Genomic DNA, 56,363 nt, shown 5'->3' with positions numbered 1-56,363 from the left:
TCTTATAGAAAAACTCTATCGAAGCTTCAATTTTATTATCCTGCAAATTTTGAAAATAACCAATCGAAATTTGGTCAGCAATTTGTGGTTTCATGTAATTGTCCGACGACTTCCAACGAGCCGTTGGCAAAGCAGCAGTCGTATTCGAAATCAACTGAATGTATTGCCTCATTCGGTTCAAACTAAACTTGATGGAAGCATTGTCATTCAAAGAATATTTTGCCGAAAAACGTGGTTCTAAACCTCCATAAGCCTGCGAAAAACCTTTTCCATTCAATGTTGAATCAACAATCGTTTCTTTACTTTTCGGTAAACCATCTTGGTATTTAAAGCTATACCCCCTTCCTTTATTACCAAAATAAGAATAGCGTAAACCTACCAAAATCGAAAACTTTTTTGTTATTTCTATCTCATCATTGGCATAAATGGCTGACTCTAAGGCACTTTCGTTGCGTAGAGTAACAGGATTGATTTGTGAAGCAGGACTATCAGGACTTAATTTTCCAGGTTGAATCTGGTAATCAATGGCACTTATGCCAAAGTCTATTTTTTGTTTGTCGAAAGGTAAATAGTTAAAATCGGCTTTGATGTTTTTGTAAACAATATTGGAAGCTAACTTAAAAGCCAAAGCCGAGTCGGGATTGACAATATTGGCATCGTAACTACTGTAAACTGCTGACACTTTTGAGGTAAATTTAGCATTATGTGAATGAACCCACGCAAGTGTAGCATTGGTTGTTCGCCAATCAAAAAGAGAAGATGAGGCATTTACTTCAAGATTTGCCAATGAGTCGCCTGCCACTTTAAATTTATCGAAACCCGTGAAACCAGTAAAAGCTATTTTATCTTTCTTTGTGGGCCGAAACTCAAGTTTCGCTGTAATATCATAAAAATCTGCCTTAGTATCTTTAATATTTTGTTGAGGTATTAACTTAAACAAATAGCCAACATAAGAAAAGCGACTTGCCACAAAAAATGACATTCGGTCTTTAACTATAGGAGCTTCAATCATCAGTCGGCTACTAACTAAGCCCACGCCACCCGATATAGAAAATTGTTGAGCATTGGCATCTTTCAAATTGATATTAAGCACCGAAGCCGTTCGTCCGCCATATTGTGCGGGAATACCTCCTCGATAAAAATTAATATCTCGCAAAGCATCAGGATTAAAAACTGAGAAAAAACCCATCAAATGCGAAGCATTAAAAATGGGTGCGTTGTCCATCAAAATAAGGTTTTGATCCACATTTCCACCTCTAACATTAAAACCCGAAGAGCCTTCGCCCACGCTTGCTACCCCAGGTAATGAGAAAAGGCTTTTGATAATGTCTAATTCGCCCAAAAGCGTTGGTAATTTTTTGATATTTTTAATACTTAAATTTGTAACGCCTGTCTCTAAACGCTTCACATTCTGAGCAGCACTATTTGCCGAAACCACCACTTCTTCCAAATCATTGGCTTTTTCGTCCATCAAAATATCCAGAATTAAATTATTATCAATATCGACTCGTTGATGTTTCGTAAAAAAACCTTGATACGTAACTGTAATATTGAAAGCACCTTTTGGAATCAAAATTTGGTATCGCCCCAGTGTATCAGACAGTGAACCATATCCTGTTTCATCTACATAAATGGCTGCTCTGGGCAACGGTTTTTCATTACTCGTTTGTCGAATTACTCCTGAAAGCGTAAATTTTCGTTGTGCGTAAGTAACTGATAATGAGAGACTTAAAAAGAAAAAAAGAAAACTAATGCTCCCCAATATAGCTTTTTTCATAAAAATTATTGATATTTTTTTTACTATTCGTTCTATCATTCACTCATTAAATTACTGGGTTTATTCAAACCGCAAATGTTTCACTGATTCGCCAGAGTTGGCCAATTCATTTAACGAATCAATACCTATTTGCAAATGTTTTTCTACAAAAGCACCGGTTACTTTTTTATCACTTTCTTCGGTTTTTACTCCGTCAGGTATCATCGGATTATCTGAAACCAATAGTAATGCTCCGTGAGGAATCGCATTGACGAAACCTACAATAAAAAGTGTAGCAGTTTCCATGTCAATTGCCATTACTCGAAGCTCACGAAGATAGTCTTTGAATGTTTCATCATGCTCCCAAACTCGGCGATTGGTGGTGTAAACCGTACCTGTTTGGTAGTCGAGTTCATGTTTTTTTATCATCGAACTTACCGCTCTTTGCAAACGAAACGAAGGCAAAGCAGGAATCTCTGGTCGGGCATAATCATTACTTGTTCCTTCGCCTCTGATTGCCGCAATTGGTAAAATCAAATCGCCTAATTTCGTAGATTTCTTCAAGCCTCCTACTTTTCCCAAGAAAAGTACTGCTTTGGGCATGATTGCCGTGAGCAAATCCATTATTGTAGCGGCTACGGCACTGCCCATTCCGAAATTAATAATGGTAATATTACCAGCCGAAGCTGTTTGCATCGCTCGGTCTCTACCTCTTACTTCAACACCATACATTTTTGCGAACATATCAACGTAGTTCCCAAAATTGGTTAATAATATATAAGGTTTAAATTCATCCAAAGGCGTACCTGTATATCGTGGCAACCAGTTTTTTACAATTTCTTCTTTTGTTTGCATAATCTTATGACGTAAATTTGTTATAAAATGCTGTGGCATTGTTTACACCAGCCATGAGCATATTAGAGATTTAAAGCCAAAAACTATCCAAATAGTTCCTGTTACCAATTAAATCAAGAATGACTACGCTCAACCTTCCATCTTATGATTACAAAACTAAAGAAATTGAGGGGAAAAACTATATTTTCGACCCAATACGTAAGAAATACTTATTACTGACCCCCGAAGAATGGGTAAGACAGCACTTCATCCATTTACTTGAAAAACACTATGCTTATTCTAAAAGCCTTATTCGTCTCGAAGGGGGTTTGAGCTATAATCGCCTCCAAAAACGCTCAGACATCGTAGTTTTCGACCAAGAAGGCAAACCATATCTACTAGTAGAATGTAAAGCACCTGAAGTAAAAATTAATCAATCAGTTATAGAACAGGCATCTCGATATAATCTTACTTTACGATGCCCTTTTGTAGTGATTACCAATGGTTTAAGCACTTTTTGCTTTGAAATAGACTTTAACAATGGCACTTTTCAACAAATGAAAGATTTACCAAAAACAAAAGAACTGTGAGAAGTTCCCACAGTTCTTTTGTTTTGTACGATGAGTTTCCTAATCTGTTGTACATTAATTCATGCTCATCACACTCGCTAAAATTTCCTCTGCATCTGCTTCTGCTTGCTTATCTCTATCGGCAAAAATAATTACCAAGAAAAAGTTTGTACGGCTTTTAGGGTCAATCATACCTGCAAACATCACTCGATGTCCGTCTTTTAAACCTTCTACATAATAGCCATCTAAGCCATCGCCTTCTATCGCTTCTTCGGCATCAATTTCTTCTAATTTCATGGCCTTAGCACCTTCAATCACGGCATCATCCATATCTTCGACAGCAATGTTTTTTTCAAAAATGTGCATTGTTAGCTCCATTCCATCACCTTTCATTTCAAAATCATGGTCATCATTTTTAAGTATTTTAAAATCATCTGGCACAGTAATCTGGAGTTTGTATTTCTCCCAAACATACGTTTTGTCAGCTACAAAAGTAAATGAAGAAAAAGCAATAAACGCAAGGGCAGCAAAATAGGTTTTCATGTAATTAATTAGGTTAGAGTTTAAAACAATTATGTTAGAAAATCAAAGGTATAAATTTGAATGAAATAAAAAAAAAATGAGCGTTAAAAATTCAAATTACAGGAAAATACCTGTAATTAATATTCAAAAAAACTATGTTTTCCGTAGCTACTTATCTAATTTCAAAAATTTTTACACTACATTATATATTTTACATTATTTTCCGTACCTTTGCACCCTCATTTTTGAGGAAATAAATTTTATCATTAAACACTGTTTTAGTATGTTTCAAAACCAGTATGAGACGGTTTTCATTCTAACTCCCGTTTTATCTGAAATTCAGATAAAGGAAGCTGTCGAAAAATTCAAAAAAACATTGACTGACACAGGTGCCGAGATAGTTCATGAAGAGCATTGGGGTCTTCGTAAATTAACTTACACCATTCAGCACAAGAATACGGGCTATTATGAGTTGATTCAGTTCCAAGCTGCACCTACAACGGTTGCACTTTTAGAAACAGAATTCAAGCGTGATGAGCGTGTGATGCGATATTTGACTACAAGATTGGACAAATATGCCCTTGACTACAGCCAACGCCGTAGTAAAGGTTTAGTTGGTAGAAAAAATGTTGAACCAGCTACTGCCGAAAAAGCAGAAGCATCAAACGAAACTAAAGCCTAAGATGAGAAACAACGCAATGTCACTCGTAAACGACCCTGTTGATAGAAAAGACCAGGCTCGCAAAAAATATTGTCGCTTCAAAAAAGCAGGTATTAAGTTTGTAGATTATAAAGACGCAACTTTCTTATTGAAATTTGTGAATGAGCAAGGAAAAATCCTTCCTCGTCGTTTGACAGGTAATAGTCTAAAATTTCAGCGTAAAGTGGCTGTTGCCATCAAGCAAGCAAGACACTTGGCTTTATTGCCATTCGTAGCTGATGGTTTGAAATAATTTAGCGATTTAGTGATTTAGTGAATAACATTGCTTTTGCAAACTTAATCACTCATTCACTCCTTCTCTCAATCACTCATTATTAATTTGTATTGAAAAATGGACATAATATTAAAAACTGATATTGTAGGACTTGGATACAAGAACGACATGATTTCCGTAAAGCCGGGTTATGCTCGTAACTATCTGATTCCACAAGGTTTTGCTCAGTTAGCTTCCGAGTCGAACCGCAAGATTTTAGCAGAAAATCTTAAACAAGCTGCCCACAAAGCAGAAAAAATTAAAACTGCTGCCTTAACAATGGCAGAAGAAATTGGTGAAATGGTTATCACAATTCCGATGAAGACTGGCGAAAGCGGTAAGATTTTCGGACGTGTTACTAACACTCAAATTTCTGATTACCTAAAAGAAAAAGGTTTCGATATCGACCGCAAGAAAATTGCAATGGAAGATGTGAAATTTGTAGGTGATTTCTCAGCAATTCTTGACCTTCACAAAGAAGTGAAGCATAAAGTTGCTGTAAGCGTAGTTTCTGAAGCGTAAGATTCTTGCGTAGAAAATATAAAAAGCGTGCATTTCGAAAGAGATGCACGCTTTTTTGTTAGACATAATTTGTCAAATATTTTTGAAGAATCTTTGGTAATGTTGTACCCATTGAATAGCCGAATAAGTGTCTTTGTTAGCTTTTCTTCATTTTTTCGCATTCCATAGAAAATTTCGCCAATTGTAACATCACAACTTGTTTAGGCGTTACATCTAACTCTAAAATTGTTTTTATTTTTTTATGATTTATCAACCAAATCTAACAAAAATTCATCAAAAGCCAATTCTACTCCTCGATTTTCGTCTATCACCTTTCTCTATATATTCTCTCATATCGGCTAATTCTTTCTCAAATCCACCTGATAAAATCGGAAATCGGCACCAGCCTCTTGGGTCGAGATTATAGATATCTAAATGAAAACTTGGTGCGAAACGCTCACGTTTCCATTGATTTCTGCTCCAAAGTCTGAAAAATCTTTCAATCCAAGCAGCCAAAGTTTCTTGGTCATATCGTCCTGAGTATTGTGCTTCCATAAATAATAAACATTCCAGAGGAGGCTTTTTGTCTCTAATCGCTAATCCTTCAATAGCATTTAAAACTTCATAAGGCATTAAGTCTTTTTCGTCGGTTTGCTTGGTTGCCAAAGGTCGCAATTCGGCTGTTGGTTGAAGATTATTTACTTTGTTTAAACCTTCAATTTTGATATACTTTCCTTTCACATCACAGCCAACTGTTTCGAGCCAAACCAACCATTTTTTAAGCCAAAACTTGTCAATTCCTGCAATTGGGCTAATACTTCCTGCCGTGTCACCATCCATCGTGCAGTAACCAACGGCAACTTCCGAGCGATTGGACGTTGCTAAAAGCAAGTGATTATGCAAATTGGTAAGCAACCAAACACTTGGAACCCGTACTCGTGCTTGAATATTTTGTAGCGACAAATCATCAGTTTCCCAAGTTAAATCTCGCCCTATTTGTTTTTCTATCAAGTCTTTATACGTTTCTACGAGCCCGTTGATATTGACATTATAGAATGTTGCACCGATGTTTTTTGCCAAACTTTCTGCCGATTCGTAGGTATCAGTCGAGCTATTTTCTGTGCCTTGATAAATGCTATGAATCATTTGTTGAGCAATTTGCTCAACTGTTGTGCAGTCTTGGATTTTTTTGATGTGAGAAAGTTTTTTCTTGAAAGCATCTAAACCTATGCTTTCATCAGCCAATCGAATCATCAAACCACACAAAGCTACGCAAGCACAAGAATCTGCTCCACCCGACAACGAAACGGTGAAACCTTGCGAACGAGATTTACGTAAATAATCAAACAATGCCAAACTTACGGCACGGGCAAATTCTTCTTCTTTCAAGAATCCACCTCGTTCAAATTTCTCTAATTCGGCAGTTTGGAAGGCAACTGGTTTTATTTCTGGAAAATCAAAAAGCGATAAAACCTTCCAGTTTCCTTGTGAAATGGGGGATTTTACTTGTGATTGATTTATTTTTGGGGCTTCAACATCAATTATAGCAGAGGTTACATAAAAATCGGCATAGCCAAATCTTGGCGAAGAAACTAATAAATTCCCATCGGAAGCAATCATTGCATCGCCATCAAAAATCAAACGACCTGATTCATTTCCTAATAAATTTGTATAAATATAACTACATGCAAACGAGCGACTGCCATCAATCACCAAACGCTCACGGGTCATAAATTTTGAAAAAGTAAACGGACTTGCACTCGGATTCAGAATAATATCTACTCCCCTATCGAACATCACTCTTCCTGGACGATTTGCCACCCAAGCATCTTCACAAATCTCAAATCCGATGCGAACGCCATCCAATTCAAAAACTAAATCTCCGATTGGATATTTGAATTCATCAATTTCGATTTCATCTCTCACACCTGCTTGCCAACGATGAAACCAACGGTCTTCGTAGAAAACGCCATAATTTGGAAAATGCTGCTTACAAACAAAACCTAAAATCTTTTTATTGGCAATCAAACAAGCAGTATTATAAACTTTATTGTTAAATCGAATCGGCAAACCTACCGAAACAATCATGCCTGCGGTGTGTTGAACAATTTCCAAAAGACTTTCTTTTGCTTGTTCAACCAAATCCCACGAGTAAAATGCATCTTCACAGCCGTAGCCTGTAATGCACAATTCGGGTAAGCATAATAAGCTAATATCTTGACTATCAGCTTCTTTTATACAATCTAAAATATTTTTTTGGTTTTGTTCCCAAGCTAAAGGAGTTTGGTTCAGTGTGCCTGCTGCTACTTTTATGAGTTTCATTTAATCAATGGGTGAATGAGTAATTCGGAACGCCGCCCGTCGCAAATGAGTTAATATTTCTCATCAACTAAATACTCGGTTTTAAATTATAAAATCTAATTGTTTTTTTAGGATAAGACTTCTTTACAAAGATAACAAAAACTGTGCATGCTAAGTTTAGATACATTTTGTTTGTAACACAATTTTCTAAATTAGGATTAAGTAAAAACAAGTTTGAATTAATTTAATAAAACAAAAATTCTGTTTATCAATATTTAATTATTGACAAACAATATATATTTATTGTTTGTCAATAAATTACTTTTACTTTTGTTGCATAAATTATTTAAACATAAATATTATGAAAACACAAACCAAAACAATTTTAGAAATAATTAAATATTTAGCACTTATCGGTGCAATCGGATTTTCGATTGAATGTGGAAGTCAAATTGTTTCGTTGATAGTCAATTTCTTTAAGCCCGAAATTGCCTTGAAACTTTACAAAGCAAGCCCTAAACTATACGAATTACGGAATTTTGACCTACGCTATTATGGGTTTGCTATGACATTGGTTATTTGGTTCTCGGCAACAAAGGCCTACATTTGGTATTACATTTTTGATTTTTTAAACAAATTAAGTTTGGAAAATCCTTTTACGGTCGCAATCTCTACAAAAATTCAAAAAATCAGTTTTTTGTTATTTGAGCTTTGGGTCGTGTCATTTATTGGCAATAATTACATTGATTTTGTAGGTAAAGAATCAGGCATTGATTTAGCCAATCATTTCAATCACGGAGAATATTTTTTCATGGCAGGAATTGTCTACATCATTTCGCAGATTTTCAAACGTGGCGTAGAATTACAAGAAGAAAACGAATTAACTGTATAAAATCTAATATTATGAAAACACAAACTGAAAAAATCTTGAATGTTTTAAGAGTTATTGCTTGGATTGGCTATGTTGGTTCGATAGCAATGACAGTAATAGCAGGTATTTTCACAATCTATTCTTTCATATATCCTGATGCCGATTTTATCAAAAATATAACTATTTCTGAGGCGAAACTTCCTTTCAGAACATTGAAAAATGACAATTTAGGAAGGCTAATATTTTACTATATTTTGTTTTTGGCAAAAACTTATTTTGTGATTAAAATCTGGAAATTAGCAAAAGATGCACTTAATAACATCAATATTAATAATCCTTTCAGCTCTAAAACATCAATTATTCTTGAAAAAATAGCTCATTTGGTGATTGTACTTGGAGTGATAAATTTTGTTATTGGACAATATGTATTTGTCTTGGACGGACTTGTTACCGACCATATCAAATATAATTTTTCACCAGATTTGACTTATATTTTTGGAATAGGAATCATTTACCTAATCTCGCAAATCTTCAAACGCGGCGTAGAATTACAAGAAGAAAACGAATTAACAGTATAAAATCTACTATCATGCCCATAATTGTAAACCTTGATGTTATGCTCGCCCGACGTAAAATGCAATTGTCAGAATTGGCGGAAAAAGTAGATATTACCTTGCCCAATCTTTCAATTTTGAAAACTGGCAAAGCAAAAGCCGTTCGTTTTTCTACCTTAGAAGCCATCTGCGAAGCCCTCAATTGCCAACCAGGCGATATTTTGGAGTTCGCTCCCGAAGAAATTAAAATAATTTAAAATAAAAGCAACCCTTTTTGCAAGAATAGCATCTAACTAAAAACACCCTCTTTTTGAGTAAAAAACCACTCATCCCAAAATAAAAACCACTTGTGTAATAACAGTTACCTTGTATTACAAAGTACCTGTATATTTGTAACATAAATTATGAAAAAGAAAATTATACTGTGACGTTAATTATAAGACTATCTCTACTTTGAGATAGTCTTATTAAGCAAATGCTGTAACTCAAAAGGCAATTTTAGCATCTAACATTCAATTGCATTCCATTTTGAAATTACACAGTATCTATAAAAATCAAGGAAAACTTGGATGTGAGATATGAGACAAAAGAAATGAGATGAACAAAACATTTACTCTTATCTCGAATCTTTAATCTCACATCTAAAAAAAAAGCTATTACAAAATAATTACTTTAATGAAAAAGCTATTACTAACAATGCTACTCGCAAGTGCGAGCCTACTTTCTTTTGCCCAAAACACCCAAGTTTCGTACAAAGGAAGAATTTCGGGAAGCCTCTTCGATGAAAAGAGACAAGTTCTTCCTTTCGCCAACGTTTTACTCTTAAAAGCCAGAGACTCGACCCTCACAAAAGGATCGGTCAGTGACTTAGACGGAAAATTTAATTTTGACCAAGTATCTATTGGAAACGAATCTCAATACATCATTTCGGTTTCGATGGTTGGTTACAAAAAATATTTTTCTCCTAAAATCACACTAAGTGACGAGAACTTAGAAGTGAAATTATCAACCATTCAATTAGAATTAGCTGCTCAAAGCCTCAAAGAAGTTAGTGTTACGGCAAAAAAGCCTTTTATTGAACAACAAGCCGATAAATTGGTCGTAAATGTAGAAGGTAGTCTGGTAGCCACTGGAAATACCGCCTTAGAAGTGCTACAAAAATCGCCGGGTGTGTCGGTTGATAACAACGACAATATCAGCGTAAAAGGCAAGCAAGGCGTACTTGTGTTGATGGATGGCAAGCCAACGTATATGTCGCAGAGTGATTTGGCAACTCAACTCAAAAACATGAGTAGTGATCAAATCGAAAAAATCGAAATTATATCTAATCCATCGGCTCGCTACGATGCAGCTGGAAAAGCTATAATCAATATTATTACCAAGAAGAATAAGAATTATGGCACAAATGGTAGCATTTCGGCTGGTTTTTCGGCAAGTTTTCCGCCATTATTAGAAACTGGTCTAAACAATGATTTTAGCAAAACCGAAAATATAAAACCTGGCATAATGCCAAAATACAATTCGAGTTTAAACCTGAATAACCGTCAAGGAAAAGTAAATACTTTTGCAAATTTAACTTTTTCAGACAATCAACGTTTCAATAATAATATTTTGACTCGTGATATTGGCGGTAAAATATTTGAACAATATGCCTATCGTTATAACGAAAGTCAGAATTTTAGTTATAAATTGGGTACTGATTATTATCTTTCTAAGAAAACAACGATTGGATTTTTAGTGAATGGTAGTGCGGGTATATGGCAAAATAATCCGACCGCACCAAACATAAATACTACTTACATTAAACATGCAGAAAGTTCGATTCCAGATTCGAGTTTACGCACATCTGCCAGTAGTTATCAAACTTGGAAAAGCCTCACGCTTAATACCAATTTCAAGCATACTTTTGATTCGACAGGCAAAGAATTAACTGCCGATGTAGATTATTCGATTTACAATAATTTGAGTCGTGAAAGGGGTATGGAAACTCGTTTCTATAAATATCTTGACAATAAAGAAACTGAATATGCGACTCCATTGAATATTACAAGTCATATTCCGAACAAATACAACATTTTTGCCATAAAAGCTGATTATATTCATCCTCTGACAAAAGCTAAGGCTCGCTTAGAGTTTGGAGCAAAAAGTAGTTGGGTAAAATCAGATAATGACATTATGTTTTTTCAAAATGGTTTAGCAGACAAAGGACGTACCAACTTCTTTATTTATCAGGAAAACATTAATGCTGCTTATGCTAATTTCAATAAAGAATTAAGCAAAAAATTGAGTTTGCAAGCGGGTTTACGCTTAGAACATACGCACTCAAAAGGTGAGTCGGTTACACTTAGCGAAAGCCGTGAGCGTAATTACGTGAAGTTATTTCCAAGTGTATTTTTGACACAAACGATTAACAAAAACAACCAACTTTCGTACTCTTATAGCCGTCGAATCGAACGCCCTGATTATGGTACATTGAATCCATTTATCAACTTCCTTGACCCATATACTTATCAGTTAGGAAATGAATATTTGAAACCTCAATACACCAATTCATTTGAACTAACGCATAGTTTCAAGCAAGCATTTGTTACAAGTGTGGGTTATAGTATAACCAACGATTTTATGGCAGAAGTTATAAAAAATGCTGTAAATGAGCCATTAATTTTAGCAAAAATCAAGAAATACAATAATATTGATGGTATTGACCCTGAAAAAATAACATTTGCCACAAGAGAAAACATTGCAAAATTTGAGAATATCAATATTAATTTGAGTTTCCCGATTCCGATTACTAAGTGGTGGTCTGCTCAAAATAACTTGTCAGTATTTTACAATAAATATACAGGAGAATTGTTGGGACAAACTTTAAACACAGGCCAGTGGGCTTACAATTTTTATACCAGTCAAAACGTAAAACTTCCTAAAGATTTATCGGCAGAAGTATCAATGTGGTATAATTCATCAAATATTTATGGAATGATGCAAGGAAAAGCTCAATATGCTGTCAATGCAGGTTTACAAAAAAGTTTTTGGAACAAAAAAGCCAGCTTAAAACTCAACGTAAACGATATTTTCTTGACAAGTTTTTGGGGAGGAAAAACCGACTTTGCTAATGTAAAATTGACTATTCGTAATCGCTGGGATAGCAGAAATGCTCGCTTGACATTCACTTACAAATTTGGCAATCAAAACGTAAAAGCTGCTCGTCGCCGTAGTACAGCCACTGAAGCAGAGCAAGGTAGAGTAAAAACTGGCGGCTGAAAAAAAAATCACTATTTCAAGGTAGTAATCTGAGATTACTACCTTTTTTTGTTATATAATACATAGTATAAACAAAAAGAAACCTCAAACTTTCGTCTGAGGTTTCTTTCAAGAATTTTATTTACTAATTCTTATGCTTCTTTCGTTTCTTCTCCTTCAGTTGTTACTGCTGGAGTTTCTTCTACTACGTCAGCAACAGGAGCAACTGCTTCTTCTACAACAACCGCTGATGATTCATCAACCGCTACCACTGCGGCAGCATCGTCAGCTTTTTTACCACCACGACGACTACGACGAGTTTTAGTAGATTTTTCTTCTACCGAAGTCAATAATGCTTCGTTATAATCAACTAATTCAATCATGGCAACCTCTGCATTATCACCAAAACGAGTTCCCATTTTGATAATACGAGTATAACCACCATTGCGATTAGCAACTTTTTCAGCTATTTCACCAAACAAAGTTTTCATTGCCTCTTTATCTTGCAAATGCGAAAAAACTGTTCTACGAGAGTGAGTGCTATCATTTTTCGATTTCGTAATCAAAGGCTCAACATATTTACGCAATTCTTTTGCTTTCGCCAAAGTTGTTTCTATACGCTTGTATTTAATTAAAGAAACCGCCATGTTTTGCAACATCGCCTCTCTGTGAGAATGAGTTCTCCCTAAATGATTGATTGTATTTCCGTGTCTCATTGTTATTATTTCGTAAGTAACGGTCAAAAAAGCCTAACGCAGTCTTAGCGATTCCACCTATTACGATTGTTAATTAATTTATTCGATTACTGCGGTACGATAATATAAAAAAATATCCCTTCGCCAAATATTGGAAAAGGGACAATCTAATATCAATCTTCGTCTAACTTATATTTCATTACATCCATTCCGAAATGTAAGCCTTTGTCAGCAACCAATTGCTCCAATTCCGTCAATGACTTCTTACCAAAGTTACGGAATTTCATCATATCAGCTACTTCAAGTCTTGCCAAATCGCCTAATGTACGTATATCAGCAGATTTTAAACAGTTATACGCACGAACCGACAAGTCTAAGTCTTGTAATGAAGTTTTCAATAACTTACGCATATGTAAGAACTCTTCATCAACAATATTGTCTTCGTCATCTTTCTTGGTATCAAATACCATGTTTTCGTCCGTAAACTTCAAGAAATGTTGAATCAAAATGTGAGCAGCTTCTTGTAAAGCTCTCTCAGGATGAATTGAACCATCAGTTTTGATTTCAAGCAAAAGTTTTTCGTAGTCAGTACGCTGTTCTACACGGGTATTTTCAATGCTATATCTCACATTTTTGATGGGAGTATAAATTGAATCTACTGAGATAAAACCGATAGGCAAATCATTTTGTTTTTGCTCATCAGCAGCTACATAGCCACGTCCTTTATCGACTATAATTTCGATTTCAACTTCCTTTTGGTCGTCCAAACGGGCGATTATCAATTCAGGATTTAAAATCTGAAAACTTTGCGTGAATTTACCGAGGTCGCCCGCAGTCAAAACACTTTGATTTTTGATTCTGACGGTAAATTTGTTATCTACATAATCAGAAACTTTTTTGAAACGAACCATTTTAAGATTCAAGATGATTTCTGTAACATCATCTACGACCCCATCAATGCTCGAAAATTCGTGTAATACCCCCGGAAATCTTACAGAAGTAATTGCGTAGCCTTCTAAAGAAGACAACAAAATACGACGAAGTGCGTTTCCGATGGTCACACCATACCCTCTTTCGAGTGGTTTAAACTCGAAAAAGCCATGGAAGTCGTCAGCCTTTTCCATGACAACCTTGTCAGGCATTTGAAATGCTAATATTGACATACGTATGCAGTGTGTTTGTTTTCGTTAACTAAAAGGTGGTTAGCTACACCACCAATAAAAAAACGCAGCTGTTCCATTGCCGATTCTCTCGACAATGGAACAACCACAAGACAAATATTATTTGTTATATAATTCGACGATTGCCTGCTCGTTGAAGTTTTCTGGAATCTGGTCACGCTCTGGATAGCTAATAAATTTACCAACCATTTCAGTTGCATCCCATTCTAACCAATTGTAACGTTTTGCATTACGAGCGTTCAAACTATCTGAGATAGCTACTAAAGCCTTTGATTTCTCACGAACTCCAACTAATTGACCTGGTTTCAAAATCAAAGAAGCAACATTCAATACTGCTCCATCAACTGTGATATGACAGTGTGTTACTAATTGACGGGCTGCACGGCGTGTTGGGGCAATACCTAAGCGAAAAACTGTATTGTCTAAACGACCTTCACAAAGTTTCAAAAGGTTATCACCTGTACGTCCTTCTTTAACTGATGCAATTTGGAAGAAACGTGCAAATTGACGCTCCAACATACCATAAGTATATTTTACCTTTTGCTTCTCAATTAATTGCTGACCGTATTCTGATTTTTTACTTTTACGTCCTTTTCCATGTTGTCCAGGAGGGTACGCTTTTTTACTTAATGCCTTACTTGGACCCATTACTGGTTCTCCAAATCTTCTTGAAATCCTTACTTTTGGACCTGTGTATCTTGCCATTTTGGTTTGTTTTTAAAATGAAATAGAGATTGATTAGCCCCAATGTCCAAACTATCAATCGCTTCGATAAACTGATTTACAGCTATGAAACTACGGCGAACCGTTTCCTATTTCCAATCCCGTTTAAAGACGGGAGACGTTTTGAATTATTATAAACTAAGACAACAAAAGAATGAAAACTTTAAACATTGAATAAAAAAGCAATAATAGCTTTCAAACTCATGGTTTGCAGTTTACATCCTCTTATAATTTTTAGACTCTTCTACGCTTAGGTGGGCGACATCCATTATGTGGAAGTGGCGTTACGTCAGTAATTGTTGTTACTTCAATGCCCGAATTTTGTATAGTACGGATTGCAGACTCACGTCCAGAACCAGGTCCTTTTACAAACACTTCAGCTTTACGCATACCTGCTTCATAAGCTACTTGAGCACAACTCTGTGCTGCCATTTGAGCTGCATAAGGAGTGTTTTTCTTTGAACCTTTGAAGCCCATTTTTCCTGCTGAACCCCAAGAAATCACTTGACCTTGGGTGTTTGTAACAGAAATAATGATGTTATTAAAAGAAGCTCTGATGTGTACTTCACCAACTGGCTCAACTACAACAACTCTTTTCTTTGCCTTATCTTTTCTTTTCGCTTGTGCCATTTTGACAAAACATTAATATAATGATTGGCAGTACAGAAAAACCTGTACTCTGTTCGATTTTTTTCCTAAAAAAATCCAATTTTTTTCTGTTAAAAACAGATAGGAATTACTTAGTAGCTTTTTTCTTGTTTGCTACTGTCTTACGTTTACCTTTACGGGTACGTGAGTTGTTTTTGGTACGTTGCCCACGAAGTGGTAAACCTTTACGGTGACGAACGCCACGGTAACAGCCAATGTCCATCAATCGCTTGATAGCTAATTGAACTTCTGAACGTAATTGACCTTCAACAGTCATTTCTTCCGTAATAATTCCACGAATGGCATTAGCTTCACCGTCATTCCAATCGCCAGCTTTTTTATCATAACTGATATTAGCTTTTGTTAAAATCTTTTGTGACGCACTACGACCAATACCGTAGATGTACGTAAGGGCGATTTCGCCTCTTTTTTTGTCTGGGATATCAACACCTGCAATCCTCATAGAAATTAGCCTTGTCTTTGTTTAAACTTAGGATTCTTTTTGTTAATAACGTAAATTTTGCCCTTACGACGGACAACTTTACATTCAGCACTACGCTTCTTTACTGACGATTTTACTTTCATGTCAAACTTAAATTAGTGAATTTTGAATGAGTGAATTAGTGACCAAAACTTATTTGACATGAGTTTTTGAGTAAAACTTTTCTCATTCACTCATTTACTAAATCACAATTACTTATAACGATACGTTATTCTTGCTTTACTTAAATCATAAGGTGACATCTCTAATCTTACTTTGTCGCCTGGTAAAATACGGATGTAATTCATACGCATCTTACCTGAAATATGAGCAATTAATTCATGTTGATTCTCTAAACGTACACGAAACATTGCGTTTGAGAGAGCCTCGATGATAATGCCGTCAACTTCGATATTTGATTGTTTTGCCATTAAATTTAATAAACTGATTTTGAATGATATAATTTGAATTGTTTTATAAAATATCCAATTTTCAAATTAATTTGAATCCAAATTCTTAAATTGAACTATGCAATAACTAAATTCTTTTTTTCTAAAACCTCTTCGATGTATTGAAAAGTAGTTAAAATTTCTGCACTACCTTTTCTTACAACTACAGTATGCTCATAATGGGCTGCTTGCTTACGATCTTCAGTTCGAATCGTCCACCCGTCATTTTCTTGCACTACTGATCTTCGTCCTAAAGTAATCATTGGTTCAATCGCAATCACCATTCCTTCTTGCAATTTTGGTCCGTTTCCACGCTTACCAAAATTCGGTACTTCAGGTGACTCGTGAAGATGTCTTCCAACACCATGACCAACCAACTCTCTTACAACTCCATATCTAAACTTTTCTGCATAAGATTGAACTGCAAAACTTATATCCCCCACTCTATTGCCTATTCTTGCTTGCTCAATACCCTTAAATAATGATTGATAAGTATGTTTCAGTAATTCCAAAACTTCGCTTTTCACCTCACCAATGGTATAAGTATAAGCACTATCAGCGTGATATCCATTTTTAAAAACTCCACAATCAATAGAAACGATGTCACCATCTTTCAAAACTCGATTGCTAGGTATTCCATGTACTACCACCTCGTTGAGCGAAATACAAAGACTTGCGGGAAAGCCATTATAACCTAAAAAGGAAGGTTCTCCACCATTGTCTTTAATATAATCAAAAGCTACTTTATCTAATGCTTTTGTTGTAACTCCAGCTTCAACAATTTTAGCAACTTCTGCGTGAGCTTTACCTAAAATCTGACCATTCTTACGAATAATTTCTAACTCTTCTTCTGATTTTAAATAAATTATACTGTCTTTTTTGCCCATTTTATTCTTTACCTTAGATCGGTATATTTGAAACAGTCTGACGACCTTGTATTCTACCTGACTCCATCAAACCTTCGTAACGTTTCATCAATAGATAACTTTCTATTTGTTGTAAAGTGTCTAAAACAACACCTACTAAGATTAACAATGAAGTACCACCGAAAAACGATGCAAAACCTTGTGTCATCCCTAATAAACCTGCCAATGCTGGCAAAATTGCTATCACTGCTAATAAAACACCGCCTGGTAATGTAATTCTATCTAAAATATTGGCAATAAAATCAGATGTTGGTTGTCCTGGCTTGATACCTGGAATAAAACCGCCACCTCGTTTCATATCATCAGCTATTTGATTAGGGTTAATCGAAATAGCGGTATAAAAGAAAGTAAAGCCAATAATCAAAATCGCATAAATAATACAATATTGCCAAGAGGTTGGACTATTCATTATGATTGCCCAGCTCTGAAAAGTATCACTTTTCGTACTATCTGCTAAGTAGGTCAACACTAAGCCTGGAATAAACATCAATGCTTGCCCAAAAATGATTGGCATAACACCTGCAATGTTTAATTTTAAAGGTAAATATTGACGCTGACCTGTAACAACTTTATTACCAACGATTTGCTTTGCATATTGAACAGGAATTCGGCGAGTTGCTTGTGTAATTGCTACTGCAAACAAAACAACCATAAATAAAGCTACAATTTCAAGGACAAAGAACAAAATCTGTCCACTTCCACCTCTTGCTTGGGCTTCACCAATAATTGCACCTGGAAATCTTGAAACAATACCAATCATAATCATCATTGATATACCATTTCCTACACCTTTTTCAGTCATTCGCTCTCCCAACCACATACACATTACTGTGCCTGAAATAATAAGCAGTACTGAACTTATATAGAAAAGACCTTGACCAATCATAATTGCATCGGTTGGAATAGTTGCACGTACGTATGTAAGTGCTTGAGCTGCTGCAACCGCAATAGTTAACCATCTTGTAATCTGGTTCAACTTTCTACGTCCTGACTCACCTTCTTTTTGTAATTTACTAAAATAAGGCAATGCAAGTGTTAATAACTGAATCGCAATTGATGCCGAAATGTAGGGCATAATACCCAACGCCATGATAGAGGCATTTTTGAAAGCACCACCAACTAATGTGTTTAAAAGACCTAATAAGCCATTGCTTTCGGTAAGATCTTTTAGCTTTGCTACATCAACACCCGGCAAAACCACGTGAGAGCCAATTCGGAAAATAAGAATAATCAAAATGGTTTGAAGAATACGTTTCCTCAATTCTTCAATTGACCAGATGTTTCGGAGTGTCGTAATGAATTTGTTCATTTCTTTAGGAAAAACAAAGCGTTTAGGTGAAATTACTCAGCTTTACCTGCGTTGAGTTTGTCTTGCAATTCTTTTAACTCATCCCACTTGCCATCACGTGCTAATTCAGCTTGTGAAGCCCAAGTAGTTGGGTCATGCATTGCAAATTTCGAACCTGCAGCATCTAGAATTTCTTTGACTTTCTCGACAGGTGTTGCTGCTAAATCTGCAAAAGTAACAATTTCTGCGTTAATTAGCAAGTCTGCAATTTTCGGCCCAACACCTTCAATCAATTTCAAATCATCTCCTTCTGCTACTTTCTTTGCTTTTTTTGGCTTTGCTTCGGCGATTACCTCTTCAAAAACTATCGCTTCTACTTTAGCAACCGAACTTTTCACGGCTTTAGAAGAGGCTTCTTTATTAAAAGTTGCATCAACTATAGCAGAACCACCCACTTTTTCAATAGCTGCAATAGCAGATGTTGAAAAACCATTCGCACGCAAATTAACTGTTGCAGTCAATTCACCACGTCCTAAAATTTTAACTAAGTCAGATTTTGAAGTAAGTCCATTGTTATACAATACTCCTAAATCTATATTATTAATGCCCGTTTTGTCAAAAAGAGCTTGTATTGTATCTAAGTTGATTGCTTTATATTCAACACGATTGATATTTTTAAAACCAAACTTAGGCACACGACGTTGTAATGGCATTTGACCACCTTCAAAACCACGTTTTTGACTATAACCTGAGCGAGATTTAGCTCCTTTATGTCCACGTTTGGCTGTTCCACCACCGCCAGAACCATGTCCACGTCCTACTCTATCGTTTGCTTTTACTGACCCTTTCGCTGGTCTTAGTGACTCTAATTTCATCAGAATTCGATTATTTTAATCGGTTATTAAATACGCAATTCCGATTTTCGGAATCACTCGGCTATGCCTTTTACAATGATCAGCTTTTGTTTATTAATAACGAATTACCAATAAATTAACTTCAAAATGTAAATTTTAAGAATAAAAACTATTAAGAAGCTTATGCTTCTTCGATAACTAACAAGTGTTTCACTGCGTTAATCATACCCTTCATTGCAGGGTTTAGTTCTTTTTCTACTGTACGATTTAGTTTTCCAAGTCCCAAAGCCGCAATAGTGCGTTTTTGAACCTCTGGTCTGCCAATTGTACTTCTTACTTGTGTAATTTTTACCTTTGCCATTTTATTATTTATTCAAAGGTTCAAAATTCGATGTTCAATGTTCAATGTTCAATATAAAATTGAACTTTGAACGCTAAAAATTGAACTTTGAACTAATAAATTATCCGTTAAATACTTTATTCATTTTCACACTACGTTGGAAAGCGATTGTATGTGGTGCACGCATTTGACTAAGTGCATCAATAGTTGCTTTGACTACGTTGTGAGGATTTGATGAGCCTTTTGATTTCGCCAATACATTATGAATACCCGCTGCTTCCAAAACTGCACGCATCGCACCACCTGCAATAATTCCTGTTCCAGGAGCTGCTGGCTTTACAAACACAAATCCACCTGAAAATTTACCGTGAATTTCGTGAGGTACAGTATCATTAATAATTGGCACAGTAACTAAGTTTTTCTTAGCATCTTCAATCGCTTTGGCAATAGCCTCAGTTACTTCAAGTGCTTTACCCAAACCTTGTCCAACTACTCCTTTACCATCGCCGAGAACGACGATTGCTGAGAAGCTAAAACGACGACCACCTTTTACTACTTTTGCTACACGATTAATGGCGACTACTCTTTCTTTGAGTTCTGCCTCGTTTACTTTTGCTTTGTTCATTGATTCAGAATTTCAAGATTAGAATTTTAAACCGCCTTCTCTGGCACCTTCTGCTACAGCCTTAACATTACCATGATATAAATAACCATTACGGTCAAATACACAAGTTAAAATGCCTTTTTCAGTAGCTTTTTCAGCTATTTTTTTACCAACTTCTTTAGAGTTGTCAACTTTCACACCTTTCAAACCTAACTCAGTAGTTGAAGTAGCTGCCAAAGTAACGCCTTTTGAATCATCAATTAATTGTGCGTAAATGGCTGTATTTGAGCGAAAAACCGACAAACGTGGTCTCTCAGTTGTACCTGAGACCTTGCGACGGATACTCCACTTTATCTTTTGTCTTCTATCAGTTTTTACACTTGACATTGTTTTTGCTATTTTGAGATTTTCAGAAACAATATAATTATTTCTTTCGTCTTGTGTCTAATGATTATTTCTTCTTACCAGAGGTTTTACCAGCCTTACGACGTACAATTTCACCAACGAAACGAATACCTTTTCCTTTGTATGGTTCAACTTTACGAAGTGATTTGATTTTTGAAGCTACCAAACCAATCAGTTGTTTGTCTGTACCTTCAAGCGTAACCATCGGATTCTTACCTTTTTCCATAGCAGTTGTAACTTTCAACTCTAATGGAACAACGAAATAAACGTTGTGAGAAAAACCTAAGCTAAGATCAAGCACATTACCATTATTAGTAGCCTTGTAACCTACCCCAACAATTTCCATTTCAGTTTTGTAACCTGTGCTTACACCAATAACCATGTTATTGATTAAAGAACGATACAAACCATGAAGGGCTTTGTGACGTTTTTGTTCCGTTGGTCTTTCTACTTTCAATTCACCACCTTCGATAGCAATTGACATATCTGGATCAACTTTCTGTGTTAGTTCTCCCTTAGGCCCTTTTACAGTAACGATGTTTTGAGCATCTACTGAAATTGTTACGCCACCTGGGAAGGTAACTGGTTTTTTACCAATTCTTGACATTTTTTGATAGTTTAAGGCTTCAAAACACTTTCGTCGAACACGACGAGTTATTAGGAGCGGTCAACGAAAAATAACTATTAATTTGATTGATAGGTTTTTAAACCCAACAAAATTTTAAATTACTATTAATATACGTAGCACAATACCTCACCACCTACTTTCAATGAACGTGCTTCTTTGTCTGTCATTACTCCTTTTGAAGTAGAAACGATAGCAATACCTAAGCCATTTATTACACGTGGAATTTCGGTTGTACCAGCATATTTACGTAAACCTGGTTTTGAAACACGCTTCAATTCTACAATTGCAGATTGTTTCGTAACTGGATTATACTTTAATGCAATTTTGATTACGCCTTGAGGAGCAACTTCTTCGAATTTATAACTTTGAATAAAGCCTTTATCGTAAAGTACTTGAGTAATCGCTTTTTTGATGTTCGAAGCAGGGATCTCTACCACTCTATGACGTGCCTTTATGGCATTTCTGATTCTGGTAAGGAAGTCTGCTATTGGATCCGTTGTAATCATTTTTGATATTTAATTTTGGATACCTAAGCCAACATTAAGCAGTATCGTAAGCACGACTTTCTTAATTGGGCTGCAAAATTAGAGAATATTATTTAGAAAAAGTATTATAATGCTTGTTTTATTAGTGCCTTAATTGAATATTCTTGAATAAATTTAATTTTTTCAAAGAATACTTACATTATCAAAACAATAATACAAACATTATTACCAAGATGCTTTCGTAACTCCTGGAATTAAGCCTTTACCAGCCATTTCACGGAAGGTAACACGATTGATTCCAAACTTACGCATATAACCTCTCGGACGACCAGTCAATTGACAACGGTTGTGTAAACGAACTGGTGAAGAATTGCGGGGTAATTTATCTATGCCAATGAGATCGCCTGCTTCTTTTAGAGCAGCACGCTTGACAGCATATTTTGCTACACAAGCTATTTTTTTTCTATCTCTTGCTTTTATTGATTCTTTTGCCATTGTATGACTAAATTATAAATATCGAAATCTGAATATTATTTCTTAATGCTTGCAAATGGCATTCCCATTGCTTTCAATAATTCGTAGCCTTCTGCATCTGTTGGAGCTGATGTTACGAATGTTATGTCCATTCCTTGAATTTTGGAGATTTTGTCAATCGAAATTTCAGGGAAAATGATTTGTTCTACTACACCAAAGGTATAATTTCCACGACCATCAAATCCTTTATCACTAATACCTTTGAAGTCACGTACACGTGGAAGAGCAATAGCAGTCAAACGGTCAAGAAATTCGTACATTTTTTCTCCACGCAAGGTTACTTTTACACCAATTGGCATATTTTCACGAAGTTTGAAGTTTGATACAGCTTTCTTTGAGATTGTTGCCACTGCTTTTTGACCTGTAATGTTTGAAATTTCTTCCAAACTACTGTCAATCAATTTTTTATCGCCAGTTGCTGCACCTACACCACGATTTACTACAATTTTTTGTAGAACGGGTACTTGCATTACTGATTTATAGCCAAACTTTTCTTTCAAAGCTGGTACTATTTCTTTTGCGTACTTTTCTTTTAGACGTGCCATTTTTCTATTTGTTAGGAGGATTTCCGACCCTCTTAATAGTTATCAGTTCTTTGCTTTCATTAATTAGTTAATTAGATCTAAAACTAATTAACTCTAATAAAGTGTGAACTGGCAACTGTGAACTATATAAACTTACCTGTCTCTTTCGAGAATCTTTGTAATTTACCTTTGTCGTTTTCTTTACGTCCTGTACGAGTAGCGTTACCTGTTGAAGGGTCAACTACCATTACATTACTTATGTGAATCGAACCTGGGAATTCACGAATTTCACCTTGTGGTGTTGATGCAGAAGGTTTTACGTGTTTTTTCATGATGTTTACACCATCAACAACAACACGTTGTTTTTCTGACATCACTTCGATGATGCGTCCACGCTTACCTTTTGCGTTGCCAGAGATTACTTCAACAGTATCGCCTGAACGTACGTGGTGTTTCTGCTGCTTATTGGATTTTCTTTCCATTACTTTTGAAATTTGAAAATTTTGAAAGTTTATAATTTGATAATGAAATTGCAGAAATTTTATCTCTAAATTTCAATATGCTCAAATTAAAGAACTTCAGGAGCCAGAGAAACGATTTTCATGAATTGTTTCTCACGCAATTCGCGAGCAACAGGTCCAAAAATACGAGTGCCACGTGGCTCATCTTGGTTGTTTAATAGTACGACTGCGTTGTCTTCAAAACGAATGTATGTGCCATCCTTGCGACGAACTTCTTTAGTTGTTCTCACAACAACAGCTTTCGACACAGTTCCTTTCTTCATACTTGATGAAGATAAGGCTGATTTCACAGTAACGACAACTTTATCACCGATTGAGGCATAACGTTTACGTGTGCCACCCAAAACTCGGATAACAAGCACTTCTTTTGCACCACTATTATCGGCAACACCTGCTCTTGATTCTTGCTGTAACATTTTTTTATTGCTTTTGGGCTATTAGCTATTGGCTTTAAGTTTTCCATTTAAGAACAACTAAAGCTATTCGCTAAAAGCAAAATAATTACTTCGCTTTTTCTACGATTTCTACTAATCTCCAATTCTTGTTTTTGCTCAATGGACGAGTTTCTTGAATCTTAACAGTATCACCGATACCTACTTCATTCTTTTCGTCATGGAACATAAACTTCTTGGTTTTGAGCATAAACTTTCCGTATTTCGGATGCTTCAATTTACGAACAACAGTTACAACACCAGATTTGTCCATCTTGTTGCTTACTACCGTTCCGACACGCTCTTTTCTAAGATTTCTTTCCATTGTTCAGATACTTAATTTCCTGATTTATCAGGGATTTCTATAATTTATCTTGCGTTCAATTCGGTCATCAATTGAGCTATCAATCGGCGAGACTGACGAATACGCATCGGATTTTCGATGGGTGTAATTGCATGAGCAAATTGTAATTTTAATATTCTATCTTTTTCAAGAGAGATTGTTTGCTCAAGCTGCTCAGGTGACAATGCTGTGATTTCTGACTGTTTCATTTTTTTATTTGAACTTAACTGAGTTAGTAGTTAGATTTTATGTTTAAGAGTTTAGAACGTGCGAACACTTCAGAGAACTTATCACTTAGAAATCAAAACTGCAACGGCGAACCGCTCATCACTCAGAACTATTGTTATTATTCTGCTTCTTCTTGGTAGTCTCTACGTACTACAAACTTTGTTGCAACTGGTAGCTTTTGAGCTGCTAAACGAAGTGCTTCGCTTGCTACTGCAACTGATACACCTGTTGCTTCAAATAATATTGTACCTGGCTTAACACTGGCTACCCAGTATTCGGGAGCACCTTTACCTTTACCCATACGAACCTCTAAAGGTTTCTTTGTGATAGGTTTGTCTGGAAAAATACGAATCCATACTTGACCTTCTCGTTTCATTGCACGGGTAACACCGATACGTGCTGCTTCAATCTGACGAGAGGTAATTCTACCTGGCTCTAAAGATTTGATAGCGAATGTTCCGAAAGCTATCTCGTGTCCACGAGTGGCAAGACCTTTGATTCTGCCTTTTTGCTGCTTACGAAATTTGGTTCTTCTTGGTTGTAACATGATGCTATTATATTTTCAGCACTTTGTGCTTAATTTCAAGTTTCAAGTAATTAAGGTTTCAATGTTAAACTCGAAAATCGAAATTTGGAACTTGAAACTAAAGACTTATTTATCTCTTATTTGGTCCTCCAGGACCTCTATTATTGGTATTGCGATTGGCACCCGGACCGCCGCCACGATTATTATTGTTGCGACCTGCTGGACCACCTTTGTCTCCACCGCCTCTGTTATCGTCACGACCACCGCCTCTGCGGTCATCACGACCTCCATCACGTCCACCACCTCTACGGTCGTCACGTCCACCACGGTTTCCACCACCTTCGTTTCCTCTTTCAGCGTTAGCTTGTGCAGCACCACCACCTGCTGGAGTCAAATCACGTTTTCCGAAGACTTCGCCTTTGAAAACCCAAACTTTGATACCAATTTTACCGTAAACGGTTAAGGCTTCTGATATTGCATAGTCTATATCTGCACGAATTGTATGCAAAGGAATTCGTCCTTCTTTGTACATTTCGTTACGTGCCATCTCTGCACCTGCTAAACGACCACCTAATTTCACTTTAATACCTTGAGCACCAACACGAACGGCAGCTTGAATAGCTTGTTTCATGGCACGACGGTAAGAAATACGAGCTTCAAGTTGTTGAGCAATTGATTCTCCGATTAATTTCGCATCCAATTCTGGACGTTTAATTTCGTAGATATTGATTTGCACATCTTTGCTTGTCAATTTCTTTAACTCTTCCTTAATCTTATCGACCTCGTTACCTCCTTTACCTATAACAACACCCGGACGGGCAGTGTGAATAGTAAGAGTGATACGCTTTAAGGTACGCTCGATAACTACTTTCGAAATGGCACCTTTTGGAATACGAGCTGAAACGTACTTACGAATTTCTTGGTCTTCGACAAGTTTCTCGGCAAATGTTTTGCCGCCATACCAATTGGAATCCCAACCTCTGATATAGCCAAGTCTAAAACTTACAGGATTTATTTTTTGTCCCATTGGTAATTTTCTTTACTTTATTAAGCAATACGAGTAGTGTATCGTTTGCTATTTGATGAATTAAACTGCACTATCTACAACGATTGTCAGGTGATGTGAACGCTTGCGGATACGATGTCCACGTCCTTGCGGAGCTGGTCTCATACGCTTCAACATACGGCCACCGTCAATGAAAATTGTTTTTACGAATAATTCGGCTTCTTCAATTTTCAAGTCTTCGTTCTTTTGTTGCCAGTTGGCAACAGCCGATAACAAGACTTTTTTAATAACTGGTGCTGCGTGTTGAGGTTGAAATGTCAAAATCCCCAAAGCCTGACTTACCTTCATTCCCCTGATAAGGTCAATTACTAATCTCGCCTTACGAGGTGTAGTTGGGTAATCACTAAGTTTTGCTACTGCTTCCATTTTATACAAATGTAGACGGGGTCGCCCGTGCGATTAAGAATTAAGAATTAAGAATTTAAAGTTCTTGTCGAATTTTAAATGTAGAAATCAATTCTACATTCTATATTCTTAATTCCTCATTACAATTATTATCTTTTACCTTTATCTTTCTTTGCTACGTGACCACGGAAGTTACGAGTTGGTGAAAACTCACCAAGTTTGTGCCCTACCATGTTATCAGTTACATATACTGGAATAAACTTATTTCCATTGTGTACTGCGAAGGTGTGACCAATGAAATCTGGAGAAATCATTGAGCGACGTGACCACGTTTTGATTACTGATTTTTTGCCAGAGGCATTCATATCGACAATTTTCTTGTCAAGACGAAAATCAATATATGGTCCTTTTTTGAGTGAACGAGCCATTTTATAGTTCTAAGTTCTGAGTTTTGAGTTCTGAATTCTAAAGAAATCAAAACTTTAAAACTGCTTAATGATTATTTACTTCTTCTTGAAATGATTAACTGACTTGAAGGCTTAGTCTTGTCACGAGTCTTTTTACCTTTCGCTAATAAACCATTACGTGAACGTGGATGACCTCCCGAAGCACGACCTTCACCACCACCCATCGGGTGATCAACGGGGTTCATGGCTACACCACGAACTCTTGGGCGAACCCCTAACCAACGCTTACGACCTGCTTTTCCGTAGGTAACATTCATGTGGTCAGTATTTGAAACAGTTCCAACAGTTGCGATACAAGTTGCTAAAACCATTCTCATTTCACCTGATGGCATTTTCAAGGTAACATATTTGCCATCTTTTGCCAATACTTGAGCGTACGTTCCTGCACTACGTGCCATTTGAGCACCTTTACCTGGTTGTAGTTCAATATTGTGTATAATTGTACCAAGTGGCATATTACCAATTGGAAGGGCATTGCCAATTTCAGGGGCTACTGCCGAGCCTGAAACAACTATTTGACCCACTTTCAAACCTTGAGGAGAAATGATATAGGCTTTCTCACCATCAGTATATTGTACTAAAGCAATACGAGCTGTACGATTTGGGTCGTATTCGATAGTCTTTACTTCAGCCGCAACATCAAACTTATTTCTTTTAAAATCAATAAGGCGATATCTACGCTTGTGACCTCCACCAATATAGCGAGCTGTACGGTGTCCTTCGTTGTTACGTCCACCCGACCTTTTGATTGCTACGAGCAAACTTTTCTCAGGCTTATTTGTCGTGATTTCAGAGAAATCAGGAGCAATGCGATGACGTTGTCCGGGTGTGTTTGGTTTAATTTTCTTAATACCCATTGTTTCAATACCCTACCTTAAAAACAGTAAGGAAATTTTAATTTGCGTTTGAAATTTTGCACCTACTGTGTAGGTATACTTTTTTCTAAGCTCTTATTATTTTACTCTTAATGAAAGAGTAGGCTTACAAATTTTCGTAGAAGTCTATCAAATCTCCTTCTTTAAGCGTAACAATTGCTTTCTTGAAGGTTGATGTTAAACCTGATGATGCTCTTCCACGTGTCATTCTCGATTTCTTTTTACCGATTTGACGAACAGTGTTTACGTCAGTAACGCTTACACCATACATTTTCTCGACAGCTTTTCCGATTTCGATTTTGTTTGCGTTCATGTCCACCTCGAACACAAATTTACCTGCTGTGGTAAGTTTTTGTGATTTTTCGGTAACGATTGGTCTTTTGAGTACGCTCATTTCTGTATAATTTATGAATTAAGATAAATCTTAGTTCAATATTGATTCAATTTTTGAAACTGCACCTTCGCTGATAAGAATTTTGTCAGCATTTATCAAGTCATAGGTGCTTACTTGATCGGCACTTAATACTTTTGTTCTTGGAATATTACGTGCTGATAAATAAACATTATCATCATTCGATGAAATAATAAACAATGTTTTGCTACCTGTCAATGATAATGCACCAAGGAATGTCAAGTAAGATTTTGTCTTTGGAGCGTCGAAAGTAAAGTCTTCGATAATTGAAACGTTATTTTCTTTAACTCTTGAAGAAAGAACTGACTTACGAGCCAATACTTTTATTTTCTTATTCAATTTGAAGTCGTAATCACGTGGAGTTGGACCGAATACACGACCACCACCTACGAAAATTGGAGCTTTGGTCGAGCCGTGACGAGCACCGCCTGAACCTTTTTGACGAACAATCTTCTTAGTAGAACGATTAACTTCTGCTCTTTGCTTTGACTTGTGTGTACCTTGACGTTGGTTTGCCAAATAGTGCTTTACATCTAAGTAAACTACGTGTTGGTTTGGCTCGATTCCAAAAACATCATCTGCCAACGTTACCGTGCGACCTGTTTCTTTTCCGTTTTTGTTTATTACTGCTAAATTCATTGGTATGTGCTGTATTTTTTCGATGTCGTTCAGTTTCGACCTTTAACCCATTGAATTCCTTTTATAGGGAATAGATTGGGATATTATTTATGTAATGTAATGTAAGAGTTTTTTGCTCCTGGAATTGAACCATTCACAATGATTAAATTTTGCTCTGTCATTACTTTCAATACTTTCAAGTTTTGAATTGTGGTGCGAGTGTTACCCATACGACCACCCATTCTAACACCTTTGAATACACGTGATGGAAATGAACAAGCTCCAATTGAACCTGGGTGACGACCTCTGTTGTGCTGACCGTGTGTTTGACCACCAACTCCAGCAAATCCGTGACGCTTCACAACTCCTTGAAAACCGCGTCCTTTTGAATTTCCTGAAATATCTAAGAAATCTCCTTCTGCAAAAACATCTTCTACACGAATTGTTTCTCCAAGAGCATATTGCTTTTCAAATTCTTTGAATTCAATCAATTTACGCTTAGGTGTTGTACCCGCTTTTTTGAAATGACCTACAAGTGGGCGACTAGTGTTTTTCTCTTTCTTTTCGCCGTAACCTAATTGAATGGCAGTGTAGCCATCTTTCTCTTCGGTACGAACCTGAGTTACAACACAAGGACCTGCTTCTATCAAAGTACAAGGTACTGCTTGACCTTCTGCGTTGAAGATAGTTGTCATTCCAACCTTCTTTCCAATAATTCCAGACATGGTATTTTACGCTTTATTTTGCTAATGTAACCTATAACTTTCAAACCATTCCAGTACAGTGTTTCTGAACTGGGGTGCAAAATTCGTAAAAATTTTGCTAGATAACAAATTATAGACCAAAAATAATTTACTTTTTTTCAGAGGTTGATTTTCATCAACTTAAACTTTGCACAACAAACCGCTTGGGTAAGGTCGTAATAAGGTGCAGGATGATTCCTTGTTGCCTTGCTGTGATTCCTGTAAATGTTCAATAGCTTTCGGAGACCGTTTCAAATGAGTGAATTATAGAAATAGCAATGCTATTTTATTTACTCTCAACAGTCAATAGTCAAATTGGTTTCTTGAATGATTCAAGACTTCATTTGACCACAGAAGATTACTCCGTTTCTTAATGAGAATGCAAAGGTAAGATTTTGTTTTATTAGATGCAAACATTGTGTGGAAATATTTTTTAATTTATTTGGTGGTACAATGAAGCCTGTACTATTTAGTCAAATCTCTACTAAAAAAGAATCGTAATTAAAAAAGGAGCGTACTAAACGCTCCTTCGGGTTATCAATCATTTTCTTTTAAAATTATTCAGCATAAGATTCTATAGGCTCACAAGCACAAACTAAATTTCTATCACCAAAAGCTGAGTCTATACGGCTCACAGTTGCCCAAAATTTATTAGCTTTTACGTAAGGAAGTGGATATGCTGCTTTTTCTCTTGAATAAGATTTTGTCCAATTTTCTACCAAAACAACGGCCGTTGTGTGCGGAGCATTTTTCAATACATTGTCAGTCTTATCTACATTTCCTGCTTCAATTTCTCGAATTTCTTCTCGAATACTCAATAAAGCATCGCAGAAACGGTCAAGTTCAGCCTTTGATTCTGATTCGGTTGGCTCAATCATCAAAGTTCCAGCTACTGGAAACGAAAGCGTAGGAGCATGAAAATTATAATCCATTAAACGCTTGGCTACGTCTTCTGCTTCAACCCCAGCCGATGCTTTGAATGGTCGTAAATCAACAATCATTTCGTGTGCACAACGTCCGCTTGCTGCTGTATAAAGGATTTGAAATTCGCCTTCTAAGCGAGTTTTGATATAATTGGCATTAAGAATAGCAATTTTTGTGGCGTTTGTTAAGCCTTCGCCGCCCATCATGGCGATGTAAGCATACGAAATAGTCAAAATACTGGCACTTCCGTATGGAGCGGCCGAGATTCCATGAATACCTGATTTTCCACCCATGTCAACTACGGCGTTGCTTGGTAAAAACTCAGCTAAATGTTGTGCCACACCAATTGGCCCCATGCCCGGGCCACCACCACCGTGAGGGATACAGAAAGTTTTGTGTAAGTTGAGGTGACAAACATCCGCTCCAATTGTGGCTGGCGAAGTTAAACCAACTTGGGCATTCATATTTGCCCCATCCATATAAACTTGTCCTCCGTGTGAATGAATCAAGCTACAAATTTCTTTGATAGATTCTTCAAAAACACCATGTGTTGAAGGATATGTTACCATCAAACAAGCTAAATTATCTGCATACTGCTCTGTTTTTGCTCGCAAATCAGCAACATCAATATTTCCTTTTTCATCACATTTACTAACGACTACGGTCATTCCTGCCATTACTGCCGAAGCTGGATTTGTGCCATGTGCCGATGATGGAATTAAGGCAATATTTCTATGTGAATCACCCCTACTTTCATGGTATGCACGAATAACCATTAAACCTGCATATTCGCCTTGAGCTCCCGAATTTGGCTGCAATGACATTTCTGAAAATCCTGTTATTTCACAAAGCCAGTCATTCAGGTTTTCAAAAAGTTGCTGATAACCTTTGGTTTGATTTTTTGGAGCAAAAGGATGTATTTTTCCAAACTCTGGCCAAGTAACGGGAATCATTTCGGCCGTTGCATTAAGTTTCATGGTACAACTCCCCAACGAAATCATTGAGTGTACCAAAGACAAATCTTTATTTTCTAATGATTTCAAATATCGTAACATTTCATGCTCAGTATGATAACTACTAAAAACAGGGTGTGTCATGAAATCAGAAGTACGATTTAAGCCCACCGAAAAACTGATATCTATTTCAGATTTTAAGTTTATGGTAGTACTTTTACCATTGGCATCGGCAAAAATATTGAGCAATTGTTCAACATCTGCAAGTGTTTTTGTTTCGTCAAAAGCTACACCAACATTGCCATTGTCATAATAACGAAGGTTAATTTTTTGGGTTTCAGCAATTTCTTTAATTTTACTATTATCTTCGGTATGAATCGTGATTGTATCAAAGTAATTTTTGGTAATAACCTGATAGTCAAGACCTTCCATTGATTCGACAAAAAGCTTGGTCAAGCCATGAATCTTTCCTGCAATGCTTTTCAAACCTTTTGGCCCGTGATAAACACCATAAGCGGATGCCATTACCGACAATAAAACTTGGGCAGTACAAATATTTGATGTAGCTTTTTCACGACGAATATGTTGCTCACGGGTTTGCAAGGCCATACGCAAAGCACGATTGCCCTGTGAATCAACCGATACCCCAATAATACGTCCTGGAATATGGCGTTTGTAGATATCTTTTGTGGCAAAAAATGCTGCATGTGGCCCCCCATAACCCATCGGAACGCCGAGTCTTTGGGAAGAACCAACTACTACATCAGCTCCCATTTCACCAGGGGGCGTGAGTAGGGTTAATGATAATAAATCAGTGGCTACTGATGTAAAAACATTGAGTTCGTGAGCAGTCGAAATCAAATCGGCATAGTCATAAACTTCCCCATTGGAGGCTGGATATTGCAATAAAACTCCGTATAAATCTTCGTTTGTCAAGTCATAAGTCGTATGATTTCCAACTGTAACATTAATACCCAAAGGTTTTGCACGACCAATCACCAAATCAATTGTTTGTGGATGGCAAAGCTCTGAAACAAAGAAGGTTTGGGCGGTTTTTTTAGTAGCAGGACGCAAACTATGCAACATAGTCATGGCTTCGGCAGCGGCTGTTCCTTCGTCCAACAATGAAGCGTTGGCGATTTCCATCCCTGTCAAATCAATAATCATTGTTTGAAAATTCAACAACATTTCCAAGCGGCCTTGTGCGATTTCGGCTTGATATGGCGTGTAGGCTGTGTACCAAGCTGGATTTTCTAAGATATTTCTTAAAATCACATTCGGCACAACGGTATCGTAATAGCCCGTTCCGATAAATGATTTGAATATTTTGTTTTTCTGAGCTAATACTCTGAAATCAGCCAAAAAATCAACTTCCGACTTTGCCGCAGGCAAGTTAAGTGGTTTTTTTAAACGAATTTGTTCGGGAACAGTTTCGTTGATAAGTGTTTCGAGCGAATCAACTCCGATAATTTGGAGCATGGCTTGCAGGTCATTTTCGCTTTTGCCGTGATGACGATTTTCAAAGGATTCTTGAGCAATAAGATTTACTTTCATCGGGAGGAGTCAATGAGTGAATGAGTGAGTTTGTCAATGAGTGAATGTTTTTCTCTTAAAAACTTGTTGCAAAGATAATAAAATAATAAATTAGTTGTTGAAACAAATTGTTAGAAATTTAGAGAAATTTTACTGAATATTTTTTTCTAACAGTATATTTCATCTAAAAGAAGCGTATATTTTAGAGAAAATATCTATTTGAGAGTGCGATTTGTATAAACATTGAAAATTTTGGAGCATGTAGTAATTAAGAAAAGTAATCGTTTGTATCCATTTATATTGAGTAAATAATATCTTTGTTTCGTTAAAAACTGCAAAAATGCCTTTCAAAATAGTTATGGTAGCAGACCACCTAATCTTCAACGACGAAATCAAGCTTTTGTTTAATCAATCGGTTGATTATGAGGTAGTTGATGAAGAAATCTATGATAAAAAAATCATTTCTGTTTGTGCTACTCTCCTACCTTAGTTTTTTGGTTTGGGTTTAAATTTAGAAGGTAAAGACTCTATTGATTCAATTTCTGAAATAATAATTTGCTTTCCAAACCTCAAAAATCTTGATTTTTTCGTCTTATCAAACGTCCGCTCTCATCAAAAAAACCTTAGCCTTGGTGTAGAGGGCTATTTGTTGAAAGATGCTACAAAGAAAGATTAGTTGGAGGTATTTTCTTCAATAAATTAAGGGAGATTAATTTGAGTAAATCACCTTCAAACCGTGTCAGCGTTTAGTTATGAATCTTAGATTCAAGTCATAGATGCAACTTTATCTTGTGAGGGTTTGCTAAGAAAGCAAAATTGCAGTGACTTTTGGTGGTGATTACGACTGTGCTTTTAAGAAAAAGCCTTCAATTACACCCACTAATTTGTGCTTTGAAAACGCTACCCGCTTTTACTTCAAAAGTTGGATTTATTAAAATAGATTTTCCTGAAATGAAATTTACCTCATTTCCACTTTGGATTTGGGTTGTTGAGCCGTTTTGCACAGAAATTTCATTGCTCGACTGGAAAGTTCCTGAAGTAACAGTTCCTGAAAAACTCAGATTAGTCAGACAAAACGGATTGCTCCATCGAGCTTCGGTAGCAAGACTATTGTCGGTTAATGTCTTCAAAAATGCTACCAAAGCACTTTTTTGTACAGTAATAAAATTAAGCCTCACGGGCGTACCATTAGGATTTTTAAGCGGATTTGAAAGATTAGGATGTGCTTGAATACCACTATTATAATGTTCTACGACTTGTTCAAGCGTTGAAAACCTACCATCGTGCATAAAAGGTGCGGTTAATTCAATATTTCTGATTGATGAATTTTTGAAAGCTCCTATCAAATTGTTTCTCACAGGAGCAACTCCTCCAACGCCAGAGTCGATAGTTACTAAATCAAGTCCATTGTTTTCTGGTCTTACGCTTATAAATGCTTCACTATTATGGCAACCAGCACAGCCACCACCACCAATGTTCGCACCATTAACAATGTTTATAGGAGTTAAAAACAACTGTTTACCTTGATTTTCTTGTGTTGTAAAATTGGGGAATGGATTGTTTCGATTATTTACTTGGACTCTACCAACATCATATTTACTCTGATAGCTAATAATGCTTCTTACAAATTGAGCCAAAGCCTTCGAAACCCTGTCATTGGTAACGGCATTGTCTCCGAAAGCATTGATAAATAGTTGATTGTAATAAGGTTGTGCTGAAACTCTTTGAGAAATTTGTATTGCCGTTAAGCCCATTTCGGTAGCATCTTGCAGCGGAAGTAGCACCTGAGTTTCCAAAGTTGCAGCTCTTTCGTCCCAGAAAAAACGACCATTTTCATAATATCGAGCATTGATTAATGTCATTCCGTGTCTGCCAGTTGTGCCACCTGCAAAACCAACACCTAAAACCCTCGAATCACTAAAACCTTCAGTTGCTTTATGACACGAAGCACAAGAAACCGTTCGGTTAAGACTTAGATTTTTATCATAAAAAAGCACTCTCCCGAGCGTTGCACCATTATTGGTAATTGGATTTGCCACAGGCGTATTATCAATTCCAACAACAGATGCTGTAAAATACGCAGGTAAAGTATTGTTATATTCGAAAGGAATTGCTGGAAGATTGAGATAATCAGTAATCTTTATTTCTTTGGCAGCGGTCATTAAAAAAAAAAGAAAAGTGCCAAGAAGTAATTTTTTGAGATTCATAGTTTAGGTTTAATGATTGTGGTTAGTGAGATAGACGAGATTTTTTGTTTTTTAGATGCACTTGATTATTTTTTCTTGTGCTAGAAAAAGTTTCTTTGCACATAAAAAAAAACCGACATTTCATAGCTTTGAAATATCGGTTATTATTGAACGCAGTATTAATAAAACAACTTCTTTAAATGTAACTTATTGCATTTCGGGGAATTTCTTCAATTATTAGTGCTGAAATTACAATAATTTAGCCCACGTATCTTGTCATATTGCAACGATGCCAACGGATGCGACGGGAAGAGAGAAATAACAATGCCCCCAGATTGCTAAATTGCCCACTAAACTTCTTCTAAAAGTGTACTAAATAACACAAATTTTCCTCTGAAAAGCATATTATGTCTATCCAAAAGTTGTTCCTTAAAATTCATTTCAAAACTCATGTAGTCTTCCATGTCGTTGAAATAAAACTGAAAAGAATAAGTATTTCCACCATTTTCAACCTCAGTCAAAAGTTTGAAAGTCAAATATTTGGTTGGAAGTTTAGTTTCCATCACAGCGGGTATAAAATTTGATTTCATCCATTTCAACCATTGGTCGTGGATTCTGTTTTCGATGTTGAAAGTGATGTTGAAAAGGAGCATGGAAATTTAGTTTTCGTGGTTAATTCAACAAAGTTCGGAAAGATTTTTGGTCTTGTTCCTACCGAGTTTAATTTTTCTTTGCGTTCTTTGTAATCAAAATATTTAGGAATTCGATTATCCCCCACTATATTCGTTCAAAAAATGTTCAAAAAAATCCTTCCTCAGCTCATCGCAATCGTTGGTTTTGTGCTTGTAAGCTTTATTTATGCTTCGCCTCTTTTACAAGGTAAGCGACTGGCTATGCACGATACTCAAATGGCTGCTGCTTCTGCCAAAGAAGTAAATGATTTTCATACCCAAACAGGCGAATGGGCTTGGTGGACAAACTCCATGTTTGGCGGAATGCCCAGTTTTATGGTGGCTGGCGACTACGAAAATAGTTTGCCTACCAAAATAGGCTCGTTTTACATGAATTCAATACCATCGCCAGCCAATGTTTTAATATTGTTGATGCTCGGTTTCTTTGTGCTGATGCGAGTGCTAAAAGTAAATAATTGGCTGGGTTTCTTTGGAGCAATTGCCTACGCTTTTAATACTTATAACTTACTTTTCCTCGAAGCAGGACACATTTCCAAAATCATTGCTATTGCTTTTGCTCCCGCCGTTTTTGCTTCTTTTATCGCAGTTTTTCGAGGAAGATATTTGCTCGGAGCAGCCATGACAACTTTCTTTATGGCGATGGAGTTTTATGGAAATCACCCTCAAATTACTTATTATTTATTCTTTTTATTAGGAATTTATGTTCTTTTTGAAAGTTATTTACACGTAAAGAAAGGTAATTTTTCGGGACTTTTGAAAGCCTTCGCCATTGTTTTGGTTGGCTCGGCAATTGGCATGGGTACGCACGGAATGCACCTATGGAACAACTTCGTTTACTCGAAAGAAACTACTCGTGGAAAATCCGAATTGACTTTGGGAAATCTCAACCAGTCGGCAGATGGTTTGGGCAGAGATTATGCATTTTCGTATAGCCCAGGCAAAGTCGAAACTTTGACCTTATTAGCTCCAAATTTTGTAGGTGGTGCATCACGAGAGAATTTGGGAGAAAAATCTGAAACCTATAAAATGCTTATAAATAAAGGTGTTGACCAAACAACTGCTTCGCAATTTGCTTCGAGTTTACCTCTTTATTTTGGGCCACAGTCGTATGTTTCAGGTCCAAATTATTCGGGAATTATCATTTTGTTTTTGTTTATTTTAGGTATGATTCTCTTACGAGATGGCTTACGATATGTGCTTTTATTGACCACAATTTTGTATTTATTTATTGGTTGGGGAAGCAATTTTAGTAGTTTCAACTTTTTTATGTTCGATAATTTCCCATACTTCAACAAGTTTAGAGATAGCAAAATGATTGTCACCCTCATGCACTTGTGTTTTGTGATGGGTGCGATGCTTGGTGTCAAAAAAATCATGGATGATAAGCTGACTTTCAATGACTTAAAGAAACCTTTGCTTTATAGTTTAGGTGGGCTTTTGTTAGTAATGATTGTAGGTTATTTTTCACTTGATTTTCAGTCTGCAGGTGATGCAGAAATGCTAAAAGGTATGGCTCAGTCGAACGGCAAAGACTTTGCTAACTCGTTTATCACTTCGCTCATTGCCGACCGTCAATCTATGGTAATGAGTGATTTGTTTCGCTCGGTTTTCTTGTTAGCACTCGCTGCGGGCTTGATTTGGGCATTTTCTACGAATAAAATTAAACCAACAGTTTTTATAGCTGTTTTAGGAATCTTAACAGTGTTGGACTTGACATTGATAGACAAGCGTTATTTCAATAATGAAGATTATCAACCAAAATCAAGAGTTGCTGAAACTTTCAATCCTTCACCTGCCAATGAGCAGATTTTGCAAGACAAAGACCCTAATTTTCGAGTAGTCGATATGGCAACCAATCAAGGTTTTTTCGCCGATGCTACGGCTTCGTATTTTCATAAATCAATTGGTGGGTATCATGGTGCAAAATTGAAGCGAATTCAAGAATTATATGACAATGCCATGACGAAGGATGGTAAATATAATATTCCTGTTTTTAATATGTTGAATACTAAATACTTCATTACACCGACACAAGATGGAGGAGTAGCTGCTCAGCTTAATCCAGATGCTTTAGGTAATGCTTGGTTTGTAAATGAAGTAAAAACAGTAAAAAATGCTGATGAAGAAATTAAATCAGTAGGCAATTTTAATCCTCGTGCAGTCGCCTTCGTTGACCAAAGATTTGAACAATATTTTAAAGAAAAATCGCTAAAACAAGATACTACGGCAAGCATCAAGTTGACAGATTATAAACCAAATTTCTTAACTTACGAATCTAATTCTGCTTCAAGCCAAGTAGCAATTTTTTCAGAAATTTATTACCGTGGAAACGAGGATTGGAAGTCTTACGTGGACGGACAAGAAACACCTCATTTCAGAGCTGATTATGTGCTTCGTGCGATGGTTGTTCCAGCAGGAAAACATAAAATAGAATTCAAATTTAAACCAAAATCAGTTGTAATCGGTGCAAAAATAGATTTATTTGCTTCAATTGCGATGGTTTTACTCGTGATTGGGGCTTTGGTGATGGAGTTTAGAAATGTGAAGAAAAAATCTTAATATATTTGTTAGTGTAAATTTACCGTTGCAGATTTATAATTAGTAATACTTAAAAATAACCAAGATAATTAGAAAAAAGCCTTAGAAATAAGTCGTAAGTTCCTGATCATCAAGCAAATAAACCATGAATTGTATTCTGTGTAATAGTGATAAAGTAAAGGTTTTGGAAGACATTGAACCCTCAATTTTGAAAAAAATTTACGAACAAAAAAAGATTAAAGTTGGACATTTTTTCAAGTCAGAAAAACTAAATCTGTGCGAATGTCAGTCATGTAATTTACTTTATTTTGCTCCCCCCGCCGTAGGAGATGGCGTTTTTTATGGCGAATTACAACAAAAAATACAAGGTTATTATCTGAAAGAAAAAGAAGATTTTGTGCTGGCAGCCAAACATATCAAACAAGGCGAAAGCGTGCTTGAAATTGGCTGTGGTGAAGGAAATTTTACTAATTATCTCAAAACCGATAATTATGTCGGACTCGAATTCAACGAAGATGCCATTGCCATTGCTCAGAAAAAAGGGCTTAATGTCATTAATCAATCAATCGAGGATTTTGCCAAGCAAAACCCCGAAAAATATGATGTTGCGTGCTATTTTCAGGTGTTGGAACATGTGCCAGAACCTAATCAATTTATCACAGAATCGCTAAAATGTTTAAAAAAAGGTGGAAAACTCATCTTTGCGGTGCCAAGTGAAGATACATTTTTGCGTTACGGTGTAAATCTATTTCTCAATGCTCCGCCGCACCACATCACTCGCTGGCGAGATACCGTTTTTACTGAAATGCAAAAAAGTTTTCCAATCAAACTTAAAGGCATTTTTCACGAAAACCTTCACGAAATTCACCACGTTTTTTATCTTCAATGTACAATTTATCATAAATTACGTAGTTTGTTGGGCATTCCATTCAAAAACTTTGTTCGGAACAATAATAAATCTTACACCCTTTTCAAAGTAAGCTTTATATTGAGCCAAATTTTTTCACCCATTTATTTTTTATTCAATAAAGACGCAATCGGACAATCGGTAATTGTGGTTTATGAGAAGGTGTAGGTTTTGGAAGTTTGATTTGAAAATCATTTCCCAACCCAACCCGGACCACGTACAAATCGACCAGATTTCACACCGGTATGAATACCATCTTTTAGCACTTGCTGACCATTGACCAAGACATGAATCATGCCTTCAGATAATTGATGAGGTTTTTCAAAAGTAGCTTTATCTTGAATTTTCATTGGGTCGAAAATTACGATGTCGGCATAATTCCCTACCTTCAACCGGCCCCTTTTTTGGATTTTTAAATTATCACAAGGCAACGAAGTGAGCTTTCTAATTGCTTCTTGAAGCGTAATAACTTTTTCGTCACGCACATATTTTCCAAGCAAACGAGCAAAATTTCCGTAAGCACGAGGATGGTTGCTCGATTTTAAAAATATCCCTTCGGGAGCCATAGAGGCTGCGTCTCAACAAAAACTCATATAAGGCAATTTTATTTGCTTTTTTACATTCTCTTCGTTCATCAAAAAATAAACAACATCAACACGAGAATCGTCAGAAATAACTAATTCTATCGCTGTTTCATACCAAGTTTTCTTTTTGAGTGTGGCAACTTCGGCGAGTGTTTTGCCGATATATTTTTTCAATGAATCTTGCTTAAATCCAATCAACAGCGTTTTTTCTGCTCCTGCTGCCAAGCACAGATTTTCCCAGTCGTTTTGCTGAACGCTCATTTCTTTACCTACCTGTATGCTTATTGTATTTGATTTTAAACGTCGTCGCCACGCTTGAAGTCCACCTTCTTGTACCCACGGCGGCATGGCAGCATCTAAACCCGTTGCTCCCGCAATGTAGTTATACATGTCTGTTGTAACGTTAATGCCAATTTTTCTGGCACTATCAATTTTAGTAATAACTTTATCCATTTTATACCAATTGTCTTTTCCTGCAACTTTCAAGTGATATATTTCAGCATGAATATTAGCTTCTTTTGCAATTGTAATCACTTCATTGATAGCTTCTTCCAAGCGATTGCCTTCACTCCGAATATGTGAAATATACATCCCCCCATATTCGGCAGCAATTTTCGACAACTCAACAAGTTCGTTAGTATTGGCATAAGTTCCTGGTACATAAATCAGAGCCGAGCCAACACCCATTGCACCTTCTTCCATTGCTTTTCTGACGTGTTGTTTCATTCGCTCCAATTCATCGGCTTTTGGCGGACGATTAGCATATCCTAATTCATTTGCTCGCACTGTAGCTGCTCCCACAAATGAGGCAACATTGGTCGAAACACCTCTTTTCTCTAAATAAATGAGGTATTCGCTCAAACTATTCCATTCTATTTTATATTTAATATCACCTTGAGATTTCTGAAAATCAATTTTCATTGAATCACTTAAGGGTCCCATCGAATCACCTTCACCCATGACTTCAAGTGTAACTCCTTGCGTTATTTCACCTAACGAACGTCCATCTTGAATCAAAGTTTCGGTACTCCAACTCAACATATTTACAAAACCTGGAGCAACAGCCATTCCTTTAGCATCAAGAATTTGTTTAGCGATTTCATTAGATAAATCTCCAATAAAAGCAATCGTATCGGCTTTGATGGCTATGTCTATTTTTTGAGGTTCACCACCATTTCCATCATAAACAATGCCATTTTTTATGATGATATCATATTTTGCATCTTTTTTGCAGGAAATAAACAATGTTAGACTAAGAAGAAATAAATAGTAAGAATGTTTCATTTGATGAAAGTTTTTGAAGAAATAACGTTGAGCAAATATAAAAACAAACGTGCCACAAACTATTATTTTTGATAATAAGTTGTGGCACGATGTGCTTTGTTAAAAATATTACTTCGGCATCGTTGGTCTAACTTCAATTTTACTCGGTAAAGTACGAGCTGGCATTTTGATTAAATCCGAAACGATTTGACCAATATCTTCGGGCTGAATTTTCCATGAGTCTTTTTCGTTTGGCTCGTGATTATTGAAATGAGTAGCTACCGAACCAGGCATAATAGTAGAAACCTTAATACCTTCATTTCTCAAATCAAGCATGATGGCTTGCGTGAAACCAACCAAACCAAATTTACTTGCATTATAGCCACTCGCACTTGCAAAGAAGTTTGTTCCAGCCAAGCTTGAGATGCTGATAAAGTACCCTTTTGTAGTTTTTAGGGCTTCTAAAGATGCTTTTATGCTGTAAAATACACCTGTTAGATTGATGTCAATCATTTCGTGCCACTGCTCTGCTGTAAGAGTTTGGATGGGAGAGAAATGTCCAACACCAGCATTGGCAATAAAATAATCGAGTCTTCCCCAAGTATTTACAACTATATCAACGGCATTTTGTTGCGATTCAAAGTTTCTTACATCCGAAACAATTCCCATTGCGTAGCCTTCCTTAATTTTATTAAGTTGGGCGGCGGCTTCGTCGGCAGCCTCTTGCGTACGGCTCGTGATTGCAACTTTTATACCTTCTTTTATCAATACTTCGGCAACACCGTAGCCGATACCTTTGGAGCCCCCTGTGATAAGGGCTGTTTTTATGAGTTCTGACATTTTCTTCTGATAGTTTATTTATCAATCATAACAGCAGAAATTGAAAGATAGTTTGCATAAAATGTTAAGATTTTTGTTTGAGAGGTTTCAATAAATATTCCAATCCATTTACTTTTATTTCATACATTGTTGCCATAAGCATTCCGAGTTTTCCTTCTGGAAAACCTTTATTTTGGTACCAAATCAAATAATATTCGGGTAAATCACACATTAATGTACCTTTGTATTTGCCAAAAGGCATCTTGAAATTGACGAGTTCTACCAGTATTTGTGAATTCATTTTTTATATTTTTAGCAAAGAACCAATGTTTCAAAAAGGCAATCAAGCGTTTTTACGGCATCAGTAGCATAACCTGGATGAGTCTTTGAAGTCTGAACAATCGTACTTCGGGTAGCGGTAAGCCAACGAAAACGAGAGGCAATTGGCAATATTCCAATGGGGCCGCCATCTTTTCCTCCGATACAAATCTTTTCCCAAGTTTGAAGGTATTTTTCCAAATCCTCAAAGTCCAATTCTGCACCGAAAATGCTAAGGCGTTGTTTATCTAAAATGTATTTTGCTTGTAAAAAACCTTGTTTTTTGCAATAGAGAATGATGCCAACGTTAAGAAATTCTTCACGCTCAACTTTAGGCACAACCCTAATTACGGCATACTCATATAGTTGATTTTCTTGCATTGTCTATCTCTTTTATTGCAAAATCTATCATTTTTATTCTTGTTTCGATAAACTGAGTATAAACTTGGCGGCGTTCGTCGGGCGAATCGGCAATTGAATAATCACTCAACCACTCATCAGGAATCAGATTTATAACTTCATGGATGAGTTTGGGGGTGAGTGTTGCACAAAATTCTTCAACAACAGTTTCAATCTCACTTGCTTGTAACAAAAGTACATGATCTTTGATGGCTACAAATGCTCTTTTAGATTGCTCTTCCCAATTTTCCCAAGAATGATGAAAATACAGCGAAGCACCGTGGTCAATCAACCACAATTCTTTGTGCCACATCAGCATATTTGTATTGCGTGGCGTGCGGTCAACGTTGGTCAGAATATAGTCGAGTAATACAATTTTTGAAGCAATTTTTGGTTCAATCGTCTTGACAATTGGGTCATAGGTAATCGAACCAGAAAGATAATGAACGCCCAAATTTAGCCCAACACTCGCTTGAAGCAAATCTTGGATTTCTTCGTCGGGTTCGGTTTTACTGAAAGAATCGTCAAGTTTAGCAAAGACAATTTCGGGCATTTTCAAACCTAAAGCACGAGCCAATTCTCCACCGATAAGTTCGGCAATGAGGGCTTTTACGCCTTGTCCCGCTCCTCGAAATTTGAGTACATACAAAAATCCATCATCAGCCTCAACGATGGCAGGCAGCGAACCACCTTCTCGCAAAGGAGTAACGTAGCGAGTGATATTTACGGTTCGGAGATTTGGCATAAAGTATTGATATAGAAAGGCTTATCTTATAAAATAGGCTTTCTTAATTTTATTATTTTCTATTTGATAAATAGCCACTGCTTCAAACGGATTTCCCACACCAGTAATGTATTCTTTATCAATAACCGTATTGCCTTGAATGATGCGATTTTTTAGTTCGCAATGCAGATTAGGCGTTTTTTTGAAGTAGGCATCATAAGATTTTCTCATTTCTTCCTTTCCTTTCATACGCAAGGTATTAGGAAAATTATAAATTTCGACATTTTCGGCATAAGGCTCTAAAAAAGCATCAATATTACGGGCATTATACCCATCTAATTGCTTTTGAGCTAAGACTTCGGGCGTTTCAGCCGAGGAATTCGTAATGGCGGTTTGCTTTTGAGCAAACAATACATTAGAAGAACAGAGAATTAGAAAGAGTATTTTTTTCATTGATTCAATAGTGTATAGTTTATTTCTCCCCAAAAATACTCTCCCAAATAACATTATAAACATCAGTTGCCAAAATCTCTTCTTTTGGAACGGACTGATTTGTAATAAGTACTGGATAAAATTCTTTGCCAATATCAAGTGTTCCGTGTGAGCCTTTGATAAGTGTCGCATCCAAGGGAATTACATCCATTCGGTATCTGAAACCGAGCAGTTTTCGAGCCAATTTATACGCAGCACGTAATTTTATGAAAGGATTAGCAGGATTCATAAACATTTCGACCGGGTCATAACCAGGTTTATTATGAATATCTACACATCTTGCAAAATCAGGTGCTAATTTATCATCAAGCCAATAATAATAAGTAAACCAACTATCGGCTTTTGCCATCACAACCAAGTCTCCCGCACGTTCGTGGTTGATTTTATGCTTCTGTTTTTCGGCTTCATCCATTACCAACGAAATGCCTTCCACTTTCGATAAAATTGACTTGATTCGCTCTTTTTGACTTAAATCATTTATATAAATATGGGCAATTTGGTGGTCAGATGCGGCAAAAGCCTTCGATGCTCCACAATCGAGGAGTTCGTGTCCGTTTTCAACTCTTACCGAAATCAAACCATTTTCACGCAAAATTCGATTAATATGAATCGGGCGACTTACATTATTAATGCCATATTCAGAAAGTAAAATTACCTTAGCATTTTTTTGCTCGTAATAATTCACTAATTCCTCCACCAAAGCATCAATTTCGTATAAATCTTTATTGATTTTGCTAAAACCAACACCAAATTTCTGCAAACAATAATCTAAATGTGGTAGATAAATGAGCGTAAGGGTTGGGTCATTTTCTTTATCAACTTCTAAGGCTGCATCGGCAATCCATTTTGAACAATCAATACTTGTGGTTGGCCCCCAAAATTTAAACAATGGGAAAGTGCCTAATTTTGCCTGTAATTTATCACGCAAATCAGCAGGAAAAGTGTAACAATCAGGCATTTTGACGCCATCGGAGTGATATTGGGGTCGTGGTGTTGCCGAAAAATCAGCCGAAGAGTACATATTATACCACCAAAACATTTTGGAACTCGTAAAATTTGAATTTTTTCGCTTCGCAGCTTCCCAAATTTTTTCGGCTTGCACCAATTTATTCGACTGTTTCCAGAATTTCATTTCACAGGCTTCACGGTCGTACCAACCATTTCCGACTATGCCATGTTCGTCAGGATTTTTGCCAGTTACATAACAACTTTGTGAGGTCGTTGTAACGGCAGGGAATGGTGGCTTTATGTGCGTCAGCTTATTTTTAGCAATAAATTTCTGTAAAAAAGGTGTATGCTCACCAATCACGCTTGTGCTAAGACCAACTATATTTATTACTACTGTTTTTTGCATTTTTTATTCTAAAAATGACCTCAACCCAGAAGAAAAAAACGCTTCTATTATGAGGAAAAGACTGGAAATGAGATGGTTATTACTAAAATTCGAAATTAAAGAAGCCCTTTTACCCAATTAATCTCCCGAATAATCGACTCATTTAATGGAGCTTGAAACTCAGTTGGCAAAACTCCCCAAGTATAAGTTTCGATTTCGAGATGATTTGTAAAAGGCGTATTTTTATGAACATTAATCGTATCTACAATATCTGACTGCGTAGAACTCAATAAACCATATTTTTCTAAAAATAATGGCACATGAAAATGTACTCGCCACGAACTTATATTTTCATCAAATCCAGCAATGGCTTCAGTCAAATCTGGAAATTTTTTAAAACTCCCATCTTTTCTTTGAGCAACAACTTGGTGTAAATACGTTGGTTCGTTGTATTGTGCTATCACTTTTAGTTTTTCTTTGGCATCGCTCGAAAAATCAACTTTTAAAGCAGAACTTATTTGTATTTTTCCAACTTTTAAGCCTTCCGTTTCTAATTTATTAATTACATCTTGCGGAGCTTCAAAACCTACCGCAAAATGACAAACATCATAGCATAATTGAATGTGTGTTTTAATAGCTTCAATAGCTTTTTCGCTTGAAAAACCTTTGTCTTTGAGTTGTTCAATGCCCATCGGAATGAGGTAATTTTTATACCATTGAATGAACTCTTGCGAGTTTTCAAGTATTCCGTCAGGCTCAGGTTCGATGTCTAAATGAAACGTTTTTCCAGTTTTTTCTTGCAAGTCAATTAAGGCTTCTACTACCGAAATGATGTTTTTTGTTGCTGCTTTGGTCGCTTCTTCTAAAGATTCTAATGTTTTCCACCAAAAACGATATGATAAAGGTGAAGTTGAAATTCCACCTTCTTCTAAATTTTCTGGTAGCAATTTAGCCAATAAACCAAACAGTCGGATTGTATAATCTGTACGTTCTTTTGTTGTCCAATCAGGAGCGTGAACTTGGTCTTTTACTACAACATTATGGAAATTACCATAAGGAAAACCATTCATCGTAAAAACGTAGCAATCATGTGCCACAAGCCAATTTTTGAATTCATCGAAATTAGATTTTTCTGATAAATCAATGCTTGCTTGATTTGCTAAACGCAAACCAATTCCCATTATTTCTTGCGAGCAAACAGCCGCTTTTATTTCGGGAATACTACTCTTCAAAACCTGAAAATGTTCTTTCCAGTCTTCACCAGGATGAATATTGCTACAATATGTGAGATGTCCGTATGGGGTTTTCATATTTTCTATATCGTTTTTTCAAGCTCGTCAACGGCGAGTTTCATAAGTTCAAAATCAACTTCGTGGATTTCTTTTCCTTTGCCCAATCGTTCTAAAATTGTAATGGTCAATTGTCCACCCAAATGCTCTCTAAATTCGTTCAAACCTTCCCAAAGATTCAATTTGTTATTCTCGCCAAGCGATTTGTGGTAAAGGGTAAAACCAAGATTTTTGAGTAACGCAATAATTCGATTTACTTCTTCTTGCGAAATAAGTCCCAAAAGTTGCGAATAAATCGAGTCAAGTGCAATGCCTATTGCAACGGCTTCGCCGTGGCGAATCTCAAAATTTGTCAAGTATTCCAGTTTATGAGCTGCCCAATGTCCAAAATCTAAAGGTCGAGCTGAACCCATTTCAAATGGGTCGCCGCTCGAAATATGGTTGGTATGCAGTGCCGCTGAACGAAATATTTGTTCATTCATGACTGTCAAATTTCGTTCAGCCATTGCTTTTGCATTTATTTCGAGCCACTCAAAAAATGGCAAATCTTTAATTAATGCCACTTTTATAGCTTCAGAAATACCCGAACGCCAATCTCGGTCTGAAAGTGTTGTTAGAAAATTTGAATCATTGAAAACTGCTACGGGAGGAGAAAAAGTACCTAAAAAATTCTTTTTTCCTAAAAAATTCACGCCATTTTTAACACCAACACCCGAGTCATTTTGCGAAAGAACAGTAGTCGGAATTCTGATGTGTTTTACGCCACGATGAGCGATACAAGAAGCGTAACCAACCATATCCAAAAATGCTCCGCCGCCAATTGCCGTCACAAAAGAATGACGGTCGATACCGTATTTATTAATAGCCAAAAGTGTTTGGTCTAAATAAGTTGTGTCATTTTTTACAAATTCTCCACCGGGCATCACCAAGATTTCGTCAACTAAGGTAATATTTGTGTTATTACTAAAATATGCCTTGATTGATTGAACAAGCAAAGGGTGATTTTTGGCAACGCCTTCATCAATCAGAAACAAGATTTTCTTATGAAAACGAGAATCTCCAAAGTTGGCAAGAAAATTAGTAAACTCTTGATTATCAGTCGAAAAAAGGTCTTTTGTGAAAACGATATTGAATGAATATGGTACTTGAAAAGCTTGTTTAATAAGGTTCATTTACGAGTTAAATCTAATATATATATAATATTGTCGTTTTGTTGTAATGTTAAGTTACGGCAAAAACCTTTGCCAGTTTTATCGAAATAGGCAACAAACATAAAACTGCAATAGCCACAATAATATTGCCCGAAACGCTTACCCAAGCGGCATCCATAACGATGAGCGATAACACTCCAGCTTTAACTGCTTTGCCAATATTTGGGCCAATTGGGTTTGTAATTGCTGTGATTAATGGTTTAAAAATTAAGAAAATGTGTAAAGCTACAAATGCAGTCGTAATTAATAAATTATTGAGCTGGAAGGCAATTAATAACTGGCAACTACTCACAAAAATGTAAAGAAATGCCGCAAAATAAAGCGTATTTTTATTCCCACCATGAACTTCGCCTCGACTAATCATCGTAATAGCTGCAATGTAGCAAACTGGCAAAAATCCCAACCACCACCACTGCGGAATGGCATTTTCGATAATACTCATTCCCAAAATTAAATTTCCGCCTCTACAAAGTCCCATGTTGATTGGTCCAAAAAAAGAATGATGCTTACCGAATTTATCATAAACTAATGCACAAATAGCTACTAATAAGGCAATTAGGCTACTTATTAAGCTATTCGCCATTGCGGAAAATATTCCTAAAGCTAATAACAAAATACCAAAAATAATAGCATTGTTTTTACTGATTATTCCGCTCGGAATTACTCTTTCTGGACGTTCAATTTTGTCTAATTCTAAATCAAAAATATCATTAAAAACAATTCCGCCACCGTATAAACCAATGGTTGATATACATAAAAAAGTGATGTTTAAAGGATTAATATTTATAATCGAAAAAGAAAAACTCGCAATAGATATTCCTGCCAAAATATCAGCAATTGCCGTGATGATATTGGCTGGTCGAGTTAATTGTAAATATGCTTTTATGTTCAATGCTTTAAACTTGTTATCTAAAATCTGAATATTAGGTTTTTACTTTACTGTTGACTATCGCCTAATGACAATCTACTAACTAATAATAATAGAATTTTTATCAACTCTTGGAATTTGCCCGCCACGCAAAACGGTGTTTCCATAAAATTTCAAACTTTGGTCAATTACCTGCGGGGTTTCAAAATCGGCCACATTAATTTGTCCACTTTGAGCAAAAGCGTCAATGGCATTTTGATAAGTAACTAATTTAATATCTCTATCAGAAATACCTTTAATTTTCATCAAAGCAGCTGTTTTCGGAACTGCCAAGGGGTCGCTTATTCCCCAATCTGCCGCCGAATTTACCATTATTCTCTCCGAACCATATTTTTTCACGATTTCGACCATGCGTTCGTTGCCCATTTTTGTAAATGGATAAATCGTAAATGCCGCCCAAAAACCTTTTTCAAGCACACTTTCTACGGTTTCTTCATTATTATGGTCAATAATTACCATACTTGGGTCAATTCCATGTTCCAAAGCAATCGACATACTTAACTCTGTTCCTTTCTTTTTATCACGGTGCGGCGTGTGAACTTGCACGGGCAAACCTGCTTCTTTTGACAATTCGAGTTGTAGACGATAATACTTTTCTTCAGCAGCAGTTTGGTCGTCAAAACCAATTTCTCCTACGCCCACTACGCCTTCTTTGTACAAAAACAAAGGCAAAATCTCCATTACCTGCTCTGCTAAAGCCTCATTATTGGCTTCCCGTGAATTTAATCCAATCGTGCAATAATGTTTGATGCCAAACTGCAAAGACCTAAATCGCTCCCAACCGACCAAACTACTATAATAATCTTTGAATGATGCCAAACCCGTGCGAGGTTGACCCAACCAAAAAGCGGGTTCAATAATTGCCACAACACCCGCATCGACCATAGCAGTATAATCGTCGGTCGTACGAGAAGTCATGTGAATATGCGGGTCAAAGAATTTCATATCTTTGATGTAATCTGTGTAATTTACCTGTACTGTTTTTGCCAATTCGAGTTCTTCGGCTGTACCTTCAAAGTGAGAAGGGTTTTGGGTTATTTCGGAATGTTTTTGACACATTTTATTTTTCAATTCTATGTTTAATACTCCATTATTTTAAACCTCAAGCATTTCCCAGCTAAGATTTTTACTATTAAGTTCAGGATATTTTTTTAATTCTTCTTTTGCAAAAACAAAGTCAGTTTCGCTACAAACTAAAGTAGCTGCAATCTTATCATTTGGATTTTGAGAGACAAATAAAGTACAAATATCACTTAAAATTGTTTCATTCATAAACTTACTTACTAAACGCCATGCTTGAGCAGGAACACTTCGACCAGCGGCCCAGCGTTCGTGTGCAAAGTCCGAAATTGAGTTGGCAAGGGCTTGATTCGCCCGCTCGTTTAAGCCTTGAATACGATGAATAGGCTTGTCATTGAAAATACATTTCAAAATTAATTGATTCCACGCCAATTCAGAAAAATACTGCATTGGATAAGGATTTTGAAAGGCAATTGCATCGAAAACTAAACCAATATTTGACCTCACAGCATCGGTTGCACGCAAAAGCCAATATTCGGGATAATCAAAAAATGAAAGTGCAGATATTAATGCGACAGCTTCGTTATTTTCAGCAATTTCGAATAGTGTATCAAGGCTTTTTGTATAATCTTCTTTGACCGAGCTATCAAGTTTTGTTAACAAATAAACTCGCACTAATCTATCCAAAGTCCAATCAGTGATATTAATACCATTGATAGAATCAGTCAAATTAATAGTAGTTTTACTCACAAATCTTGGCGTAGCTACAAATGCCGTTTGTAGAGACTGTAAACTACCATTAGCTTTTGTTTCAATCCAACTCAATTCTTTGGGTGAAACGTACAATTTAATTGTCTCAAATAGTATGGAAGAATAATTCATTTGGTTAGGTGCTTTGTATAAATCTTAAACAAATCTAAGAAGAACTTACTTTCCAATGAAGAAAGTAACTATTTTTGTAAAGTGCTTATAGTCAATTAGTTACAAATAATATTTTTTTTGAGGTACAAATAGGGTACAAATGCAATTGATTTTTCAATAAAACCCCAATTCTTCCATTGAAATATTCCCACCAATTTTTATACGTTTCATTTGCTTGATATACCTTTTTGTTGGTAAACCATTATAATATTTTTTAAAGTGCTTACTGTGTATTTTATCATTAGCATCTGCAACTCTAAACAACTTATCAGCCATACTAAAATGATTCCTGCTGCTATGACTTTTGGTTTGGTTTTCATACATACAGTTTCTAAACGCTGAACGGTGGTAAAAGTAGTTACCTACTAAATGCAACTTTCTGCACCGTTTACCAGTATAAGGGCAAATAAAAAACCAAACAACTCCTTTGCCTAAATTAGAATCTACTTTAATAATTGGCACTCTATACTTTATCGGTTTGCCATTACAACTATAATCTAATTCAACGAAAAAGCTTTCAGCAAAGGTATTAACAGAAATCGAAATACTCGCAGTTTTATTGCCATTTCTACTCCAAGTAATTACACTATTAATCACTTGATTAGATTTTAAGTAACTCCATTTCTTAAAATCAGAAATACTGATTGTTTTACATTCATCAAATAAAGTTGGATAACTCGGAAACTTTGCCATTTTTTGACTGCTTAAAATGAAACCTAAATTATTAAGGAACGTTATGACAATAATCATGATTCATTTGATACCCCACCTCAATAGTTGTAACGCTGTTTTCCACAGTCGGTAAGCGGTTGTTTTACTTTATGCTTGAAGGAATCAACCCCGCCCCCCCTTGTGTCAAATAGCTTTTAAGTTTCTGTAATCTGTGGAGGTGTGGCAAAAAAACTCTTTTACCCTTCATGTGCTTCAATGTGGCAAAATGACTTTCAAGAAAGTTACCTACATTGTTAATCGTTTCGCCTTGACTTATTGAAATTGGTACTGTCGGCAAAGTAACGCTTTTGAAATACGTTTCGAGTTCCTCAACTTCTTTGCTCCAATCAAGTACCCTTTCTTTCAAGTCGTTTGATTCGTTCGCTTTTACCGTAATTGGCTCTTTCATTTCCACCTCAACGGCTGGCGGTGGTGGAGGTGCTGGCGGTTCGGGTTCGATAAAATCTTTATAATCAAACCTTATCAAGTAATCTTCTAAGTCTAAACCCTCTTTTCTTTCTTCATCGCTGGCGTGGCGTTCTAATAAGTCAGAAACAACAATCGTTGCAATGTGCGAAAGTTCCTTTGCCTTGATACTCCATTTCTCGAAACCGTTTAAGTCAGGATACAAATAAACCGTACGACCTGACAAAACCTTACATTTATCAGCGGTCAAATTGCTAATACCTCCAGCTGCTAACCAAATAAAATCAGGCAAATAAACGCTGGCAACAATGGCGGTCTTTTCCGATTCACACAAGGCAATAGGTTTACTGTTATCATTTAAAAGGTGTTCACCAAACAAACATTGCTTTAACTCAAAATCAGGCAATTTAAGGGCTTTATGTACCCAGTTGATATGATTGAAAGGTTCTTTTACTCTTTTGCCTGTGGTGGGGCTGTTAAGCATTATTTTACCTGTTCTGACTTGATACTCTTTATCAATTTGCCAAAATACTGTTGCACCGTTCCAATACTTTGAAGTACCAATAAAATACTTTGCGATTAATCCGTTTGTAACCTCAACCCCAAAAAGTTCAATCAAGTATCTTACAAAGTTGTTTGATTCGTGGCTTTGCAAGCTGGCTGTAAATACCTCAACCGAAATAAGCGAAATTTGCTTTGGTGGTAACTGCTCAACTGCTCTTTGTTGGCGGTGCTGCTGTGACTTATCAAATGAAATATTGTTTTCTTCAAAGTATTGCTTTGGTGAATAGTGGTAACCGCAGTTAATCTCTCGGTTGCACCTTCCTACGGATTCGTTGAGGTGTTCGCCTGTTTCGGTATCAATGTAAAGGGCAAAAACTTTATACTGCTGACAACTTGGGCAGCTGTATCGAGTTTTCATACCCTTGTAAGGCTCTAATTTGTATAGGTGTTCGTTCATTGCTTTTTGGCTTTAATCGTACGATTCGTACAAAACGTACAGGTGTACGAAAAGTACGAATCGTACGAATTGGCGTTTATTTGGGTTCGGTTTCATTGGCTTTCTTAATCCATTTTCTGACTGCTCCCTCCGAAACTCCCAGCCTTCGGGCAATTTCAATATTAGTAATGCCTTGCTTTTTCAACTCCAATACTTCTGCAATCTTTTGCCCTTTATCCTTTTCCGTAACCTCTTTTAAATGTTCCCTTTCGGTGCTGAAACCTATTAAATCGAATTGTAAGAAGTTGTAAGGCTTTTCAATTTGACAAATAGCTACATTTTCGGTATCATAAATAAATTCACTTTGTCTTACCTTAATTTGCTTCAGGTAACGGATATTTTTATCCTTTTGGCTTTCTCCAATCGTAAACGAACAATCAGTAAAACTCATAAGCATCTTACTACCTTGCAAGTCGTTTCGAGTAATTGGCTTTGATAAATCCCTTTTTGGTGTGTGTGCCAATGCCAAAATTGAAAGGTTGTATTTACTTTTCAATGCCTTTAAATGTTTCATCAATGGTAAGGCATCTTTCGCTTTTTCGGTTTCGGTCTTTAAGTAAGTAAGATTATCAATGATTAAAACCTTTGCACCTGTCTCGATAATTGAACGCTCCAGCGAATAGTCGAGGTAATTTTCAAAGGTTTGATTTTCGGGTATTACTGCATCAGGGTTTATTTCAATTCTGATAAAATTATTATCAAAACTATAATGCTGCTCAAACTTTATCGAATAGCGGTTTTCAAATTGCTTTGGCGAAAGTTCAAAATCAAAGTATAAAATTGGTTGTTTTGGGGCTTCGAGTTTAAAGCCCCTTATTGGTTCACCCTTACTTATACTATTGCCAATCTGTACGGCTAATATTGATTTACCTAAATTGGTATCTGCAAACAAAATACATAATTCACCTTCAAACCATAATTCACCAAATAGCATTTGCGGAATTGGTTGCATTTTAGATTCTTCAATCCAATGGCTGGCTGGCATTACGGTAAATAAGCCTTTACTTTTGGTTGCTTCATTGCTTTGCTTTAATAGTGCTTTGCGTTCCTCTTTAAGGTCTTTCTTAAACTTATCAAGGTCGGTAAATTGTGGGTTTAGTTCTTTCAATAACCTTTCTGAATTTTCTAAATCCAAAAAAGTAGATGTTTTTTTGGATTCCATTATGCAAAATTCATTTTAAGTTGAACACTTCTTGGTTGGTTGAGTTTGTCAAACTCTGCTGGATTCGTAGATAATACATTTGCAAGATGTCCCGAACTTGGGCAACGATATTTATCTTTACTCTGAACCAAAATACCTGCTTTTTCAAACTTTCTTTTGTTTCTACAATTATTTGGTATTTCGATATTAAATGCCTTGCATAATGCTCTTTTAGTTGTTGTTACATACTGTAAAGCTGTATAAAATAATTGTATTTCGTTGTATTGTGCCTTTAATTGGTCATAGGATAAACCAGTACCTTTTTCAACTTCATTGATAATAATTTTTGAGATAAATTCACTATCTTTGCTTTGTCCTTTTTGCACTTGGGAGGTGTTAGTCTTATTTTCCATAGGTTCGACCAGCACCTCCTTTGCTTTTTAGTAGATAGGCATCTGCTTCGAGTGCCGTTTGTTGCAAGGTTTTCTTTCTACCTTGTAAAAGCCAAATGTCTATTTCACTCTTTAAAAATCTTAGTTTTTTACCTCCTTTGTGGCAAGGTATCTGTGCAGTATGTACCCAGCCGTAAACCGTTGCGGTTGCTGGCTTATCGGGTAAATAATTACATAATTCGTTGAGGTCAAACCATTGGTCGGCTTGCTTTGGAGGTGCAGAAATGTACTGGTGTTTGAAGTCTAATAAAAGATTTTCAATGGAGTTAAGCCTTAACTCTAAAACATCGAAAGGATTGTACGATTGAGCCATTTTCTAATTATTTGATTATGGCTCAAAATTATTTTATACGAAGTAGTGCAACTGGTTATAACTGGTTGAGTATTTTATAAATTGCTAATAATCAGTTGTTTAATTCTTTTTTGTTTGTGCAACTTTCAAGTCATTTTCTGCTTTTTCTTTTGCTTGTGGGTTGTTATTTAGTAAAGTAATGACTTTTTCAATGTTTTTTACTGCGTATTTGTGGTTAGTAATATTCAAGTTACTATTCTTAATTTCGTTATAATGTTCCATCAATTTTCTACCGCTATTTTGACCGTATAAACTTGCTTTTATACTTGCATTATTATCATTTAGTGATGTACCTAAATAGTGGTGAAGTAATGCAATTTCACGATGAAATAGTTTTACTTCACTTTCTTTCTTTTCCTCAACTTTTTCAACACTAAGGCTTTCGGGTGCTGCTGGCTGTTCTGCCTTAAACCATTTATTTATTTCCTTTTCAGTTGAACGCATAACTTCATACATCCACTCATAAAAATTGGCTGGCTCAAACTTTTTAGTTTCTTCTTTATTTATTTCATACCATTCATAATATTTATGAATCATTGGTAAGAATCTATCTTTAATATCAATTTCAATAACCTTCCAATTTTCTTGTTTTTCTAACTTGTTCTTTAATTCTCTTTGAAAATATTGAAAATAAATTGTTCCATTTTCTTCAATTTCAACTCTAACGTTTTTATAAACATCATTTTCAGAAATAAACTTAAATACATCATTAATATCATTTTTTATGAAAGTCAAAACACTACTTAGAAACCAATAATGCATATCAATTTTATTTTCTAAAACTTCATACTCAAACTTATAAACAAAGTCTTTTAAACCTTCCAAGGCCTTAATAGTAAATTGCCCTCTACTTGGGTTTTTATAAATACCCTCATATTGCTTGGTTACCTCAACATAATTAAATTTTGGATTTCTTTCAGCAAGTACTGCTGTTTTTTCAAAAATATCGTCTCTAAGGTCTGTTATTAATTCCTCAATCTTGTAAATAAACTGTTTATAAAAACTTCTATTTACTTCATAGTATTTTTGATGTTTTGATTTCAGATTATCAAGTTTTGCCAATTGATTTGGCAACTTGATAAGTTCTTCTGCGAAATTTGTATAATCTGCTTCGTTAAGTAATTTATTATCGTTTTGTTCCATTTGTCCTTTAAGTTTAAAAAATATCAAAAATCTAACTGTATGCTGTCGGCTGCTTTACGCTTGGTTTCATCTATAATCTTTGCATAAATTTGGGTCGTTTTGAGTTCTCTATGCCCCAGCATCTTGCTGACGGTGTAAATATCAGTTCCTTTGCTTAGTTGCAAGGTTGCAAATGTGTGGCGAAAACAATGGAACGTAATATCCTTTGATATTCCTGCTGCTGTTATCCATTGATACAGAAACTTGTTTTGGTACGCTGAATATTCCAAACCATCAAATACTTTATCAGTAGGCTTTTTGCGTTCTCCAAGTAAACTAAATGCCTGTTCTGATATTGGCATCATTTCAACGCCTTTTGTCTTTTGCTGCTTAAACTGAATAAAATATCCGTTCCCTTCTATGTACTCCAATTCGCTCCAAGTTAGTTTTTGTATGTCGCTATGTCGTAGCCCAGTAAGTGCCGAAAACAAGGCTGCACGTTTGAGTAAAACGTTTTGGCACTCGGTACGTACAAGGCTGTTTAGTTCTTCAATAGTTAGAAAGTTTCTTTGCGTTTCGGCTGTCTTGATAGGCTCTATCTTTGCGTTGAGGTCTGTTTGCAGCATACCATCTTTAAAAGCCTGTTTTAGGGCTGCTTTTACC

66 protein-coding genes and 1 pseudogene (1 of these 67 running past the window's edge) are annotated in these 56,363 nt (G+C 36.2%); 11 read left to right on the top strand and 56 right to left on the bottom strand.

What is annotated here, in order from left to right; translation table 11 throughout:
• Together ACH2CJ_RS05510 and ACH2CJ_RS05505 are read right to left on the bottom strand one after the other, a co-directional pair.
• On the bottom strand, positions 1-1,777 hold the 5' portion of the coding sequence (locus tag ACH2CJ_RS05510; protein WP_394991244.1) for a TonB-dependent receptor domain-containing protein. The gene continues 644 nt to the left of window position 1, outside the view; only the first 1,777 of its 2,421 coding nucleotides appear in the window; its start codon is at positions 1,775-1,777; its stop codon lies off the left edge, out of view.
• 60 nt (positions 1,778-1,837) lie between these two features.
• On the bottom strand, positions 1,838-2,611 hold the full coding sequence (locus ACH2CJ_RS05505) for an AMP nucleosidase (protein WP_394991243.1): 774 nt from the start codon (positions 2,609-2,611) through the stop codon (positions 1,838-1,840).
• A 119-nt stretch (positions 2,612-2,730) separates the two neighbouring features.
• Here ACH2CJ_RS05505 and ACH2CJ_RS05500 point away from each other — a divergent pair, with 119 nt between their 5' ends.
• The gene (locus ACH2CJ_RS05500) at positions 2,731-3,180 is read left to right on the top strand and encodes a type I restriction enzyme HsdR N-terminal domain-containing protein (protein WP_394991242.1); all 450 of its coding nucleotides are present in this window, start codon (positions 2,731-2,733) and stop codon (positions 3,178-3,180) included.
• 54 nt (positions 3,181-3,234) lie between these two features.
• Here the strand turns inward: ACH2CJ_RS05500 and ACH2CJ_RS05495 are convergent, their stop codons facing one another.
• Positions 3,235-3,702 carry a hypothetical protein gene (locus ACH2CJ_RS05495; protein WP_394991241.1) on the bottom strand — a complete coding sequence of 156 codons (468 nt, stop codon included), beginning with the start codon at positions 3,700-3,702 and terminating at the stop codon, positions 3,235-3,237.
• Positions 3,703-3,964: 262 nt separating this feature from the next.
• On the opposite strand from ACH2CJ_RS05495, the gene rpsF reads away from it, so the two are divergent.
• The 3 genes from rpsF (at position 3,965) to rplI (ending at position 5,177) form a co-directional block, all read left to right on the top strand.
• Positions 3,965-4,363, top strand: coding sequence for a 30S ribosomal protein S6 (gene rpsF / locus ACH2CJ_RS05490; RefSeq protein WP_394991240.1), 399 nt, complete (start codon positions 3,965-3,967; stop codon positions 4,361-4,363).
• A 16-nt stretch (positions 4,364-4,379) separates the two neighbouring features.
• Complete coding sequence (gene rpsR, locus ACH2CJ_RS05485) at positions 4,380-4,634, top strand: 30S ribosomal protein S18 (protein ID WP_394991264.1); 255 nt, start codon at positions 4,380-4,382, stop codon at positions 4,632-4,634.
• A gap of 99 nt (positions 4,635-4,733) precedes the next feature.
• Positions 4,734-5,177 carry a 50S ribosomal protein L9 gene (gene rplI, locus ACH2CJ_RS05480; protein ID WP_394991239.1) on the top strand — a complete coding sequence of 148 codons (444 nt, stop codon included), beginning with the start codon at positions 4,734-4,736 and terminating at the stop codon, positions 5,175-5,177.
• Between the two features lie 273 nt (positions 5,178-5,450).
• Here the strand turns inward: rplI and nadE are convergent, their stop codons facing one another.
• Positions 5,451-7,478 (bottom strand): NAD(+) synthase, encoded by a 2,028-nt coding sequence (gene nadE, locus ACH2CJ_RS05475; RefSeq protein WP_394991238.1) that lies wholly within the window; start codon positions 7,476-7,478, stop codon positions 5,451-5,453.
• A gap of 340 nt (positions 7,479-7,818) precedes the next feature.
• Here nadE and ACH2CJ_RS05470 point away from each other — a divergent pair, with 340 nt between their 5' ends.
• The 4 genes from ACH2CJ_RS05470 to ACH2CJ_RS05455 all read left to right on the top strand — a co-directional run bounded on the left by ACH2CJ_RS05470 (position 7,819) and on the right by ACH2CJ_RS05455 (position 12,143).
• The gene (locus tag ACH2CJ_RS05470; RefSeq protein ID WP_394991237.1) at positions 7,819-8,349 is read left to right on the top strand and encodes a DUF2975 domain-containing protein; all 531 of its coding nucleotides are present in this window, start codon (positions 7,819-7,821) and stop codon (positions 8,347-8,349) included.
• Positions 8,350-8,360: 11 nt separating this feature from the next.
• Complete coding sequence (locus ACH2CJ_RS05465) at positions 8,361-8,906, top strand: DUF2975 domain-containing protein (RefSeq protein ID WP_394991236.1); 546 nt, start codon at positions 8,361-8,363, stop codon at positions 8,904-8,906.
• Positions 8,907-8,917: 11 nt separating this feature from the next.
• A complete protein-coding gene (locus ACH2CJ_RS05460) occupies positions 8,918-9,139 on the top strand; it encodes a helix-turn-helix domain-containing protein (protein ID WP_394991235.1) in 222 nt (73 codons plus the stop codon).
• A 418-nt stretch (positions 9,140-9,557) separates the two neighbouring features.
• The gene (locus ACH2CJ_RS05455; RefSeq protein ID WP_394991234.1) at positions 9,558-12,143 is read left to right on the top strand and encodes an outer membrane beta-barrel protein; all 2,586 of its coding nucleotides are present in this window, start codon (positions 9,558-9,560) and stop codon (positions 12,141-12,143) included.
• 131 nt (positions 12,144-12,274) lie between these two features.
• Here the strand turns inward: ACH2CJ_RS05455 and rplQ are convergent, their stop codons facing one another.
• From rplQ to gcvP, 30 genes and pseudogenes are all read right to left on the bottom strand, one after another.
• Positions 12,275-12,838: a 50S ribosomal protein L17 gene (gene rplQ, locus ACH2CJ_RS05450; RefSeq protein ID WP_394991233.1), complete on the bottom strand. Its 564-nt coding sequence runs from the start codon at positions 12,836-12,838 to the stop codon at positions 12,275-12,277.
• Between the two features lie 152 nt (positions 12,839-12,990).
• A complete protein-coding gene (locus ACH2CJ_RS05445; protein ID WP_394991232.1) occupies positions 12,991-13,980 on the bottom strand; it encodes a DNA-directed RNA polymerase subunit alpha in 990 nt (329 codons plus the stop codon).
• A gap of 117 nt (positions 13,981-14,097) precedes the next feature.
• Positions 14,098-14,703, bottom strand: a complete 606-nt coding sequence (gene rpsD, locus ACH2CJ_RS05440; RefSeq protein WP_394991231.1) for a 30S ribosomal protein S4 — start codon at positions 14,701-14,703, stop codon at positions 14,098-14,100.
• 252 nt (positions 14,704-14,955) lie between these two features.
• Positions 14,956-15,351, bottom strand: coding sequence for a 30S ribosomal protein S11 (gene rpsK, locus ACH2CJ_RS05435; protein ID WP_394991230.1), 396 nt, complete (start codon positions 15,349-15,351; stop codon positions 14,956-14,958).
• Positions 15,352-15,457: 106 nt separating this feature from the next.
• Positions 15,458-15,832 carry a 30S ribosomal protein S13 gene (gene rpsM, locus ACH2CJ_RS05430; RefSeq protein WP_394991229.1) on the bottom strand — a complete coding sequence of 125 codons (375 nt, stop codon included), beginning with the start codon at positions 15,830-15,832 and terminating at the stop codon, positions 15,458-15,460.
• A 5-nt stretch (positions 15,833-15,837) separates the two neighbouring features.
• Positions 15,838-15,954 carry a type B 50S ribosomal protein L36 gene (ykgO, locus tag ACH2CJ_RS05425; protein WP_394991228.1) on the bottom strand — a complete coding sequence of 39 codons (117 nt, stop codon included), beginning with the start codon at positions 15,952-15,954 and terminating at the stop codon, positions 15,838-15,840.
• 108 nt (positions 15,955-16,062) lie between these two features.
• Entirely contained in the window at positions 16,063-16,281 is a 219-nt protein-coding gene (gene infA / locus ACH2CJ_RS05420; protein ID WP_394991227.1) for a translation initiation factor IF-1, read from the bottom strand.
• A 95-nt stretch (positions 16,282-16,376) separates the two neighbouring features.
• Positions 16,377-17,186, bottom strand: a complete 810-nt coding sequence (gene map, locus ACH2CJ_RS05415; protein WP_394991226.1) for a type I methionyl aminopeptidase — start codon at positions 17,184-17,186, stop codon at positions 16,377-16,379.
• 13 nt (positions 17,187-17,199) lie between these two features.
• Entirely contained in the window at positions 17,200-18,534 is a 1,335-nt protein-coding gene (secY, locus tag ACH2CJ_RS05410) for a preprotein translocase subunit SecY (RefSeq protein ID WP_394991225.1), read from the bottom strand.
• A 416-nt stretch (positions 18,535-18,950) separates the two neighbouring features.
• A pseudogene (gene rplO, locus ACH2CJ_RS05405) lies at positions 18,951-19,388 on the bottom strand (50S ribosomal protein L15); the annotation flags it as partial.
• A gap of 160 nt (positions 19,389-19,548) precedes the next feature.
• On the bottom strand, positions 19,549-19,728 hold the full coding sequence (gene rpmD, locus ACH2CJ_RS05400; protein ID WP_394991224.1) for a 50S ribosomal protein L30: 180 nt from the start codon (positions 19,726-19,728) through the stop codon (positions 19,549-19,551).
• A 100-nt stretch (positions 19,729-19,828) separates the two neighbouring features.
• The gene (gene rpsE, locus ACH2CJ_RS05395; RefSeq protein WP_394991223.1) at positions 19,829-20,332 is read right to left on the bottom strand and encodes a 30S ribosomal protein S5; all 504 of its coding nucleotides are present in this window, start codon (positions 20,330-20,332) and stop codon (positions 19,829-19,831) included.
• An 18-nt stretch (positions 20,333-20,350) separates the two neighbouring features.
• Positions 20,351-20,698 carry a 50S ribosomal protein L18 gene (rplR, locus tag ACH2CJ_RS05390; protein ID WP_394991222.1) on the bottom strand — a complete coding sequence of 116 codons (348 nt, stop codon included), beginning with the start codon at positions 20,696-20,698 and terminating at the stop codon, positions 20,351-20,353.
• 64 nt (positions 20,699-20,762) lie between these two features.
• Entirely contained in the window at positions 20,763-21,323 is a 561-nt protein-coding gene (rplF, locus tag ACH2CJ_RS05385) for a 50S ribosomal protein L6 (protein ID WP_394991221.1), read from the bottom strand.
• A gap of 125 nt (positions 21,324-21,448) precedes the next feature.
• On the bottom strand, positions 21,449-21,850 hold the full coding sequence (gene rpsH, locus ACH2CJ_RS05380) for a 30S ribosomal protein S8 (RefSeq protein ID WP_394991220.1): 402 nt from the start codon (positions 21,848-21,850) through the stop codon (positions 21,449-21,451).
• Positions 21,851-22,054: 204 nt separating this feature from the next.
• On the bottom strand, positions 22,055-22,324 hold the full coding sequence (rpsN, locus tag ACH2CJ_RS05375; RefSeq protein ID WP_394991219.1) for a 30S ribosomal protein S14: 270 nt from the start codon (positions 22,322-22,324) through the stop codon (positions 22,055-22,057).
• 35 nt (positions 22,325-22,359) lie between these two features.
• Positions 22,360-22,908, bottom strand: coding sequence for a 50S ribosomal protein L5 (rplE, locus tag ACH2CJ_RS05370; protein WP_394991218.1), 549 nt, complete (start codon positions 22,906-22,908; stop codon positions 22,360-22,362).
• 122 nt (positions 22,909-23,030) lie between these two features.
• Positions 23,031-23,369: a 50S ribosomal protein L24 gene (rplX, locus tag ACH2CJ_RS05365; RefSeq protein ID WP_394991217.1), complete on the bottom strand. Its 339-nt coding sequence runs from the start codon at positions 23,367-23,369 to the stop codon at positions 23,031-23,033.
• Positions 23,370-23,455: 86 nt separating this feature from the next.
• The gene (rplN, locus tag ACH2CJ_RS05360; protein WP_394991216.1) at positions 23,456-23,824 is read right to left on the bottom strand and encodes a 50S ribosomal protein L14; all 369 of its coding nucleotides are present in this window, start codon (positions 23,822-23,824) and stop codon (positions 23,456-23,458) included.
• Between the two features lie 85 nt (positions 23,825-23,909).
• A complete protein-coding gene (gene rpsQ, locus ACH2CJ_RS05355; RefSeq protein WP_394991215.1) occupies positions 23,910-24,164 on the bottom strand; it encodes a 30S ribosomal protein S17 in 255 nt (84 codons plus the stop codon).
• 44 nt (positions 24,165-24,208) lie between these two features.
• Positions 24,209-24,391 (bottom strand): 50S ribosomal protein L29, encoded by a 183-nt coding sequence (gene rpmC / locus ACH2CJ_RS05350; RefSeq protein WP_394991214.1) that lies wholly within the window; start codon positions 24,389-24,391, stop codon positions 24,209-24,211.
• 137 nt (positions 24,392-24,528) lie between these two features.
• A complete protein-coding gene (gene rplP, locus ACH2CJ_RS05345) occupies positions 24,529-24,957 on the bottom strand; it encodes a 50S ribosomal protein L16 (RefSeq protein WP_394991213.1) in 429 nt (142 codons plus the stop codon).
• Between the two features lie 109 nt (positions 24,958-25,066).
• Positions 25,067-25,963, bottom strand: coding sequence for a 30S ribosomal protein S3 (gene rpsC, locus ACH2CJ_RS05340; RefSeq protein WP_394991212.1), 897 nt, complete (start codon positions 25,961-25,963; stop codon positions 25,067-25,069).
• 60 nt (positions 25,964-26,023) lie between these two features.
• The gene (gene rplV / locus ACH2CJ_RS05335) at positions 26,024-26,368 is read right to left on the bottom strand and encodes a 50S ribosomal protein L22 (protein ID WP_394991211.1); all 345 of its coding nucleotides are present in this window, start codon (positions 26,366-26,368) and stop codon (positions 26,024-26,026) included.
• Between the two features lie 128 nt (positions 26,369-26,496).
• On the bottom strand, positions 26,497-26,775 hold the full coding sequence (rpsS, locus tag ACH2CJ_RS05330) for a 30S ribosomal protein S19 (protein WP_394991210.1): 279 nt from the start codon (positions 26,773-26,775) through the stop codon (positions 26,497-26,499).
• A 71-nt stretch (positions 26,776-26,846) separates the two neighbouring features.
• Entirely contained in the window at positions 26,847-27,671 is an 825-nt protein-coding gene (gene rplB / locus ACH2CJ_RS05325; protein ID WP_394991209.1) for a 50S ribosomal protein L2, read from the bottom strand.
• A 124-nt stretch (positions 27,672-27,795) separates the two neighbouring features.
• The gene (gene rplW / locus ACH2CJ_RS05320; protein WP_394991208.1) at positions 27,796-28,083 is read right to left on the bottom strand and encodes a 50S ribosomal protein L23; all 288 of its coding nucleotides are present in this window, start codon (positions 28,081-28,083) and stop codon (positions 27,796-27,798) included.
• A 30-nt stretch (positions 28,084-28,113) separates the two neighbouring features.
• Complete coding sequence (gene rplD, locus ACH2CJ_RS05315; RefSeq protein WP_394991207.1) at positions 28,114-28,740, bottom strand: 50S ribosomal protein L4; 627 nt, start codon at positions 28,738-28,740, stop codon at positions 28,114-28,116.
• 83 nt (positions 28,741-28,823) lie between these two features.
• Complete coding sequence (gene rplC / locus ACH2CJ_RS05310; protein ID WP_394991206.1) at positions 28,824-29,444, bottom strand: 50S ribosomal protein L3; 621 nt, start codon at positions 29,442-29,444, stop codon at positions 28,824-28,826.
• 575 nt (positions 29,445-30,019) lie between these two features.
• Entirely contained in the window at positions 30,020-32,893 is a 2,874-nt protein-coding gene (gene gcvP, locus ACH2CJ_RS05305) for an aminomethyl-transferring glycine dehydrogenase (RefSeq protein ID WP_394991205.1), read from the bottom strand.
• Between the two features lie 319 nt (positions 32,894-33,212).
• Here gcvP and ACH2CJ_RS05300 point away from each other — a divergent pair, with 319 nt between their 5' ends.
• Positions 33,213-33,362 carry a hypothetical protein gene (locus tag ACH2CJ_RS05300; RefSeq protein WP_394991204.1) on the top strand — a complete coding sequence of 50 codons (150 nt, stop codon included), beginning with the start codon at positions 33,213-33,215 and terminating at the stop codon, positions 33,360-33,362.
• A 376-nt stretch (positions 33,363-33,738) separates the two neighbouring features.
• Here ACH2CJ_RS05300 and ACH2CJ_RS05295 read toward each other — a convergent pair whose 3' ends face one another.
• Positions 33,739-35,079 (bottom strand): cytochrome-c peroxidase, encoded by a 1,341-nt coding sequence (locus ACH2CJ_RS05295; protein WP_394991203.1) that lies wholly within the window; start codon positions 35,077-35,079, stop codon positions 33,739-33,741.
• Between the two features lie 329 nt (positions 35,080-35,408).
• Positions 35,409-35,711 (bottom strand): DUF4286 family protein, encoded by a 303-nt coding sequence (locus ACH2CJ_RS05290; protein WP_394991202.1) that lies wholly within the window; start codon positions 35,709-35,711, stop codon positions 35,409-35,411.
• Positions 35,712-35,852: 141 nt separating this feature from the next.
• Between ACH2CJ_RS05290 and ACH2CJ_RS05285 the strand changes: the two genes are divergently transcribed.
• Together ACH2CJ_RS05285 and ACH2CJ_RS05280 are read left to right on the top strand one after the other, a co-directional pair.
• Positions 35,853-38,309, top strand: coding sequence for a hypothetical protein (locus ACH2CJ_RS05285; protein ID WP_394991201.1), 2,457 nt, complete (start codon positions 35,853-35,855; stop codon positions 38,307-38,309).
• Positions 38,310-38,433: 124 nt separating this feature from the next.
• Positions 38,434-39,363 (top strand): class I SAM-dependent methyltransferase, encoded by a 930-nt coding sequence (locus tag ACH2CJ_RS05280; RefSeq protein WP_394991200.1) that lies wholly within the window; start codon positions 38,434-38,436, stop codon positions 39,361-39,363.
• 23 nt (positions 39,364-39,386) lie between these two features.
• Here ACH2CJ_RS05280 and ACH2CJ_RS05275 read toward each other — a convergent pair whose 3' ends face one another.
• From ACH2CJ_RS05275 to ACH2CJ_RS05180, 20 genes are all read right to left on the bottom strand, one after another.
• Positions 39,387-39,761: an amidohydrolase family protein gene (locus tag ACH2CJ_RS05275; protein ID WP_394991199.1), complete on the bottom strand. Its 375-nt coding sequence runs from the start codon at positions 39,759-39,761 to the stop codon at positions 39,387-39,389.
• Positions 39,762-39,773: 12 nt separating this feature from the next.
• Complete coding sequence (locus ACH2CJ_RS05270; protein ID WP_394991198.1) at positions 39,774-41,063, bottom strand: amidohydrolase family protein; 1,290 nt, start codon at positions 41,061-41,063, stop codon at positions 39,774-39,776.
• 108 nt (positions 41,064-41,171) lie between these two features.
• Entirely contained in the window at positions 41,172-41,882 is a 711-nt protein-coding gene (locus tag ACH2CJ_RS05265) for an SDR family oxidoreductase (RefSeq protein ID WP_394991197.1), read from the bottom strand.
• A 64-nt stretch (positions 41,883-41,946) separates the two neighbouring features.
• On the bottom strand, positions 41,947-42,162 hold the full coding sequence (locus ACH2CJ_RS05260) for a DUF3820 family protein (RefSeq protein WP_394991196.1): 216 nt from the start codon (positions 42,160-42,162) through the stop codon (positions 41,947-41,949).
• Between the two features lie 11 nt (positions 42,163-42,173).
• Positions 42,174-42,560, bottom strand: a complete 387-nt coding sequence (locus ACH2CJ_RS05255; RefSeq protein ID WP_394991195.1) for a DUF3037 domain-containing protein — start codon at positions 42,558-42,560, stop codon at positions 42,174-42,176.
• Positions 42,538-43,323 carry a HipA family kinase gene (locus ACH2CJ_RS05250; RefSeq protein ID WP_394991194.1) on the bottom strand — a complete coding sequence of 262 codons (786 nt, stop codon included), beginning with the start codon at positions 43,321-43,323 and terminating at the stop codon, positions 42,538-42,540. The genes ACH2CJ_RS05255 and ACH2CJ_RS05250 overlap by 23 nt, the downstream gene beginning before the upstream one ends.
• A 21-nt stretch (positions 43,324-43,344) precedes the next feature.
• Positions 43,345-43,755, bottom strand: coding sequence for a nuclear transport factor 2 family protein (locus ACH2CJ_RS05245; protein WP_394991193.1), 411 nt, complete (start codon positions 43,753-43,755; stop codon positions 43,345-43,347).
• A 19-nt stretch (positions 43,756-43,774) separates the two neighbouring features.
• A complete protein-coding gene (locus tag ACH2CJ_RS05240; RefSeq protein WP_394991192.1) occupies positions 43,775-45,148 on the bottom strand; it encodes an alkaline phosphatase family protein in 1,374 nt (457 codons plus the stop codon).
• 95 nt (positions 45,149-45,243) lie between these two features.
• Positions 45,244-46,437 carry a metabolite traffic protein EboE gene (gene eboE, locus ACH2CJ_RS05235; protein WP_394991191.1) on the bottom strand — a complete coding sequence of 398 codons (1,194 nt, stop codon included), beginning with the start codon at positions 46,435-46,437 and terminating at the stop codon, positions 45,244-45,246.
• A 5-nt stretch (positions 46,438-46,442) separates the two neighbouring features.
• Positions 46,443-47,588, bottom strand: a complete 1,146-nt coding sequence (locus ACH2CJ_RS05230; RefSeq protein WP_394991190.1) for a 3-dehydroquinate synthase — start codon at positions 47,586-47,588, stop codon at positions 46,443-46,445.
• A 49-nt stretch (positions 47,589-47,637) separates the two neighbouring features.
• The gene (eboC, locus tag ACH2CJ_RS05225) at positions 47,638-48,519 is read right to left on the bottom strand and encodes a UbiA-like protein EboC (protein WP_394991189.1); all 882 of its coding nucleotides are present in this window, start codon (positions 48,517-48,519) and stop codon (positions 47,638-47,640) included.
• Between the two features lie 75 nt (positions 48,520-48,594).
• Complete coding sequence (locus ACH2CJ_RS05220) at positions 48,595-49,614, bottom strand: TatD family hydrolase (protein ID WP_394991188.1); 1,020 nt, start codon at positions 49,612-49,614, stop codon at positions 48,595-48,597.
• A 36-nt stretch (positions 49,615-49,650) separates the two neighbouring features.
• A complete protein-coding gene (locus tag ACH2CJ_RS05215; RefSeq protein ID WP_394991187.1) occupies positions 49,651-50,457 on the bottom strand; it encodes an EboA domain-containing protein in 807 nt (268 codons plus the stop codon).
• A gap of 153 nt (positions 50,458-50,610) precedes the next feature.
• On the bottom strand, positions 50,611-51,246 hold the full coding sequence (locus tag ACH2CJ_RS05210; protein WP_394991186.1) for a hypothetical protein: 636 nt from the start codon (positions 51,244-51,246) through the stop codon (positions 50,611-50,613).
• A 64-nt stretch (positions 51,247-51,310) separates the two neighbouring features.
• The gene (locus ACH2CJ_RS05205) at positions 51,311-52,594 is read right to left on the bottom strand and encodes a DUF6965 family protein (RefSeq protein ID WP_394991185.1); all 1,284 of its coding nucleotides are present in this window, start codon (positions 52,592-52,594) and stop codon (positions 51,311-51,313) included.
• Between the two features lie 76 nt (positions 52,595-52,670).
• Complete coding sequence (locus ACH2CJ_RS05200; RefSeq protein ID WP_394991184.1) at positions 52,671-53,795, bottom strand: AAA family ATPase; 1,125 nt, start codon at positions 53,793-53,795, stop codon at positions 52,671-52,673.
• Positions 53,795-54,187: a hypothetical protein gene (locus tag ACH2CJ_RS05195; protein ID WP_394991183.1), complete on the bottom strand. Its 393-nt coding sequence runs from the start codon at positions 54,185-54,187 to the stop codon at positions 53,795-53,797. The genes ACH2CJ_RS05200 and ACH2CJ_RS05195 overlap by 1 nt, the downstream gene beginning before the upstream one ends.
• Positions 54,177-54,539, bottom strand: a complete 363-nt coding sequence (locus ACH2CJ_RS05190) for a helix-turn-helix domain-containing protein (protein WP_394991182.1) — start codon at positions 54,537-54,539, stop codon at positions 54,177-54,179. The genes ACH2CJ_RS05195 and ACH2CJ_RS05190 overlap by 11 nt, the downstream gene beginning before the upstream one ends.
• A gap of 99 nt (positions 54,540-54,638) precedes the next feature.
• Complete coding sequence (locus ACH2CJ_RS05185; protein WP_394991181.1) at positions 54,639-55,721, bottom strand: hypothetical protein; 1,083 nt, start codon at positions 55,719-55,721, stop codon at positions 54,639-54,641.
• A gap of 23 nt (positions 55,722-55,744) precedes the next feature.
• Positions 55,745-56,363, bottom strand: a 619-nt coding sequence (locus tag ACH2CJ_RS05180) for a site-specific integrase (RefSeq protein ID WP_394991179.1), incomplete at its 5' end; no start/stop codon positions are given.

The organism is Emticicia sp. (assembly GCF_043780375.1).
Taxonomy (GTDB): domain Bacteria; phylum Bacteroidota; class Bacteroidia; order Cytophagales; family Spirosomataceae; genus Emticicia.
The sequence above is the reverse complement of the archived record's forward strand: the minus strand, read 5'-3'. Positions and strand labels throughout refer to the sequence as shown.

Coding starts and splice junctions, on each gene's coding strand:
- ACH2CJ_RS05495 (WP_394991241.1), bottom strand. CDS start 3,702: ATGAAAACCTATTTTGCTGCCCTTGCGTTTATTGCTTTTTCTTCATTT.
- nadE (WP_394991238.1), bottom strand. CDS start 7,478: ATGAAACTCATAAAAGTAGCAGCAGGCACACTGAACCAAACTCCTTTA.
- rpsS (WP_394991210.1), bottom strand. CDS start 26,775: ATGGCTCGTTCACTCAAAAAAGGACCATATATTGATTTTCGTCTTGAC.
- rpsD (WP_394991231.1), bottom strand. CDS start 14,703: ATGGCAAGATACACAGGTCCAAAAGTAAGGATTTCAAGAAGATTTGGA.
- ACH2CJ_RS05245 (WP_394991193.1), bottom strand. CDS start 43,755: ATGAAAAAAATACTCTTTCTAATTCTCTGTTCTTCTAATGTATTGTTT.
- rpsN (WP_394991219.1), bottom strand. CDS start 22,324: ATGGCAAAAGAATCAATAAAAGCAAGAGATAGAAAAAAAATAGCTTGT.
- rpsQ (WP_394991215.1), bottom strand. CDS start 24,164: ATGGAAAGAAATCTTAGAAAAGAGCGTGTCGGAACGGTAGTAAGCAAC.
- rplC (WP_394991206.1), bottom strand. CDS start 29,444: ATGTCTGGAATTATTGGAAAGAAGGTTGGAATGACAACTATCTTCAAC.
- eboE (WP_394991191.1), bottom strand. CDS start 46,437: ATGAAAACCCCATACGGACATCTCACATATTGTAGCAATATTCATCCT.
- ACH2CJ_RS05190 (WP_394991182.1), bottom strand. CDS start 54,539: ATGGCTCAATCGTACAATCCTTTCGATGTTTTAGAGTTAAGGCTTAAC.
- rpsF (WP_394991240.1), top strand. CDS start 3,965: ATGTTTCAAAACCAGTATGAGACGGTTTTCATTCTAACTCCCGTTTTA.
- secY (WP_394991225.1), bottom strand. CDS start 18,534: ATGAACAAATTCATTACGACACTCCGAAACATCTGGTCAATTGAAGAA.
- ACH2CJ_RS05290 (WP_394991202.1), bottom strand. CDS start 35,711: ATGCTCCTTTTCAACATCACTTTCAACATCGAAAACAGAATCCACGAC.
- ACH2CJ_RS05270 (WP_394991198.1), bottom strand. CDS start 41,063: ATGAAACATTCTTACTATTTATTTCTTCTTAGTCTAACATTGTTTATT.
- ACH2CJ_RS05455 (WP_394991234.1), top strand. CDS start 9,558: ATGAAAAAGCTATTACTAACAATGCTACTCGCAAGTGCGAGCCTACTT.
- ACH2CJ_RS05220 (WP_394991188.1), bottom strand. CDS start 49,614: ATGTGTCAAAAACATTCCGAAATAACCCAAAACCCTTCTCACTTTGAA.
- rplR (WP_394991222.1), bottom strand. CDS start 20,698: ATGTCAAGTGTAAAAACTGATAGAAGACAAAAGATAAAGTGGAGTATC.
- rplW (WP_394991208.1), bottom strand. CDS start 28,083: ATGAGCGTACTCAAAAGACCAATCGTTACCGAAAAATCACAAAAACTT.
- ACH2CJ_RS05250 (WP_394991194.1), bottom strand. CDS start 43,323: ATGCCAAATCTCCGAACCGTAAATATCACTCGCTACGTTACTCCTTTG.
- map (WP_394991226.1), bottom strand. CDS start 17,186: ATGGGCAAAAAAGACAGTATAATTTATTTAAAATCAGAAGAAGAGTTA.
- ACH2CJ_RS05195 (WP_394991183.1), bottom strand. CDS start 54,187: ATGGAAAATAAGACTAACACCTCCCAAGTGCAAAAAGGACAAAGCAAA.
- rplQ (WP_394991233.1), bottom strand. CDS start 12,838: ATGAGACACGGAAATACAATCAATCATTTAGGGAGAACTCATTCTCAC.
- ACH2CJ_RS05215 (WP_394991187.1), bottom strand. CDS start 50,457: ATGAATTATTCTTCCATACTATTTGAGACAATTAAATTGTACGTTTCA.
- rpsM (WP_394991229.1), bottom strand. CDS start 15,832: ATGAGGATTGCAGGTGTTGATATCCCAGACAAAAAAAGAGGCGAAATC.
- ACH2CJ_RS05285 (WP_394991201.1), top strand. CDS start 35,853: ATGTTCAAAAAAATCCTTCCTCAGCTCATCGCAATCGTTGGTTTTGTG.
- rplF (WP_394991221.1), bottom strand. CDS start 21,323: ATGTCAAGAATTGGTAAAAAACCAGTTACCTTCCCAGGTGGCGTAACA.
- rplP (WP_394991213.1), bottom strand. CDS start 24,957: ATGTTACAACCAAGAAGAACCAAATTTCGTAAGCAGCAAAAAGGCAGA.
- ACH2CJ_RS05230 (WP_394991190.1), bottom strand. CDS start 47,588: ATGAACCTTATTAAACAAGCTTTTCAAGTACCATATTCATTCAATATC.
- rplX (WP_394991217.1), bottom strand. CDS start 23,369: ATGGAAAGAAAATCCAATAAGCAGCAGAAACACCACGTACGTTCAGGC.
- ACH2CJ_RS05465 (WP_394991236.1), top strand. CDS start 8,361: ATGAAAACACAAACTGAAAAAATCTTGAATGTTTTAAGAGTTATTGCT.
- ACH2CJ_RS05205 (WP_394991185.1), bottom strand. CDS start 52,594: ATGAACGAACACCTATACAAATTAGAGCCTTACAAGGGTATGAAAACT.
- ACH2CJ_RS05500 (WP_394991242.1), top strand. CDS start 2,731: ATGACTACGCTCAACCTTCCATCTTATGATTACAAAACTAAAGAAATT.
- rplB (WP_394991209.1), bottom strand. CDS start 27,671: ATGGGTATTAAGAAAATTAAACCAAACACACCCGGACAACGTCATCGC.
- rpmC (WP_394991214.1), bottom strand. CDS start 24,391: ATGAAACAGTCAGAAATCACAGCATTGTCACCTGAGCAGCTTGAGCAA.
- ACH2CJ_RS05260 (WP_394991196.1), bottom strand. CDS start 42,162: ATGAATTCACAAATACTGGTAGAACTCGTCAATTTCAAGATGCCTTTT.
- rpsR (WP_394991264.1), top strand. CDS start 4,380: ATGTCACTCGTAAACGACCCTGTTGATAGAAAAGACCAGGCTCGCAAA.
- ACH2CJ_RS05255 (WP_394991195.1), bottom strand. CDS start 42,560: ATGCAAGAAAATCAACTATATGAGTATGCCGTAATTAGGGTTGTGCCT.
- ACH2CJ_RS05505 (WP_394991243.1), bottom strand. CDS start 2,611: ATGCAAACAAAAGAAGAAATTGTAAAAAACTGGTTGCCACGATATACA.
- ACH2CJ_RS05280 (WP_394991200.1), top strand. CDS start 38,434: ATGAATTGTATTCTGTGTAATAGTGATAAAGTAAAGGTTTTGGAAGAC.
- rpsK (WP_394991230.1), bottom strand. CDS start 15,351: ATGGCACAAGCGAAAAGAAAAGATAAGGCAAAGAAAAGAGTTGTTGTA.
- rpmD (WP_394991224.1), bottom strand. CDS start 19,728: ATGGCAAAGGTAAAAATTACACAAGTAAGAAGTACAATTGGCAGACCA.
- ACH2CJ_RS05200 (WP_394991184.1), bottom strand. CDS start 53,795: ATGGAATCCAAAAAAACATCTACTTTTTTGGATTTAGAAAATTCAGAA.
- rpsE (WP_394991223.1), bottom strand. CDS start 20,332: ATGAACAAAGCAAAAGTAAACGAGGCAGAACTCAAAGAAAGAGTAGTC.
- ACH2CJ_RS05240 (WP_394991192.1), bottom strand. CDS start 45,148: ATGCAAAAAACAGTAGTAATAAATATAGTTGGTCTTAGCACAAGCGTG.
- ACH2CJ_RS05265 (WP_394991197.1), bottom strand. CDS start 41,882: ATGTCAGAACTCATAAAAACAGCCCTTATCACAGGGGGCTCCAAAGGT.
- rplN (WP_394991216.1), bottom strand. CDS start 23,824: ATGTTACAGCAAGAATCAAGAGCAGGTGTTGCCGATAATAGTGGTGCA.
- ACH2CJ_RS05470 (WP_394991237.1), top strand. CDS start 7,819: ATGAAAACACAAACCAAAACAATTTTAGAAATAATTAAATATTTAGCA.
- ACH2CJ_RS05275 (WP_394991199.1), bottom strand. CDS start 39,761: ATGGCTCCCGAAGGGATATTTTTAAAATCGAGCAACCATCCTCGTGCT.
- ACH2CJ_RS05300 (WP_394991204.1), top strand. CDS start 33,213: ATGCCTTTCAAAATAGTTATGGTAGCAGACCACCTAATCTTCAACGAC.
- infA (WP_394991227.1), bottom strand. CDS start 16,281: ATGGCAAAACAATCAAATATCGAAGTTGACGGCATTATCATCGAGGCT.
- ACH2CJ_RS05210 (WP_394991186.1), bottom strand. CDS start 51,246: ATGATTATTGTCATAACGTTCCTTAATAATTTAGGTTTCATTTTAAGC.
- rplI (WP_394991239.1), top strand. CDS start 4,734: ATGGACATAATATTAAAAACTGATATTGTAGGACTTGGATACAAGAAC.
- ykgO (WP_394991228.1), bottom strand. CDS start 15,954: ATGAAAGTAAAATCGTCAGTAAAGAAGCGTAGTGCTGAATGTAAAGTT.
- ACH2CJ_RS05445 (WP_394991232.1), bottom strand. CDS start 13,980: ATGTCAATATTAGCATTTCAAATGCCTGACAAGGTTGTCATGGAAAAG.
- ACH2CJ_RS05295 (WP_394991203.1), bottom strand. CDS start 35,079: ATGAATCTCAAAAAATTACTTCTTGGCACTTTTCTTTTTTTTTTAATG.
- rplE (WP_394991218.1), bottom strand. CDS start 22,908: ATGGCACGTCTAAAAGAAAAGTACGCAAAAGAAATAGTACCAGCTTTG.
- rpsC (WP_394991212.1), bottom strand. CDS start 25,963: ATGGGACAAAAAATAAATCCTGTAAGTTTTAGACTTGGCTATATCAGA.
- ACH2CJ_RS05460 (WP_394991235.1), top strand. CDS start 8,918: ATGCCCATAATTGTAAACCTTGATGTTATGCTCGCCCGACGTAAAATG.
- gcvP (WP_394991205.1), bottom strand. CDS start 32,893: ATGAAAGTAAATCTTATTGCTCAAGAATCCTTTGAAAATCGTCATCAC.
- rplD (WP_394991207.1), bottom strand. CDS start 28,740: ATGAATTTAGCAGTAATAAACAAAAACGGAAAAGAAACAGGTCGCACG.
- rpsH (WP_394991220.1), bottom strand. CDS start 21,850: ATGATTACAACGGATCCAATAGCAGACTTCCTTACCAGAATCAGAAAT.
- rplV (WP_394991211.1), bottom strand. CDS start 26,368: ATGGAAGCAGTAGCAAAACTTAGTGATTACCCAACTACACCTCGTAAG.
- ACH2CJ_RS05185 (WP_394991181.1), bottom strand. CDS start 55,721: ATGGAACAAAACGATAATAAATTACTTAACGAAGCAGATTATACAAAT.